The 55988-nt window shown below is 65.1% G+C and carries 53 protein-coding genes (1 of these 53 only partly in view); 23 read left to right on the plus strand and 30 right to left on the minus strand.

Annotated elements, in window-relative coordinates; genetic code table 11:
- The 7 genes from AC0SZ7_RS08730 to AC0SZ7_RS08760 all read right to left on the minus strand — a co-directional run.
- Window positions 1-412, minus strand: the 5' end (the start) of a protein-coding gene (locus AC0SZ7_RS08730) for a response regulator (protein ID WP_475504013.1). Its footprint begins 1871 nt before the window's first position; 412 of the gene's 2283 nt are visible here — the first part of the coding sequence; its start codon is at window positions 410-412; the stop codon falls past the left edge of the window.
- Complete coding sequence (locus AC0SZ7_RS08735) at window positions 409-1092, minus strand: chemotaxis protein CheW (protein WP_475504014.1); 684 nt, start codon at window positions 1090-1092, stop codon at window positions 409-411. The genes AC0SZ7_RS08730 and AC0SZ7_RS08735 overlap by 4 nt, the downstream gene beginning before the upstream one ends.
- Window positions 1089-2354 (minus strand): CheR family methyltransferase, encoded by a 1266-nt coding sequence (locus AC0SZ7_RS08740; RefSeq protein WP_475504015.1) that lies wholly within the window; start codon window positions 2352-2354, stop codon window positions 1089-1091. Before AC0SZ7_RS08740 ends, AC0SZ7_RS08735 begins: the two co-directional genes overlap by 4 nt.
- Window positions 2354-2887: a chemotaxis protein CheW gene (locus AC0SZ7_RS08745; protein ID WP_475504016.1), complete on the minus strand. Its 534-nt coding sequence runs from the start codon at window positions 2885-2887 to the stop codon at window positions 2354-2356. The genes AC0SZ7_RS08740 and AC0SZ7_RS08745 overlap by 1 nt, the downstream gene beginning before the upstream one ends.
- Window positions 2887-4509: a methyl-accepting chemotaxis protein gene (locus tag AC0SZ7_RS08750; RefSeq protein WP_475504017.1), complete on the minus strand. Its 1623-nt coding sequence runs from the start codon at window positions 4507-4509 to the stop codon at window positions 2887-2889. Before AC0SZ7_RS08750 ends, AC0SZ7_RS08745 begins: the two co-directional genes overlap by 1 nt.
- A 228-nt stretch (window positions 4510-4737) precedes the next feature.
- Complete coding sequence (locus AC0SZ7_RS08755; RefSeq protein WP_475504018.1) at window positions 4738-5457, minus strand: tetratricopeptide repeat protein; 720 nt, start codon at window positions 5455-5457, stop codon at window positions 4738-4740.
- Entirely contained in the window at window positions 5457-7718 is a 2262-nt protein-coding gene (locus tag AC0SZ7_RS08760) for a TonB-dependent receptor (protein WP_475504019.1), read from the minus strand. Before AC0SZ7_RS08760 ends, AC0SZ7_RS08755 begins: the two co-directional genes overlap by 1 nt.
- A 134-nt stretch (window positions 7719-7852) precedes the next feature.
- Here AC0SZ7_RS08760 and AC0SZ7_RS08765 point away from each other — a divergent pair, with 134 nt between their 5' ends.
- From AC0SZ7_RS08765 to AC0SZ7_RS08775, 3 genes are all read left to right on the plus strand, one after another.
- The gene (locus tag AC0SZ7_RS08765) at window positions 7853-8524 is read left to right on the plus strand and encodes a response regulator transcription factor (RefSeq protein WP_475504020.1); all 672 of its coding nucleotides are present in this window, start codon (window positions 7853-7855) and stop codon (window positions 8522-8524) included.
- Window positions 8517-9788: a sensor histidine kinase gene (locus AC0SZ7_RS08770; RefSeq protein ID WP_475504021.1), complete on the plus strand. Its 1272-nt coding sequence runs from the start codon at window positions 8517-8519 to the stop codon at window positions 9786-9788. Before AC0SZ7_RS08765 ends, AC0SZ7_RS08770 begins: the two co-directional genes overlap by 8 nt.
- Window positions 9789-9874: 86 nt before the next feature.
- Window positions 9875-10564, plus strand: coding sequence for a YoaK family protein (locus AC0SZ7_RS08775; protein WP_475504022.1), 690 nt, complete (start codon window positions 9875-9877; stop codon window positions 10562-10564).
- A gap of 4 nt (window positions 10565-10568) precedes the next feature.
- Here the strand turns inward: AC0SZ7_RS08775 and AC0SZ7_RS08780 are convergent, their stop codons facing one another.
- Both AC0SZ7_RS08780 and AC0SZ7_RS08785 read right to left on the minus strand, forming a co-directional pair.
- Window positions 10569-11765 (minus strand): diguanylate cyclase domain-containing protein, encoded by a 1197-nt coding sequence (locus AC0SZ7_RS08780; RefSeq protein ID WP_475504023.1) that lies wholly within the window; start codon window positions 11763-11765, stop codon window positions 10569-10571.
- 87 nt (window positions 11766-11852) lie between these two features.
- The gene (locus tag AC0SZ7_RS08785) at window positions 11853-12530 is read right to left on the minus strand and encodes a tellurite resistance TerB family protein (RefSeq protein ID WP_475504024.1); all 678 of its coding nucleotides are present in this window, start codon (window positions 12528-12530) and stop codon (window positions 11853-11855) included.
- Between the two features lie 174 nt (window positions 12531-12704).
- Between AC0SZ7_RS08785 and AC0SZ7_RS08790 the strand changes: the two genes are divergently transcribed.
- The 8 genes from AC0SZ7_RS08790 (at window position 12705) to AC0SZ7_RS08825 (ending at window position 22431) form a co-directional block, all read left to right on the plus strand.
- Complete coding sequence (locus AC0SZ7_RS08790; RefSeq protein ID WP_475504025.1) at window positions 12705-13619, plus strand: LysR family transcriptional regulator; 915 nt, start codon at window positions 12705-12707, stop codon at window positions 13617-13619.
- A 135-nt stretch (window positions 13620-13754) separates the two neighbouring features.
- The gene (locus AC0SZ7_RS08795; RefSeq protein ID WP_475504107.1) at window positions 13755-15215 is read left to right on the plus strand and encodes a gamma-aminobutyraldehyde dehydrogenase; all 1461 of its coding nucleotides are present in this window, start codon (window positions 13755-13757) and stop codon (window positions 15213-15215) included.
- A 102-nt stretch (window positions 15216-15317) separates the two neighbouring features.
- Complete coding sequence (gene ydcS / locus AC0SZ7_RS08800; RefSeq protein WP_475504026.1) at window positions 15318-16469, plus strand: putative ABC transporter substrate-binding protein YdcS; 1152 nt, start codon at window positions 15318-15320, stop codon at window positions 16467-16469.
- A 120-nt stretch (window positions 16470-16589) separates the two neighbouring features.
- The gene (locus AC0SZ7_RS08805; RefSeq protein WP_475504027.1) at window positions 16590-17618 is read left to right on the plus strand and encodes an ABC transporter ATP-binding protein; all 1029 of its coding nucleotides are present in this window, start codon (window positions 16590-16592) and stop codon (window positions 17616-17618) included.
- A gap of 1 nt (window position 17619) precedes the next feature.
- The gene (locus tag AC0SZ7_RS08810; protein ID WP_475504028.1) at window positions 17620-18570 is read left to right on the plus strand and encodes an ABC transporter permease; all 951 of its coding nucleotides are present in this window, start codon (window positions 17620-17622) and stop codon (window positions 18568-18570) included.
- Window positions 18560-19369: an ABC transporter permease gene (locus AC0SZ7_RS08815; protein ID WP_475504029.1), complete on the plus strand. Its 810-nt coding sequence runs from the start codon at window positions 18560-18562 to the stop codon at window positions 19367-19369. Before AC0SZ7_RS08810 ends, AC0SZ7_RS08815 begins: the two co-directional genes overlap by 11 nt.
- Before the next feature lie 22 nt (window positions 19370-19391).
- The gene (locus AC0SZ7_RS08820) at window positions 19392-20816 is read left to right on the plus strand and encodes a gamma-aminobutyraldehyde dehydrogenase (protein WP_475504030.1); all 1425 of its coding nucleotides are present in this window, start codon (window positions 19392-19394) and stop codon (window positions 20814-20816) included.
- Between the two features lie 136 nt (window positions 20817-20952).
- Window positions 20953-22431 carry an APC family permease gene (locus AC0SZ7_RS08825; protein ID WP_475504031.1) on the plus strand — a complete coding sequence of 493 codons (1479 nt, stop codon included), beginning with the start codon at window positions 20953-20955 and terminating at the stop codon, window positions 22429-22431.
- Window positions 22432-22443: 12 nt separating this feature from the next.
- On the opposite strand, the gene AC0SZ7_RS08830 is transcribed toward AC0SZ7_RS08825, so the two are convergent.
- Window positions 22444-22809, minus strand: a complete 366-nt coding sequence (locus AC0SZ7_RS08830; RefSeq protein ID WP_475504032.1) for a hypothetical protein — start codon at window positions 22807-22809, stop codon at window positions 22444-22446.
- A gap of 180 nt (window positions 22810-22989) precedes the next feature.
- Here AC0SZ7_RS08830 and AC0SZ7_RS08835 point away from each other — a divergent pair, with 180 nt between their 5' ends.
- Both AC0SZ7_RS08835 and AC0SZ7_RS08840 read left to right on the plus strand, forming a co-directional pair.
- The gene (locus AC0SZ7_RS08835) at window positions 22990-23148 is read left to right on the plus strand and encodes an AbrB/MazE/SpoVT family DNA-binding domain-containing protein (RefSeq protein ID WP_475504033.1); all 159 of its coding nucleotides are present in this window, start codon (window positions 22990-22992) and stop codon (window positions 23146-23148) included.
- A 320-nt stretch (window positions 23149-23468) separates the two neighbouring features.
- On the plus strand, window positions 23469-25085 hold the full coding sequence (locus AC0SZ7_RS08840) for a glucan biosynthesis protein D (RefSeq protein ID WP_475504034.1): 1617 nt from the start codon (window positions 23469-23471) through the stop codon (window positions 25083-25085).
- Window positions 25086-25230: 145 nt separating this feature from the next.
- Here the strand turns inward: AC0SZ7_RS08840 and AC0SZ7_RS08845 are convergent, their stop codons facing one another.
- The 3 genes from AC0SZ7_RS08845 to AC0SZ7_RS08855 all read right to left on the minus strand — a co-directional run bounded on the left by AC0SZ7_RS08845 (window position 25231) and on the right by AC0SZ7_RS08855 (window position 28724).
- The gene (locus AC0SZ7_RS08845) at window positions 25231-26337 is read right to left on the minus strand and encodes an NADH:flavin oxidoreductase/NADH oxidase (protein ID WP_475504035.1); all 1107 of its coding nucleotides are present in this window, start codon (window positions 26335-26337) and stop codon (window positions 25231-25233) included.
- A gap of 87 nt (window positions 26338-26424) precedes the next feature.
- Window positions 26425-28134, minus strand: a complete 1710-nt coding sequence (recJ, locus tag AC0SZ7_RS08850) for a single-stranded-DNA-specific exonuclease RecJ (RefSeq protein ID WP_475504036.1) — start codon at window positions 28132-28134, stop codon at window positions 26425-26427.
- Window positions 28135-28181: 47 nt separating this feature from the next.
- Window positions 28182-28724: a YaeQ family protein gene (locus AC0SZ7_RS08855; RefSeq protein WP_475504037.1), complete on the minus strand. Its 543-nt coding sequence runs from the start codon at window positions 28722-28724 to the stop codon at window positions 28182-28184.
- 141 nt (window positions 28725-28865) lie between these two features.
- On the opposite strand from AC0SZ7_RS08855, the gene AC0SZ7_RS08860 reads away from it, so the two are divergent.
- Window positions 28866-29738: a TIGR02285 family protein gene (locus AC0SZ7_RS08860; protein ID WP_475504038.1), complete on the plus strand. Its 873-nt coding sequence runs from the start codon at window positions 28866-28868 to the stop codon at window positions 29736-29738.
- A gap of 152 nt (window positions 29739-29890) precedes the next feature.
- Here the strand turns inward: AC0SZ7_RS08860 and AC0SZ7_RS08865 are convergent, their stop codons facing one another.
- Window positions 29891-30181 carry a DUF3509 domain-containing protein gene (locus tag AC0SZ7_RS08865; RefSeq protein WP_475504039.1) on the minus strand — a complete coding sequence of 97 codons (291 nt, stop codon included), beginning with the start codon at window positions 30179-30181 and terminating at the stop codon, window positions 29891-29893.
- A 208-nt stretch (window positions 30182-30389) separates the two neighbouring features.
- Here AC0SZ7_RS08865 and AC0SZ7_RS08870 point away from each other — a divergent pair, with 208 nt between their 5' ends.
- A complete protein-coding gene (locus AC0SZ7_RS08870; RefSeq protein ID WP_475504040.1) occupies window positions 30390-31052 on the plus strand; it encodes a response regulator in 663 nt (220 codons plus the stop codon).
- 7 nt (window positions 31053-31059) lie between these two features.
- Here the strand turns inward: AC0SZ7_RS08870 and AC0SZ7_RS08875 are convergent, their stop codons facing one another.
- The 12 genes from AC0SZ7_RS08875 to ffh form a co-directional block, all read right to left on the minus strand.
- The gene (locus tag AC0SZ7_RS08875) at window positions 31060-32301 is read right to left on the minus strand and encodes an EAL domain-containing response regulator (RefSeq protein WP_475504041.1); all 1242 of its coding nucleotides are present in this window, start codon (window positions 32299-32301) and stop codon (window positions 31060-31062) included.
- A gap of 88 nt (window positions 32302-32389) precedes the next feature.
- The gene (locus tag AC0SZ7_RS08880; protein WP_475504042.1) at window positions 32390-35986 is read right to left on the minus strand and encodes an ATP-binding protein; all 3597 of its coding nucleotides are present in this window, start codon (window positions 35984-35986) and stop codon (window positions 32390-32392) included.
- 112 nt (window positions 35987-36098) lie between these two features.
- Entirely contained in the window at window positions 36099-37508 is a 1410-nt protein-coding gene (thrC, locus tag AC0SZ7_RS08885; RefSeq protein ID WP_475504043.1) for a threonine synthase, read from the minus strand.
- Window positions 37509-37562: 54 nt separating this feature from the next.
- Window positions 37563-38867, minus strand: coding sequence for a homoserine dehydrogenase (locus AC0SZ7_RS08890; protein WP_475504044.1), 1305 nt, complete (start codon window positions 38865-38867; stop codon window positions 37563-37565).
- Between the two features lie 135 nt (window positions 38868-39002).
- A complete protein-coding gene (gene dsbC, locus AC0SZ7_RS08895; protein ID WP_475504045.1) occupies window positions 39003-39740 on the minus strand; it encodes a bifunctional protein-disulfide isomerase/oxidoreductase DsbC in 738 nt (245 codons plus the stop codon).
- A gap of 157 nt (window positions 39741-39897) precedes the next feature.
- Entirely contained in the window at window positions 39898-40794 is an 897-nt protein-coding gene (xerD, locus tag AC0SZ7_RS08900; RefSeq protein ID WP_475504046.1) for a site-specific tyrosine recombinase XerD, read from the minus strand.
- 36 nt (window positions 40795-40830) lie between these two features.
- Window positions 40831-41238, minus strand: coding sequence for an acyl-CoA thioesterase (locus tag AC0SZ7_RS08905; protein ID WP_475504047.1), 408 nt, complete (start codon window positions 41236-41238; stop codon window positions 40831-40833).
- 292 nt (window positions 41239-41530) lie between these two features.
- Window positions 41531-41881 (minus strand): 50S ribosomal protein L19, encoded by a 351-nt coding sequence (rplS, locus tag AC0SZ7_RS08910; protein ID WP_027978895.1) that lies wholly within the window; start codon window positions 41879-41881, stop codon window positions 41531-41533.
- A gap of 43 nt (window positions 41882-41924) precedes the next feature.
- Window positions 41925-42677: a tRNA (guanosine(37)-N1)-methyltransferase TrmD gene (trmD, locus tag AC0SZ7_RS08915; RefSeq protein WP_027978896.1), complete on the minus strand. Its 753-nt coding sequence runs from the start codon at window positions 42675-42677 to the stop codon at window positions 41925-41927.
- Between the two features lie 3 nt (window positions 42678-42680).
- Window positions 42681-43220, minus strand: coding sequence for a ribosome maturation factor RimM (rimM, locus tag AC0SZ7_RS08920; RefSeq protein WP_416422769.1), 540 nt, complete (start codon window positions 43218-43220; stop codon window positions 42681-42683).
- Between the two features lie 5 nt (window positions 43221-43225).
- Complete coding sequence (rpsP, locus tag AC0SZ7_RS08925) at window positions 43226-43477, minus strand: 30S ribosomal protein S16 (RefSeq protein ID WP_008366201.1); 252 nt, start codon at window positions 43475-43477, stop codon at window positions 43226-43228.
- A gap of 248 nt (window positions 43478-43725) precedes the next feature.
- The gene (gene ffh, locus AC0SZ7_RS08930; protein WP_475504048.1) at window positions 43726-45105 is read right to left on the minus strand and encodes a signal recognition particle protein; all 1380 of its coding nucleotides are present in this window, start codon (window positions 45103-45105) and stop codon (window positions 43726-43728) included.
- Window positions 45106-45297: 192 nt separating this feature from the next.
- On the opposite strand from ffh, the gene AC0SZ7_RS08935 reads away from it, so the two are divergent.
- The 3 genes from AC0SZ7_RS08935 (at window position 45298) to AC0SZ7_RS08945 (ending at window position 48859) form a co-directional block, all read left to right on the plus strand.
- The gene (locus AC0SZ7_RS08935) at window positions 45298-46110 is read left to right on the plus strand and encodes a cytochrome C assembly family protein (RefSeq protein WP_475504049.1); all 813 of its coding nucleotides are present in this window, start codon (window positions 45298-45300) and stop codon (window positions 46108-46110) included.
- Window positions 46111-46121: 11 nt separating this feature from the next.
- Entirely contained in the window at window positions 46122-47360 is a 1239-nt protein-coding gene (locus tag AC0SZ7_RS08940; protein WP_475504050.1) for a transporter associated domain-containing protein, read from the plus strand.
- A gap of 185 nt (window positions 47361-47545) precedes the next feature.
- Window positions 47546-48859: an MFS transporter gene (locus AC0SZ7_RS08945; protein WP_475504051.1), complete on the plus strand. Its 1314-nt coding sequence runs from the start codon at window positions 47546-47548 to the stop codon at window positions 48857-48859.
- Between the two features lie 60 nt (window positions 48860-48919).
- On the opposite strand, the gene purT is transcribed toward AC0SZ7_RS08945, so the two are convergent.
- From purT to AC0SZ7_RS08965, 4 genes are all read right to left on the minus strand, one after another.
- A complete protein-coding gene (gene purT / locus AC0SZ7_RS08950) occupies window positions 48920-50101 on the minus strand; it encodes a formate-dependent phosphoribosylglycinamide formyltransferase (RefSeq protein WP_475504052.1) in 1182 nt (393 codons plus the stop codon).
- A gap of 118 nt (window positions 50102-50219) precedes the next feature.
- Window positions 50220-50420 carry a DUF1289 domain-containing protein gene (locus AC0SZ7_RS08955; RefSeq protein ID WP_416422763.1) on the minus strand — a complete coding sequence of 67 codons (201 nt, stop codon included), beginning with the start codon at window positions 50418-50420 and terminating at the stop codon, window positions 50220-50222.
- Window positions 50420-50944 (minus strand): gamma carbonic anhydrase family protein, encoded by a 525-nt coding sequence (locus AC0SZ7_RS08960; RefSeq protein WP_475504053.1) that lies wholly within the window; start codon window positions 50942-50944, stop codon window positions 50420-50422. Before AC0SZ7_RS08960 ends, AC0SZ7_RS08955 begins: the two co-directional genes overlap by 1 nt.
- 42 nt (window positions 50945-50986) lie before the next feature.
- Entirely contained in the window at window positions 50987-51586 is a 600-nt protein-coding gene (locus AC0SZ7_RS08965; protein WP_475504054.1) for a CoA pyrophosphatase, read from the minus strand.
- A 137-nt stretch (window positions 51587-51723) separates the two neighbouring features.
- On the opposite strand from AC0SZ7_RS08965, the gene AC0SZ7_RS08970 reads away from it, so the two are divergent.
- From AC0SZ7_RS08970 to AC0SZ7_RS08990, 5 genes are all read left to right on the plus strand, one after another.
- Window positions 51724-52275 (plus strand): NUDIX hydrolase, encoded by a 552-nt coding sequence (locus AC0SZ7_RS08970; RefSeq protein WP_475504055.1) that lies wholly within the window; start codon window positions 51724-51726, stop codon window positions 52273-52275.
- Window positions 52276-52340: 65 nt separating this feature from the next.
- Entirely contained in the window at window positions 52341-52919 is a 579-nt protein-coding gene (locus AC0SZ7_RS08975) for a L,D-transpeptidase family protein (protein WP_475504056.1), read from the plus strand.
- A gap of 205 nt (window positions 52920-53124) precedes the next feature.
- A complete protein-coding gene (locus AC0SZ7_RS08980; RefSeq protein ID WP_473005549.1) occupies window positions 53125-53856 on the plus strand; it encodes a UTRA domain-containing protein in 732 nt (243 codons plus the stop codon).
- 18 nt (window positions 53857-53874) lie between these two features.
- Window positions 53875-54981, plus strand: coding sequence for an N-acetylglucosamine-6-phosphate deacetylase (gene nagA / locus AC0SZ7_RS08985; RefSeq protein ID WP_475504057.1), 1107 nt, complete (start codon window positions 53875-53877; stop codon window positions 54979-54981).
- Window positions 54962-55984: an SIS domain-containing protein gene (locus AC0SZ7_RS08990; RefSeq protein WP_475504058.1), complete on the plus strand. Its 1023-nt coding sequence runs from the start codon at window positions 54962-54964 to the stop codon at window positions 55982-55984. The genes nagA and AC0SZ7_RS08990 overlap by 20 nt, the downstream gene beginning before the upstream one ends.
- Window positions 55985-55988: the final 4 nt, after the last annotated feature.

Consider the following 55988-nt stretch of genomic DNA (forward strand, 5'->3'; position numbering starts at 1 on the left):
CACGCGGCGGTGGCGGCACGGCCGAGGGGTCGAGCAGCACCGTCATGCGCACCGAGTAGGCGGCGATGTCTTCGGTGGTGGGCGCCGTCTCGGGCGTGGCGATGCGCATCAGCAGGTCGGTGCCGTGCAGCAGCGCGTCGATATGTTCGGGGGTCAGCAGCAGGCGGCCTTCCTGGGCGCTCACCAGGCAGTCTTCCATCACGTGGGCGACGCTGACGCCGGCATCCACGCCGACAATACGCGCGGCGCCCTTCAGCGAGTGGGCCGCGCGCATGCAGGCTTCCAGCTGGTCGGCCTGGGTGGGGTTGCGTTCCAGCTCCAGCAGGCCGGTGCTCAGCACCTGGGTCTGCGCTTCGGCTTCCAGCGCGAAGAGTTCCAGCAGCGAGGCGTCGCGCATCTGGTCCGGGGTCATGTGAGGCTCCGGGCAACGGCTTCCAGCAACTGGGTTTCGTCCAGGACACGCACGCTGCGGCCCTTGAACGGCAATACCGACTCTGTGAAGCGCTTGCCGGCCTGGCCGGCGGCGGGCGAGGCCTGTTCCAGGTCGGCAAGGTCGATGCGGTGGATGCCGTCGACTTCATCCACAGGTACCACCACCGAGCCGCCGGCAGCGGCGAGGATGAGCATGCGCGGCATGACACGCGCCGACGCCTGCGGGCTGACGCTGACGTCCACCCCCAGCAATTCGGCCAGCGACAGGCACGCCACCAGCGCGCCGCGCACGTTAGCCACACCCTGCAACGCCCGCGAGCGCTGGTGCGGCAGCGAATGCACCGGCTGCACCGGGGCTATCTCCACCAGGCAACGGGTAGCCAGGGCCAGCCATTCCTCGGCCAGGCGGAACACCACCAGCGAGCGCGAGGCCACCTGGCCCAGCGCTTCCACGCTTTCGCCGCGCACCGCTTCCCGGGCCAGCGAGTAACGGTCCAGCAGGCGCACGGCGGCGCCGGCGTATACCTGGCAGTTACGGCAATGAATATGGTCGGCCAGCAACGGGCACGACTTGTCGCCGTGTATACCAATCCGGTTCCAGCAATCGTCGATCGCTTCGCCATCCCCCTGGATGACATTCAGCGAAGCCAGGCCAATCATCGTTTACGCTCACTGTCAGCAGTTCGGTCACTGCGCGCGGCGCGTTCCTGCAGGCGCTTGGCCCCCACGCTGTCGCCCTGGGCGGCCAGCAGCATGGCCAGGTGGGCCAGCGCTTCGGGGTGCTGCGGCTGCAGGTACAGCGCCTTGCGGTAAAAATCCTGGGCCTTGCGCGCATCGCCACCGACGTCGTTGAGCAAACCGAGCCAGTAATACGCCTGCGCATGCGGCCCCTGGTGCTTGAGGTACAGCTCGCACGCCTGCATGGCCGCCTGGCTCTTGCCTTCGTTGGCCAGGCTGGCGATCTGTTCGAGTGTCACCTGTACCTGTTTTTCGGCCGCCGGGGCCGCCACTTGAGGCAGCGGTGGGGCAATTGGCGCAGCCCGTGGCCGCAACGGCGCGGTGGCTGGCACCGGCCGCGGCGGCGGCGCCACCCAGGGCGTCACGGGCAGCGGCTCGGGCACCGGGTTTTCATCGCGCACGAAGGCGAACGACTGCGCAATGCCGATGGGGCGCATGCCCAGGCGCGCCAACAGGCTGCCCTCGGCGGGGCCGATGAACAGGGCGCCGCCCTTGTCGGTCAGGCCCTTGAGTACCTCGAATACCCGTTGCTGGGTTTCCACGTCGAAATAGATCAGCAGGTTGCGGCAGAAGACGAAATCGTAGGGCGGTTCGCCCTTGAGCAGCGCCGGGTCGAGCACGTTGCCAGGTTGCAACCGCACCTGCTGGCGCACCCGTTCGCTCAGGCGGTAGCCCTCGCCCAGGGCCTCGAAATGGCGGTCACGAAAGGCCAGGTCTGCGCCCCGGAAGGAGTTGCGCCCGTATACCCCCTGCTGGGCCTTGGCCACCGACAGCGGGCTAATGTCGACGCCGTCGACGCGGAACTGGCTGGCCAGCACGCCGGCGTCAAACAGCGCCATGGCGATGGAGTAAGGCTCTTCGCCGGTGGAGCAAGGCAGGCTGAGCAGGCGCACCGGCCGCGTGCCCTTCAACTCCAGCAACCGCGCCTTGACCAGGCGGGCCAGGGCGGCGAATGACTCGGGGTAACGCAGGAACCAGGTTTCAGGAACGATCACCGCTTCAATCAAGGCCTGCTGCTCTGGCCCACTGCCCTGCAACAGCAGCCAGTAGGCATCGGCATCGGCGCAACCGCTGGCGCTGCAGCGCTGGCGCACCGCGCGCTCGATCAGCGCCGGGCCCACCGAGGCCACGTCCAGGCCAATGCGGTCACGCAGGTATTTGAAGAAGCGTGGATCGTCGCCCATCAGTCATCCCCATCCTTGAGGCTATCGGCCAGCTGCGGCGCAAACAACAGTTGGCGCACCCGGTCATCGAGCAGGTCCTGCACGCCTACCCACTGCAGCAGGCCTTCCTCGTCTTCACGCACCGGCCCCAGGTACGGTGTGTTGGCGTTGGACACCTCATAGGGGCGAAAGTCCTTGGGGTCGCAGCGCAAGGTGTTGGTGGCGTGCTCGAGAATAAGCCCCAGGCGCAGGTCGGGCCGCGCCGGGTCGGCGCGGTAGTGCACCAGCACCAGGCGCGTGCTGGTACGTTGCGGCGCCGGGCTGCCGAACATCAGCTGGCCGACGTCGATGACCGGCACCACCCGGCCGCGGTGGGCAAAGATGCCGGCCACCCAGGCCGGTGCCTGGGCCACGGGCTTGAGCGGCACGCACGGCAGCACTTCGCCGATGTCGGTGGCCGCCAGGGCGAAGCGCTCGGCACCCACCTTGAAAATCAGGAACAGTTTGCCCTGGCAGGTGATGGCCGCCCTGGACGGGCGCAGCGCCTCGCTCATCAGACTTTGAAGCGCGACACGCCGCCACGCAGGCCGGTGGCCACCTGGCTGAGCTCGTCGATGGCAAAGCTGGCCTGGCGCAACGACTCCACGGTCTGGCTGCTGGCGTCGCTGAGCTGCGACAACGCGTGGTTGATCTGCTCGGCACCGGTGGCCTGGGCCTGCATGCCCTCGTTGACCATCAGCACGCGCGGCGCCAGCGCCTGCACCTGCTGGATGATCTGCGACAGCTGGTCACCCACCTGCTGCACCTCGAACATGCCGCGGCGCACCTCCTCCGAGAACTTGTCCATGCCCATGACCCCGGCCGACACCGCGGACTGGATCTCGCGCACCATCTGCTCGATGTCGTAGGTGGCGACGGCGGTCTGGTCGGCCAGGCGCCGCACTTCGGTGGCCACCACGGCAAAACCACGGCCATACTCGCCGGCCTTTTCCGCCTCGATGGCGGCGTTCAGTGACAGCAGGTTGGTCTGGTCGGCAACCTTGACGATGGTCACCACCACCTGGTTGATGTTGCTGGCCTTCTCGTTGAGGATCGCCAGCTTGGCGTTCACCAGGTCAGCGGCGCCCATCACCTGGTGCATGGTGTCTTCCATGCGCGACAGGCCCTGCTGGCCTGAACCTGCCAGCATCGAGGCGGCGTCGGCGGCCGAGGTGACCTCGGTCATGGTGCGCACCAGGTCGCGGGAGGTGGCGGCGATTTCCCGCGAGGTGGCGCCGATCTCGGTGGTGGTGGCCGCAGTTTCCGTGGCGGTGGCCTGCTGCTGCTTGGAGGTGGCGGCGATCTCGGTCACCGAGGTGGTCACCTGCACCGACGAGCGCTGGGCCTGGGACACCAGGGCGGTGAGCTCGGTCATCATGTCGTTGAAGCCGGTCTCGACCATGCCGAACTCGTCGCGGCGCGACAGGTTCAGGCGCGAGCTGAGGTCACCGGTACGCATGGTTTCCAGGATGGTCACGATCTTCTGCATCGGCTGCATGATGGCGCGCATCAGCAGCAGGCCACACACGCCGGCGGCAATGATGGCCAGCAGCAGGGCGATGCCCATGGTCAGCTTGGCGTCGCTGACCGCCTGGGAGCTGGCCTGGGCGGCGTGCTCGGCGGAGTCGCGGTTGCGCTCGATCATGTTGTTCAGTTGCTTGCGGCCGGCGATCCAGGCAGGGGTTACCTGATCGTTCAGCAGGTCCTGAGCCAGGGAGAAGTGCTTCTGATGGTAGGCGTCCAGCACCTTGGCCAGGGCCTGGTCGTAGGCCACGCGGGTTTTCCCGAACTCGTCGAAGCTGGCCTTGTCGTCCTGGTCGAACACGGTCTTCTGGTAATTGCCCATCTGCTCGGTCAGACGGTCGGCGAAGGCCTTGTACTGGTCCTCGTCGGCCGTGACGAATTCACGCTGGTAGCTCAACCCCACCAGTTGCTGGGTATAGACGAAGCTTTCGACCCACGCGCTGCGGATCATCGAGCTGTAGTAGACGCCTGGCACGCTGTCAGCGCGCACGTTTTCCTGCGCATCGTCGATAGCCTTCAGGCGCGTGTAGGAGGCCACTACCATCAATAGCATGATGGCGATAATCACGGCGAAGCTCGCCAGGATCCGTTGGCGCAATGTCCAGTTCTTCACAGTCATCCCTCGAAAGTGCTACGTCTTACCGGCAAATTGGCCGAGTATAGCCCACAGATAACCCTGCTGACTGTGTCGTTTTTGCCTACCTTTCCATATCTTTTCGACATGATAGCGGTGGGCCATAAGTTAGGTAGCGGGGAGGCGCGCTGTGGGAGCTGGCTTGCCAGCGAGCTGTTGAAGTCCTGGAAACTCGCTGGCAAGCCAGCTCCCACAATAGACAGTGCGCTACGGGATGATCGCCAGACGTTGGTCGATGGCGCTGATGACCGGGGCGAACACGGCCGCAGGCAGGGCTGCCACGGCTTCGCGGATCTTGGCCAGGAAGGCCGGCGTGGCCGTGCGCGTTGCGCGCATGACCCAGTGGGCAGCCTCGTCGAGGTTGCCGTGGCGCACCAGCATGGCGGCGTAGCTGCACTGGCCGCGAAAATCCCCGGCCAGGGCCGAGCGCTGGAACCAGTCGAACGCCAGCGCGGCGTTTACCGGTATGCCCCAGCCTTCCTCGTGGAACCGCCCCACCAGGTTCATGGCCTTGGCGTGGCCGCTGTCGGCGGCGCGCTGGTACCAGGCCAGCGCGGCCGCCATGTTGCGCGGCACGCCGCGGCCCTGGCTGAGCAGGTTGGCGTAGTTGTACTGGCCCCAATCCAGCCCGCGCCGGGCGGCGGCGTGGTAATGCGCCGCCGCCCCAGGCAGGTCCGGGGCACAGCCCCAGCCCAGTTCCAGGCAACGGCCCACCATGTTCAGTGCCACCAGGTGGCCGCGCCCCGCGGCGATGCGGAACCAGCTCAAGGCCAGCGCCGCGTCGCGTTCTATGCCGTGGCCGTCGAGCAACGCCTGGCCCAGGTGCGCCTGGGCCTCCGGGTTGCCCGTGGCGGCCTGGTCCAGCAGCAGGCGCGCCACTGCGGTGCGGTCCTGCACGCCCAGGCGCAGCACGGGATCGGCCAGCATCAGAAGCGGTACTCGGCGGTCAGCGTGGCGCCGCGGCCATCACCCGGAATACCGTAGCCACGGCCGTTGTATTCAGTGAAGTAACGCTTGTCGAAGATGTTGGTGACGTTCAGGCGCAGGTCGATGTTCTTGTTGACGGCGTGGGTGAACGCCACGTCATGCACCACGTAGTCCGGCAGGGTAGTCTTGGTCGCCGAGCTGGTGACCGAGTCGGCGCCGGTGCCGGTGCCCTGGTAGATGTCCACGGTGTCTTCGTAGCGCACGCCGTAGCTGAAAGTGTTGTCGCCCGGCAGTTTCCAGGTGTTCCACAGGCTGATGGTGTGCTTGGGCGTGTTGGCGATGCCGACCGTGCCATCTTCTGAAGTAGCGTTGGCGGCCTTCAGGGTCACGGCGTTCTGGTAGGCGTAGCCGCCGTAGATCGACCAGTAGCGGTTGATGTTGCCCGCCAGGCCGATTTCCAGGCCGCGCACGCGCTGCTCGCCGCCCACGTTGAGGGTGGCGCCGGTGTCGTCGTCGGTGTAGGTCAAGCTGCGCTTGGTTTCATACACCGCGGCGGTCAGGCTGAGGTTTTCATTGAACAGGTCCCACTTGGTGCCCAGTTCGGTGGTCTTGCCACGCTGGGTGCTGTCGCCGGTGCTGGCGCCGGTCTGGGCGATGGCGGTCAGGCTGCTGGGCTGGCGGGCGTTGGCGTAGCTGAGGTAGATGCTGCCCTCTTCCACCGGCTTGTAGACCAGGGCGGTGTGCACGCTGGTGACTTTTTCCGAGGCCGACGAATTGCCGCCGTCCACCCACGCTGCGGTCTGGCTGCTGCGCGACCAGTTGCTGGTGATGCGCGAGTCGTAGTGGTCCTGGCGGCCAGCCAGGTGCAGTTGCCAGTGGTCGTTGAAGGTCAGGGTGTCGAGCACATAGAAGGCCTTGTCGACCTGCTCGGCGGAGACCTCGGCGCTGGTGTAGGTGTCAGCCGAATACGGGTACTTGGACCAGTTGTTGCTGTCGGCCGTGAGGTTGCTCATGGTCGTGGCATCGGCGGCGGTCAGCTTGCCGGTGTCTTCCTGCAGGGTCTGCTTGCTGTACTCGACGCCGGTGACCAGGGTGTGGCCAATGCCGAAGGTGTCGAAGCGGAACGTCAGGTTGCTCTGGTCGCTCCAGGTGGCGTTGGTCTGATCGCGGGACGGGGTGTTGAGGTAGCGACGGTACACGCCCTTGTTGGCCATCACGCCCGGTGCCGGGCTGTTAGCCTTGTAGTAGGTGCCGCCCGGGGTGGTGACGAAGTAGTCGTGGTCCAGGTGGAAATAGGTCAGCTGGTTGTCGAAGGTGACGTTGTCGTTGAAGTCATGGGCGAACTTCAGGTTCAGGCGGTGCGACTCGTTGTTTTCCTTGTCCAGGTTGCGCCAGCCCCAGTAGCTGCTCCAGCTGCCCAGGCGGTGCGGGCTGCTGCCGTTGCTGCCATCCACAGTGGGAATGCCGTAGTCGGTGTTGCCGTTGTCGTGGATGTATTCGTAGGCGATGGTGAAGCGGGTGTCGGTGCCCAGGCCCAAGGACAGCGACGGCGCGAAGCCGTTGCGCTCACGCTGGATCCAGTCACGGCCGTTCTCGCCGCCCTTGTAGCCCACCACGTTGAGGCGGAAGGCTGCGCCCTCGCCCAGGCCGTCGATGGTGTGGTTGATGTCCAGGGTGCTGCGCTTGTAGTTGGCCGTACCCACGCCCACGTCCAGGGTGTCGAAGTCCTTGAGCTCGGGGCTCTTGGTGACCATGTTGATGGCGCCGCCAATGGCGCCCACGCCCCAGCCCGAGCTGCTGGAGCCCTTGAGCACTTCCACCTGTTCGGTGTTGAACAGCTCGGAACGGGTGTACTTGGCCGGGTCGCGCACGCCGTCACGGTAGATGTTGCCGTCGGCGCTGAAACCACGAATGTTGATGCTGTCGCCTACGCCACCGCCGCCCTCGCCCGAGTTGAAGGTAATGCCGGGCACGTTGCGCAGCACGTCCTTGAGGTCCTGGGCATTCTGTTCTTCCAGCACACGCTTGGGCACCACGCTGATGCTCTGCGGGGTGTCACGCAGGGCCTCGGTGAATTTGCTGCCCGAGAGTTTCTCGGTCTGGTACGGTGCCGCGTTGTCCTGCGTGGCATCGATGACCGTCTGGTCCAGCTGCAGGGTGTTGGGCACCTGGTCGGCAGCATAGGTCAGGCTGCTGAGCGTGGCGACGGCCATGCCCAGGGAAACTTCAAGGCGCGGTGGAAGGGTGGATTGACGGCTCATGGGGTTCTCGTAGGAGGGGCCAGCAGGTTAAAGTAAACAACAACGATTCTCTTTCGCGCATTGTGCGATAACGCTTCTCAAGTTCTTGTTAAGAAGTTTTCACATCCGACACATTTCATGAAACTGGCCCGCCCATGCGCATTCTGGTCATCGAAGACGACCTGGTTATCCTCGACAACATCACCCGTTACCTCAGCCGCCGCGGCTACATCGTCGATTGCGCGGAGAACGGCGCCCAGGGCCTGGAGATGGCCCGCAGTGGCGATTTCGACCTGATCGTGCTCGACCTCATGCTGCCGCGGCTGGACGGCTACACCCTGTGCCGGCGCCTGCGCGAAGAAGGCGGCCGGCGCATTCCGGTGATCATGGTGACCGCACGCGACACCCTGGATAACCGCCTGGAAGGCTTCGAGGCTGGCGCCGACGACTACCTGGTGAAGCCCTTTGCCCTGGCCGAACTGGCGGCGCGGGTCAACGCCGTGCTGCTGCGTGCCGCGCCCCAGCACAAGACCGTGTTGCAGGTCGCCGACCTGTGCCTGGACACCACTACCCTGGCGCTGAGCCGCGCAGGCCAGGCGCTGAAGTTGCCGCCCGCGCCCCTGCGCCTGTTGATGGCGCTGATGCAGGCCAGCCCCGCCGTGGTGGCGCGGCGCAAACTGGAAGAGCTGCTATGGAGCGATTCGCCACCCGACAGCGACAGCCTGCGCACGCACATTCACCAGCTGCGCCATGTAGTCGACAAACCCTTCGCACAGCCGCTGCTGCGCACCGTGCACGGCATCGGCTACCGGCTGGCCGATGACTGAACGCCGCCACAGCCTGGGCCGCCGGCTGATTTTGATCTACGGGCTGGTGAGCCTGCTCACTGGCGCGCTGGTGCTGGCGCTTTCCAACCTGAGCCTGAACCGCCTGGAGATGCGCCTGCAGGAAATCGACATGGGCATCGCCATCACGCGGGTGCGCGAGGAAATCGCCAGCGGCGGGCCGGGCCGGCCTGGGCGGTTTTTCGTCGGCCAGCCTGGCTCCGAGCAGTTTCCCGCCGACCTGCGGCAATTGTCCCCAGGCTTCTACAAACTGATGCGTGGCCAGCGCCTGTGGCACGTGCGTGTGCTGGACGACGGCGCCCAGCGCTACCTGTTGATGCGCGACTACACCGACTACGAACATGGCCAGTCGACCATGCTGATTGTCGGCGTCACCAGCCTCGGCGGCCTGGTGCTGCTGGCGGTGCTGCTGGGGGTGATCACCACGCGGCGCCTGGTACGCCCCATCGAACGCCTGGCCGCGAGCATGAGTGCGCGCACTGCCCTGCCCCCCTCAAGCCGCCTGGCACCGGACTTCCCGGCCAATGAAATCGGCACCGCCGCCCAGGCGTTCGACAACACCTACAACCACCTGGAGCTGGCCCTGCAACGCGAACGCCTGTTCACCGCCGACGTCGGCCACGAGCTGCGCACGCCGATGATGGCAGCGCTCAGCGCCTGCGAGGTGCTGCGCGACGAAGAACCCCTGAGCCCCGCGGCCGATACCCAGTTGGCGCAAGTAGAGGCTTCGATCAAGGACATGCGCCAGCGCCTGGACACCTACCTGATGCTGGCCCGTGGCGAGGCCGACTGCCTGGGGTTCGCCCACGCCAGCCTGGCCCAGGCGGTGGACGAACAGGTGCGGCAGGCCTGCCCCCAGGCCCGGCGCCTGCAGCTGGCACTGCTGGTGGAACCGCACGCCACGCTGGCCACGCCGCCTGCCTACCCCCTGCCCCTGCTGCGCACAGTGCTGGGCAACCTGCTGCGCAACGCCCTGCAATACGCCGGCACCGGCAGCGAGATTCGCCTGCGCGTGGGCGACACCTGGGTGGAGGTGCAGGACAACGGCCCCGGCGTTGCCGCCGACCAGCACGAAGCCATCTTCCTGCCGTTTACCCGGGGGCCGCAGCCCAGTGTCGACAACCTCGGCCTGGGCCTGTCACTGGTCAAGCGCATCTGCGTCAACCAGGGCTGGGCCATCAGCGTCGATTCCCCCGCAGGCGGGCCAACGTGCTTCCGCCTGGACTGCGCACCGTCCCCAAAATAGAAACAATAAGTTCACCATATGGATAATTGTTCCTGAAACGGTTTCGCGGCCACAATGGCCGCGCCTCCCAACCTCAAGGAACGACCATGCGCCCCGTACCCACATCACTCGCCCCCGCCCTGAGCTTCAACGGCGGCTTCGTCGACACCGTGGGCTTCCTCGCCCTGCAGGGGCTGTTCACCGCCCACGTCACCGGCAACTTCGTCACCCTGGGGGTGAGCATCGTGCATGGCACCTCGGGCGCCTTGGCGAAGTTGCTGGCGCTGCCGGTGTTCGCCATGGTGGTGGGCTTCACCCACTTGGCGGCGAGCGCGCTGCACCGGCACAACCTGGCGTCGCTGCACCTGCTGATGCTGGCGCACACGCTGTTGCTGGCGCTGTTCATGGCCTGCGCGGTGTGGCTGGGGCCGTTCACCGACGGCGATTCAATGGTGGCGCTGGTGACCGGCATGGTTGGCGTGGCAGCCATGGCCATTCAGAACGCGCTGTCGCGTCAGCACCTGAAGGCGGCGCCACCGACCACGCTGATGACCGGCAACGTCACCCAGCTGGCGATTGATCTGTTTTCGCTGATTGGCCTGCGCGACCGCGCCGAACGCGAAGTGATTCTGGCACGCATGGGGCCGATTGGCCGCAACCTGCTGGGCTTCACCGTGGGCTGCATCGGCTCGGCGCTGCTGTACCTGGCAGTGGGGCTGTGGTGCCTGGTAATTCCGGTGGCAGTAGCGGCCTGGGGTTGCGTGATGGTGTACGAAGGCAAGACCGACCTCGCCTGACCCGTCAAGCGCAGCGCAGGCAGTCGCGCCCGGCGCCCTTGGCGGCGTACAGCGCCTGGTCTGCCGCGGCAATCAGGGCATCGGCACCCGTGTGCGGGGCCATGCTTGCGGCCACGCCCAGGCTCACAGTCACCTGCGCACCTGCGCCCAGCACCGGGTGCGGGATGGCCAGGGCGGCGACTGCGCTGCGCAATGCCTCGCCCAGGGCACGCGCCTGATTGGCGTCGGCGCCCACCTGCAGAATCAGCAGTTCTTCACCACCGAAACGAAACACCAGGGCGTCCCGCGCCTGCGCCGCCTGCTGGATAGCCTGGCTGACCTGTGCCAGGCACGTGTCGCCCTGCAGGTGGCCGTAGTTGTCGTTGTAAGCCTTGAAGTGGTCGATATCCAGCAGGATAACCACCACGCTCACAGGCTTTGCCGCAGCCGCCGCCCACACCTGCTCCATGACCTCGCCCTGGTAGCGGCGGTTGAACAACTGGGTCAGGGCGTCGGTACGGGCGATGTGCAGCAATTGCTCGCGCAGCAACCGCCCACGCAAGGCGAACAGGTAGCTCAGGCGGCTGCCGCGTTCCTGGAAATACGAGGCCATCAACAGCAGCGCCGCCGTGGACACGAACAGCAGCGCGTTGGCCTGCCAGATACGGAAATCGGCGAAGTCGGCCAGGTAGGTGGTCACCAGCTGGATCACCAGCATGCACAGCATGGCCACCGAGGCGAAGCGCATCGGCAACTGCTGGATCATGGTGCAATAGACCATGATCAGCAGCATCCCCAGCTGATAGTGCAGGCGGTACGGGCTATGGCTGTAGATCATCGCCACCAGGGGTATCAGTGATGACACCACGGTGCCCGCCGCTGCCGCCGTTTCCACTGCCCAGCGCTGGGTGAGGCGCTGGCCCAGCACCAGCAAGGCGATGAACATTGGCGTGACCAACAGCAGGCGGCCGGATGCCACGTAGGCAAACATGTCCCGCAGGGTAAGCCAGTCGCTGAGCAGAAACAGGTTATAGACCAGCGCACCGCCAATGCCCACGGCAGTGATGAACTGCAGGCGCTGCTTGACCGTGTCGGCCTGGTAGCGGCGTTCCAGCAGGTCACTGAACCGCAGGACGCGCACCCCGGTCGCAATCGTGCGCTCGACTTCGGCCAGGGTGTGCGCGTCGTCGGTCGTGCGGCGTTCAAGGTCGGAAGCAGGCATTCGGCACCGGGGGGAAGTGGCTACGACGGGGTATCGGCAGCGCCAGGCAGAAACTGCAACCGCTGGTCGAATGCCCCACCGCCACTGTTATACAGGTTGGTGCGCCTGCCGTTCCAGTTCGGCCTTGAGGGTTGAGTCGAGGCTCAGCTGCCGCGCCAGTTCATCCAGGTAGGTGCGCTCCATGAACTGCGCGTCGTCGACCATCATCACGCTGGCCAGGTACATCTCGGCGGCCATTTCCGGCGTGCCGGCGGCGCGCGCCACATCCACCGGGTCCAGGGGCTTGTTCAATTCGGCGTGCAGCCAGCCCTGCAATTGCGGGTCGGCAGTCAGTTGCGCGAACTGCCCTTCGATCAATTCACGCTCACGCGCGTCCACATGCCCATCGGCCTTGGCCGCGGCGATCAACGCCTTGAGCACGGCCTGGCTGTGCTGTTCCGCCTGGGCGGCGGGCAGGCGGTCGAGGGTTTGCGCGGGTTCACGCGGCGCCGTGTGCTGCTGGGCCTGCCAGTTGCTCCAGGCCTTGTACGCCAGCACGCCGACAGCGGCGATACCGCCATAGGTCAGCGCCTGCCCACCCAACTTGCGCGCCTTCTTGCTGCCCATCAGCAAGCCCATCGCCCCGGCCGCCAACGCGCCACCACCCGCCCCCGACAACAGGCTGCCGAGGGCGCCATTGGCGGGGGATGAAGCAGTGGCGCCTTTGCCCTGCAGCAGGTCGGTACCGGATTTGAGCAGTTGATCAAGCAGGCCACGGGTGTTCATGGGGAAACCTCCAGAAAGGCGACGCGAATGCCTTGAGCTTAAAACGAAGCCCGGCGGCTCGCCCCTGGGGATTTGCTTCGGGATGTTGCACAACCGCGCGGACCGAAGCCTTCGAAAAAAAAGATATACACTCGCCCCATCAGCTTTATAGATCCCGTTGCGAGTGCCCCGTTGATGATGACCCTGCGCCAGATCCGCCATTTCATCGCCGTGGCCGAGACCGGTTCGATCTCGGCCGCCGCCCAGGCGGTGTTCATTTCCCAGTCGACCCTGACCCTGGCCATCCAGCAGCTGGAGCAGGAGATTGGCGTCAGCCTGTTCAACCGCCACGCCAAGGGCATGACCCTGACACACCAGGGCCACCAGTTCCTGCGCCAGGCGCACCTGATCCTGGCCACTGTCGACAACGCCAAGCGCAGCCTGCAGCAAAGCACCGACCAGGTGGCCGGTCAACTGGTGATCGGCGTCACCAGCCTGGTGGCCGGTTATTACCTGGCCGACCTGCTGACGCGCTTCCAGCGCGCCTACCCCAACGTGGAATTGCGCGTGATGGAGGACGAGCGCCCGTACATCGAGCACCTGCTGGTGAGCGGCGAGATCGACGTGGGTGTGCTGATCGTCTCCAACCTGGAAGACCGCCACGCGCTGCAGACCGAGGTGCTGACCCACTCGCCCCACCGCCTGTGGCTGCCGGCCCAGCACCCGCTGCTGGACCACGACAGCATCACCCTGGCCGACGTGGCGCGCGAGCCGCTGATCCAGCTCAACGTCGACGAGATGGACCGCAACGCCCAGCGCCTGTGGACCAGCGCCAGCCTGACCCCGCGCATCAGCCTGCGCACCGCCTCCACCGAGGCCGTGCGCAGCCTGGTGGCGGCAGGGCTGGGTGTGTCGATACAACCGGACATGACCTACCGGCCGTGGTCGCTGGAGGGCGACATCATCGAGGCACGGCCGCTCGCCGACCTCACCCAGACCCTGGACGTGGGCCTGGCCTGGCGTCGCGGCACCGCGCGGCCAGCGCTGGTGGACCCGTTCCTGACCGTGGCCCGCGAGCAGCCCAACGCTGGGCGCAGGCTATCGATTTAATCGAATGCTGCATTCAGTATTTAGAATTTGTAGCCCACCCGCCCGCGCACTAGTCTCTACCCACCGAGACAATCCGTGCCCGGGCTGCCTTCCAGGAGCCTGCCCGTGAGCCCAAAAGAAAAGAGACCTCGCAAGATGGCCGGCACTTCCACCCCCACCCTGTGCACCGCACTGCTGATCGACGGCGAGCTCGTTGCAGGGCAAGGGCTGGTGGAACCGATCATCAACCCGGCCACTGCCGAGGTGCTTACCCACATTGCCGAGGCCAGCAGCGAACAGGTGGAACACGCCATCATGGCCGCCCACCGCGCCTTCGCCGGTTGGTCGCGAACTACCCCGCAGCAACGCGCCAACCTGCTGCTGCAGATCGCCGACGCCGTGGCCCGCCAGGCCGACAGCCTGGCGCAGCTGGAAGCACTGAACTGCGGCAAGCCGCTGCACCTGGCGCGGCAGGACGACCTGGCCGCCACCGTCGATGTGTTCCGGTTCTTCGCCGGCGCCGTGCGCTGCCAGACTGGCCAGCTGGCGGGCGAATACGTGCCTGGCTACACCAGCATGGTGCGCCGCGACCCGATTGGCGTGGTGGCGTCCATCGCGCCGTGGAATTACCCGATCATGATGGCGGCATGGAAAATCGCCCCCGCGCTGGCGGCCGGCAATACCCTGGTGTTCAAGCCTTCCGAGCACACGCCGCTGTCGATTCTGGCGCTGGCCCCGGCGCTGGCGCAGATCCTGCCGCGTGGCGTGCTGAACATCGTCTGTGGCGGCGGCGAGGGCGTGGGCGGCCACCTGGTCAGCCACGCCAAGGTACGCATGGTGTCGCTGACCGGCGATATCGTCACCGGGCAGAAAATTCTCCAGGCTGCCTCGAAAACGCTGAAGCGCACCCACCTGGAACTGGGAGGCAAGGCGCCGGTAATCGTCTGCAACGACGCCGACCTGCGCGCGGTGGTCGATGGCGTGCGCAACTACGGCTACTACAACGCCGGGCAGGACTGCACGGCGGCGTGCCGGGTGTACGCCCAGGCCGGCATTCACGACCAACTGGTGAGCGAACTGGGCGCTGCCGTAGGCAAGCTGCGCTTCGCCGGCAAGCGCGACGCCGACAACGAACTGGGCCCGCTGATCAGTTCGCGCCAGCGCGACCGCGTGGCCAGCTTCGTCGAACGCGCGCTGAGCCAGCCACACATCGAACGCATCACCGGCGCCGCCGTGCATTCGGGGCCGGGTTTCTACTACCAGCCGACGCTGCTGGCCGGCTGCCGCCAGAACGACGAAATCGTCCAGCGCGAGGTGTTCGGCCCGGTGGTCACCGTCACCCGGTTCGACGAGCTGAGCCAGGCCATGGACTGGGCCAACGAATCGGAATACGGCCTGGCCTCCTCGGTGTGGACCCAGAACCTGGACAAGGCCATGCAAGTGGCCGCGCGCCTGCAGTACGGCTGCACCTGGATCAACAGCCATTTCATGCTGGCCAGCGAAATGCCCCACGGCGGCCTCAAGCGCTCCGGCTACGGCAAGGACCTGTCCAGTGATTCGCTGCAGGACTACAGCGTGGTGCGGCACATCATGGCGCGCCATGGGGAGCACCTCTGACCCGCCAACCGTTATCACCACTATTCTAATAATCAGCCTCGACGAAGGCCCGCTGCACCGTTCGAACACTGCCCCGACCATAATTTGAAGAAGAGGGATACCATGCACGCGCACAAGACCGCACTGCTCAGCGCCTTGACCACCGCCCTGCTGGCCAGCGCCAGCCTGCAGGCCGCCGAACCGCTGAAGGCGGTGGGTGCCGGTGAAGGGCAACTGGATATCGTTGCCTGGCCGGGCTATATCGAACGGGGCGAAAGCGACAAGAATTACGACTGGGTGACCGGCTTCGAGAAGGAGACCGGTTGCAAGGTCAACGTCAAGACCGCCGCCACCTCGGACGAGATGGTCAGCCTGATGGCCAAGGGCGGCTACGACCTGGTGACCGCCTCGGGCGACGCCTCCCTGCGGCTGATCGCCGGCAAGCGCGTGCAGCCCATCAACACCGCGTTGATCCCCAACTGGAAGAACATCGACCCGCGCCTGCAGGACGGCCCCTGGTATGTGGTCAACAAGCAGACCTACGGCACCCCCTACCAGTGGGGCCCGAACGTGCTGCTGTACAACACCAACGTCTTCAAGACCCCGCCCACCAGCTGGGACGTGGTGTTCAAGGCCCAGGACCTGCCCGACGGCAAACCCAACAAGGGCCGCGTGCAGGCCTACGACGGCCCGATCTACATCGCCGACGCGGCGCTGTACCTCAAGAGCACCAAGCCCGAACTGGGCATCAAGAACCCCTACGAGCTGAACGAAACCCAGTACAAGGCCGTGCTCGACCTGCTGCGTGCCCAGCACGCGCTGGTGCACCGCTACTGGCATGACGCAACCGTGCAGATGAGCGACGTGAAGAACGAAGGCGTGGTGGCCTCCAGCTCCTGGGGCTACATGGTCAACGGCCTGAAGGCCGACAACCAGCCCGTGGCCTCGACCATTCCGAAGGAAGGCGCCACCGGCTGGGCCGACACCACCATGCTGCACGCCGAGGCCGCGCACCCCAACTGCGCCTACAAGTGGATGGACTGGTCGCTGCAACCCAAGGTGCAGGGTGACGTGGCCGCCTGGTTCGGCTCGCTACCGGCGGTACCGGCGGCATGCACCAGCAGCGAATTGCTGGGCGCCGAGGGCTGCAAGACCAATGGCGTCGACCAGTTCGACAAGATCGCCTTCTGGAAAACCCCGCAGGCCGAGGGCGGCAAGTTCGTGCCGTACAGCCGCTGGACCCAGGACTACATCGCGATCATGGGCGGCCGCTGAGCCCACGCCCTTGTGGGAGCTGACTTGCCAGCGAGCTTTGAAGGCCCTCAAAAGCTCGCTGGCAAGCCAGCTCCCACATCCTCCACGCCACACTCTCCATGCCCACCGGAGTAGCGCATCATGACGCTTGCAGTCCAGTTCACCCAGGTTTCCCGCGTGTTCGGCGAAGTGAAGGCCGTCGACCGGGTATCCATCGATATCCAGGACGGCGAGTTCTTTTCCATGCTCGGCCCATCAGGCTCGGGCAAGACCACCTGCCTGCGCCTGATCGCAGGGTTCGAGCAGCCCAGCAGTGGCTCCATCCGCATTCATGGCGCCGAAGCCGCCGGCCTGCCGCCCTACCAGCGTGACGTCAACACGGTGTTCCAGGACTACGCCCTGTTCCCGCACATGAACGTGCTGGACAACGTAGCCTACGGCCTCAAGGTCAAGGGCGTGGGCAAGCAGGAGCGCCTGCAGCGCGCCGAGGAGGCCCTGGCCATGGTGGCCCTGGGCGGCTACGGCCAGCGCAAGCCGGTGCAACTGTCCGGCGGCCAGCGCCAGCGCGTGGCCCTGGCCCGCGCCCTGGTCAACCGCCCGCGGGTGTTGTTGCTGGACGAACCCTTGGGCGCGCTGGACCTGAAGCTGCGTGAGCAGATGCAGGGCGAGCTGAAAAAACTGCAGCGGCAGCTGGGCATCACCTTCATTTTCGTCACCCACGACCAGACCGAAGCGCTGTCCATGTCCGACCGCGTGGCGGTGTTCAACAAGGGCCGCATCGAGCAGGTCGACAGCCCACGCAACCTGTACATGAAACCCGCCACGCCGTTCGTCGCCGAGTTCGTCGGCACCTCCAACGTGTTGCGCGGCGAGGCAGCGCGCCTGGTGTGCGGCAGCGACCTGCCCTTCTCCATCCGCCCGGAGCACATCCGCTTCGGCGAGGCCTCCACCAGCCATGAAGTGCAGGTGGATGGCGTACTGCACGACATCCAGTACCAGGGCAGCTCCACCCGTTACGAGCTGAAGCTTGAGAGCGGCCAGGTGATCGCCATCAGCCAGGCCAACAACCAATGGCAGGAGCCGAGCATTGTGCTGCAGCCCGGCCAGCGCCTGAGCGCGCGTTGGGCACGCGAGGCGATGACAGCCCTGCGCGACAGCGAGGGCCTGTGACATGAGCCTGGCCCTGGAAAAACCGGCGCCGCTGGCGGACTACTCGCCCCTGCGGCGGCTGTGGAACCTGCTGTACCGCAAGCCCAACCTGTACCTGTCGTTGCTGCTGGTGCCGCCGCTGCTGTGGTTCGGCGCCATCTACCTGGGCTCGCTGCTGAACCTGTTGTGGCAAGGTTTCTACACCTTCGACGACTTCAGCATGACGGTCACCCCGGAGCTGACCCTGGCCAACTTCGCTGCGCTGTTCAACCCGGCGAATTTCGACATCATCCAGCGCACCCTGGTAATGGCCGTGGTGGTGTCGCTGGCCAGCGCCCTGGTGGCCTTCCCCATCGCCTACTACATGGCGCGCTACACCACGGGCAAGACCAAGGCGTTTTTCTATATCGCAGTGATGATGCCCATGTGGGCCAGCTACATCGTCAAGGCCTACGCCTGGACCCTGCTGCTGGCCAAGGGCGGCGTGGCCCAGTGGTTCGTCCAGCACCTGGGGCTGGCGCCCGTGCTGCAAGTGATCCTGAGCATTCCAGGCGTCGGTGGCAGCACCCTGTCCACCTCGCACCTGGGGCGTTTCCTGGTGTTCGTGTACATCTGGCTACCGTTCATGATCTTGCCCATTCAGGCCTCGCTGGAACGCCTGCCGCCGTCGCTGCTGCAGGCCTCTGCAGACCTGGGCGCCAAGCCACGGCAAACCTTCATGCAGGTGATTCTGCCGCTGTCGGTGCCCGGTATCGCTGCCGGTTCCATCTTCACCTTCTCGCTGACCCTGGGTGACTTCATCGTGCCGCAGCTGATCGGCCCGCCCGGCTACTTCATCGGCAGCATGGTCTACGCCCAGCAGGGCGCCATCGGCAACATGCCGATGGCCGCGGCGTTCACCCTGGTGCCCATCGTGCTGATCGCGGTGTACCTGTCCATCGTCAAACGCCTGGGGGCCTTCGATGCGCTCTGACAAACCTTCCATCGGGCTGCGCCTCGCCGCCTGGGGCGGGCTGGTGTTCCTGCACTTCCCGATCCTGATCATCTTCCTCTACGCCTTCAACACCGAAGACGCAGCCTTCAGCTTTCCGCCCCAGGGCTTCACCCTGAAGTGGTTCAGCGTGGCCTTCGCGCGCACCGATGTGGTGGAGTCGATCAAGCTGTCGCTGCAGGTGGCCTGCGTGGCCACGCTGATCGCCATCGTGCTGGGCACCCTGGCCTCGGCGGCGCTGTACCGGCGCAACTTCTTCGGCAAGGAAGGCATCTCGCTGATGCTGATACTGCCCATCGCCCTGCCCGGCATCATCACCGGTCTCGCCCTGCTGTCGGCGTTCAAGAGCCTGGGCATCGAGCCGGGGCTGATGACCATCGTCATCGGCCACGCCACCTTCTGCGTGGTGATCGTCTACAACAACGTCATCGCCCGCCTGCGCCGCACCTCCCACAGCCTGATCGAGGCGTCCATGGACCTGGGCGCCGACGGCTGGCAGACCTTCCGCTACATCATTCTGCCCAACCTGGGCTCGGCGTTGCTGGCCGGGGGCATGCTGGCATTCGCGCTGTCGTTCGACGAAATCATCGTCACCACCTTCACCGCCGGCCACGAGCGCACGCTGCCGATCTGGTTGCTCAACCAGCTCAGCCGCCCGCGCGACGTGCCGGTCACCAACGTGGTCGCCATGCTGGTGATGCTGGTGACCATGCTGCCGATCCTGGGCGCCTATTACCTGACACGCGGCGGCGAAAGCGTGGCCGGCAGTGGCGGCAAATAACACCTTCAAGGGGACAAGAACCATGCAAACCCAACTGCTGATCAACGGCCACTTCGTGCAGGGCGAAGGCCCGCTGCAAGCGGTGTTCAACCCGGCCCTGGGCCGCGTGCTGGTGGAGATTCACGAAGCCAGCGAAGCCCAGGTCGACGCTGCCGTGCGCGCCGCCGATGCCGCCTTCGACAGCTGGTCGCAGACCACACCGAAAGACCGTTCGCTGCTGCTGCTGAAACTGGCCGACGCCATCGAGGCCCACGGCGAAGAGCTGGCCAAGCTTGAGTCCGACAACTGCGGCAAGCCCTACAGCGCCGCGCTGAACGACGAGATCCCGGCCATCGCCGACGTGTTCCGCTTCTTCGCCGGGGCCACGCGCTGCATGAGCGGCTCGGCAGCGGGCGAGTACCTGCCGGGCCACACCTCGATGATTCGCCGCGACCCGGTGGGCGTCATCGCCTCCATCGCGCCGTGGAACTACCCGCTGATGATGGTGGCCTGGAAGATCGCCCCGGCGCTGGCGGCGGGCAACACCGTGGTGCTGAAACCTTCGGAGCAGACACCGCTGACCGCCCTGCGCCTGGCGCAGCTGGCCAACGAGATTTTCCCCGCCGGCGTGCTCAACCTGGTGTTCGGCCGCGGCCCTACCGTGGGCAGCCCGTTGGTCACGCACCCCAAGGTGCGCATGGTCTCGCTGACCGGCTCCATCGCCACCGGCGCCAACATCATTTCCAGCACCAGCGACAGCGTCAAACGCATGCACATGGAACTGGGCGGCAAGGCCCCGGTGATCATCTTCGACGACGCCGACATCGACGCCGCCGTGGAAGGCATCCGCACCTTCGGCTTCTACAACGCCGGGCAAGACTGCACCGCCGCCTGCCGCATCTACGCGCAGGCAGGTATTTACGAGCAGTTCGTGGAAAAACTGGGCGCTGCGGTCAGCAGCATCAAATATGGCCTGCAGGACGACCCCGACACCGAGCTGGGCCCGCTGATCACCGCCCAGCACCGCGACCGCGTGGCCGGTTTCGTCGAACGCGCGCTGGCGCAACCGCATATTCGCCTGGTCACCGGTGGCAAGGCGGTGGATGGCAACGGCTTCTTCTTCCAGCCCACGGTGCTGGCCGACGCCCAGCAGGATGACGAGATAGTGCGCCGTGAAGTCTTCGGCCCGGTGGTGTCGGTGACCCGTTTCGACGACGAAGCCCAGGTGCTGGGCTGGGCCAACGATTCCGACTACGGCCTGGCCTCGTCGGTGTGGACCCAGGACGTCGGCCGCGCCCACCGTTTGAGTGCGCGCCTGCAATACGGCTGCACCTGGGTAAACACGCACTTCATGCTGGTGAGCGAGATGCCCCATGGCGGGCAGAAGCTGTCGGGCTACGGCAAGGACATGTCGATGTATGGGCTAGAGGACTACACCACCGTGCGCCACGTCATGTTCAAACACTGAGCAAGCCTGGACGCGGCCTGGCGGCCGCTGCTACAGGTATTTCACACGTTACTACAACAACGACCTGGGGTGTGCCTGTGGGCACCACCCCCGGGCACCTGCAACCTGAATCTGCCGATTCCTTCGGAGCACACACATGAGCGTCACCCCTGACATGGCAAGCGTGGACCACGATGCCGAGCAGCTCAGGCAACTGGGCTACACCTCCAACTTCAACCGCAGCATGAGCCTGTGGGAAAACTTCGCCCTGGGCTTCACCTACCTGTCGCCCGTGGTGGGCGTGTACACCTTGTTCGGCCTGTGCCTGGCCGCCGGCGGCCCGCCGATGTTCTGGGCCTACCTGCTGGTGGGCTTCGGGCAAATGCTGGTGTGCCTGATATTCGGCGAAGTGGTGTCGCAGTTCCCGATTTCCGGTGGTGTCTACCCCTGGGCGCGCCGCCTGGTGGGCAAGCGCTGGGCGTGGATGGTGGGCTGGATCTACTCTATCGCCCTGTGCGTGACCATCGCCGCCGTGGCGGTGGGCGCCGGTCCCTACCTGGCGGTGATGCTGGGCTTCGAGCCGAGCAACAACACCAACATCGTCATCGCCTTGGTGCTGACCCTGTTCGCCACCCTGGTGAACCTCAGCGGCACCAAGATGCTCGCGCGCATCGCCATGTTCGGCTTCATCTGCGAGCTGGTCGGCGCGCTGATCGTCGGTATCTACCTGCTGATTTTCGAGCGCCACCAGCCGTTCAGCGTGCTGTGGAATACCTTCGACATCAGCGTCGACGGCTCTTACCTGCCGGCCTTCCTGACTGCCTCGCTGGCGGGGATGTTCCTGTACTACGGCTTCGAAGCCTGTGGCGACGTGGCCGAGGAAACCCCCAACCCCAGCAAGCGCATTCCGATTGCCATGCGCATGACCATTTACATTGGCGGCATCTCGGCGATGTTCGCCTGCCTGGCGCTGATCCTCGCGGTGCCAGACATGCAAGCCGTGATCAACGGCACCGACAAGGACCCGGTGACCACCGTGCTCAACAACGCCTTCGGCAGCGTCGGCTCACGGGTGATCATGGCGGTGGTAATGGTCTCGTTCATCTCCTGCGTGATCAGCCTGCAGGCTGCCGCCAGCCGCCTGCTGTACTCCTACGCCCGCGATGAGATGGTCATAGGCAGCGGCCTGCTCAAGCGCCTGTCGGCCACCACCCAGGTGCCGGTCAACGCGCTGTTCGTGGCCGGCGTGCTGCCGGCGCTGATCATCATTCTCGGCTTCTTCCTGCAGGATGCCGTGGCCACCATCGTCAGCTTTGCCGCCATCGGCATCTACCTGGCCTTCCAGATGATCGTGCTGGCTGCGCTCTATGCGCGCCTGCGCGGCTGGAAACCCAGTGGCCAGTTCAACCTGGGCCGTTGGGGCCTGCTGGTGAACGTCGGCGCGCTGGTGTACGGCATTGGCGCCATCATCAACATGGCCTGGCCACGCACGCCGGACGCCGCCTGGTACGTGAACTACGCCATGGTGGTGACCACCGCAGTGGTGATCGGCCTGGGCCTGCTGTACATGTGGCTGGCCAAGCCTTACGACCGCGGCAACGCACCGGCGGGCGATGCCTGGAAAATCGGCCGCTGAGCCCGTCCGGGTTCAGCTCAACTCGCGGGCCAGCAGGCGAAAGCAGCGTGATTCATCGTAGTAGTTGGCCAGGTCGCCGCGCCACTCGTGAATCACCTGCTGCAGCGCCTGCGCCACCCGCGGGCGCTGCACCGGGCGGTTGTAGGCCCGGGCGGCGTAAGGCAACAGGCGGCTGAGCTGCAACTTGCGCCAGTCGCTGCCATCGAAAATGCTGGCACTGAAATAGCCCGGTTGCCCCTGCCGCGCCGGCTTGCCAGCTTCCTGCTCGGACGCGCCTACATCACACCAATACAAGTAAATATCCCCACAGCCCCCGAAATGATGGTCGAACACCACGTGGCCGGTCACGGTAATTCGCGTTGGTCTTACCCTGGGCATCAAGCGTTTCCTCGCTGGTCTGGGTGAGTTGAGGGGGGATTATTGCGGGTGTGTCTGGGGGAATAACGAGGACGGATCTGGCGTTTTTGTAGGATTTTTCCGAAGCACGATTTCTCTACCCCAAAACCGCATTTCGCAAGGCAGAATTGCCAGTCATCAGTCATTTACGGGAAGGCAGACATGGACGATCAAAAGGTGATAGAGACCGAGTATTCCGTTTGGTCTCGGGATTTTTTTGACATTCTCGGACAGCTTCCTGCCGATTTTTTAGAAGACGGTCGAGATGACCCGCTTCCCCAAGATCGCGAGAATCTGATATTCGAGGAAGCAGTCCAATGAGCCCTGTAGGAGCTGGCTTGCCAACGAGCTTTTCGGGCCGCCAAAAACTCGCTGGCAAGCCAGCTCCCACAGGGCTTCCACAGTTGCCTGCCCAAGTTTTCTTGAACGCCATTTTGGTAGCCTTGCCCGCTCACTTTGCAGTGGGCGGCCACGAATCATCGATTTTTTACAGGTTTTTTTCCCTCTCCTTGCGAACCCCCCGCCCACTTTGTTATCTGTTATGAGTTGATTGCGTTTGGCCGAGGGCATGTCCAGACCTTTATCTCGATCCAGCCTGGCAGCCAGGAGGCGGCCCGGATTATTTGCAGACAGGTTTATTTATGCACCGTAGGCACCTTCTCAAGGCCTCGATGGCGCTCGCCGCCTATACCGGGCTGTCCGGCACCGGCCTGCTGGCCGCGCAGGCCATGGCGGCCACTGCCGATGGCGATGCCGAGCCGTTCAGTTTCGATCTGCTGCAGGCCCAGGCCCGGCAGCTGGCTACCCAGGGCTATACCGACCGCAAGCAAGTGTTGCCGCCGACCCTGGCAAACATGACGCCCCTGCAGTTCAACGCCATCCAGTACGACCCCAAGCACTCGCTGTGGTACGACAACAAGGGCCAGTTGGATGTGCAATTCTTCCACGTGGGCATGGGCTTCAAGCTGCCCGTGCGCATGTACAGCGTCGACACCGGCAAGCAGCAGGCGCGCGAGGTGCACTTCCACCCGCCGCTGTTCCGCTATGACAAAACCGGCGTGGACACCAAGCAGCTCAAGGGCGACCTGGGCTTCGCCGGTTTCCGCCTGTTCAAGGCGCCGGAGCTGGACAAGCACGACATCCTGTCCTTCCTGGGCGCCAGCTACTTCCGTGCGGTGGACTCCACCGGCCAGTACGGCCTGTCGGCCCGTGGCCTGGCGATCGACACCTACGCGAAGAAGCGCGAGGAGTTCCCTGACTTCACCAAGTTCTGGTTTGAAACCCCGGACAAGGAAAGCACGCGCTTCACCGTCTACGCCCTGCTGGAATCGCCCAGTGCCACCGGTGCCTACAAGTTCGACATCGATTGCCAGGCGCAGCAGGTGGTAATGGCCATCGACGCCCATGTGTTCGCCCGCACCGACATCGAACAGCTGGGCATCTCGGCCATGACCAGCATGTTCAGCTGCGGCACCCAGGAACGTCGCATGTGCGACACCATCCACCCGCAAATCCACGACTCCGACCGCCTGGCAATGTGGCGCGGCAACGGCGAGTGGATCTGCCGCCCGCTGAACAACCCGGCCACCCTGCAGTTCAACGCCTTCGCCGACAACAACCCCAAGGGCTTCGGCCTGGTGCAGACCGACCACGAGTTCAGCAGCTACGAAGATACCGTCGACGGTTACGACAAGCGCCCGAGCCTGTGGGTGGAACCGACCACCAATTGGGGCGAGGGCTCGGTGAGCCTGATGGAGATCCCGACCACGGGCGAGACCCTGGACAACATCGTCGCGTTCTGGACGCCCAAGCAGCCGGTCAAGGCCGGTGACGCGCTGAACTTCGGCTACAAGCTGTACTGGAGCGCCCTGCCGCCAGTGGGCACGCCGCTGGCGCGGGTGCATGCCACACGTTCCGGCATGGGTGGCTTCACCGAGGGCTGGGCCCCCGGCGAGCACTACCCGGAAGTGTGGGCGCGGCGTTTTGCCGTGGACTTCAAGGGCGGCGGCCTGGACCGGCTGCCCGAAGGCACCGGCATCGAGCCGGTGGTGACGGTGTCCAGCGGCAAGGTGCAGGACTTCAACATCCTTGCCCTGCCGGACAAGGGCTACCGCGTGACGTTCGACTGGTACCCCACCAGCGACAGCGTCGACCCGGTGGAGATGCGCCTGTTCATCCGCACCCAGGACCGTACGTTGAGCGAAACCTGGCTGTACCAGTACTTCCCGCCGGCGCCGGACAAACGCAAGTACACGTAATGCGGTGCCTGTGACGCGGCCTGCGGCCGCTGCTACAGGCCGCGCGAAAAAGGGCTCCGCGTCGTATCAGATACTACGCGGTGGTCCTTTCGCCGCTCCCGCAGGGAGCAATGTAGCAGCGGCCACAGGCCGCGTCCCGGGCCACTCAGTCGCGCAGGTCGGACTCGTGTATCGGCTGGTCGCGGTGGGTGGCGCGCTGGTACTGCGCCGGCCACGTCGCCTGGCGGCCGCCCAGGTCGTCATCGGCGTGCAACGGCCAGTACGGATCACGCAGCAGCTCACGCGCCAGCAGGATGATGTCCGCCTGGCAGGTGCGCAGGATGTGCTCGGCCTGCGCCGGTTCGGTAATCATGCCCACGGTGCCGGTGGCAATCCCCGACTCCTTGCGCACCCGCTCGGCAAACCGCGTCTGATAACCCGGGCCGGTAGGAATCTCGGCGTTCGCCGCAGTACCGCCCGATGACACATCGATCAAGTCCGCGCCCAACGCCTTCAAGCGCTTGGCCAACTCCACGGTCTCGTCGGGGTTCCAGCCATCTTCCACCCAGTCGGTCGCCGACACCCGCACGAACACTGGCAATTCGTCCGGCCACACCGTGCGGATCGCCTCGGTGACCTGCAAGGTCAGGCGGATGCGGTTCTCGAACGACCCGCCGTAGCTGTCCTGGCGCTGGTTGCTGATGGGTGACAGGAACTGGTGCAGCAGGTAACCGTGCGCCGCATGCACCTCAACCACCTTGAAGTTGGCTTTCAGCGCGCGCCGGGCGGCGTCGACGAAGGCCAGGATCACTTCCTGGATCTGCCCTTCGTCGAGGGCCGTGGGCGCGGTATGGCGCGGGTCGAAGGCTATTTTCGACGGCCCCACCGGCACCCAGCCGCCCTCGCTCACAGGAATGCTGCCGGCCTTGCCCAGCCACGGCCGCCAGGTGCTGGCCTTGCGCCCGGCGTGGGCCAGCTGGATGCCCGGCACGGCGCCCTGAGAGGTAATGAAACGAGTGATGCGTTGCAGCGGCTCGATCTGTTCGTCGTTCCACAGGCCCAGGTCTTCGGGGGTGATGCGCCCGTCGGCCGTCACGGCAGTGGCTTCGGTGAACACCAGGCCGGCACCGCCCACGGCGCGGCTGCCCAGGTGCACCAGGTGCCAGTCGTTCGCCAGGCCATCGACACTGGAGTACTGGCACATGGGCGACACGGCGATGCGGTTGGGCAGGGTCAGTTGACGCAGAGTATAAGGTTCGAGCAGCAGGCTCATGGGGCACCTCTCAAGGCAGGGGGTCGGGCGCAGACAATGTCTAGAGCCTAGTCGACAACGCCGCCTTGAGCAGGGTTCAGCTGTTTCTCAGCGTGGCTCCATGTGTGCGATCAGCAATTGCACGGTTTCCTGGCCACGGAATTCGTTGACGTCGAGCTTGTACGCCAGCTCCACCCAACGCACGGTGGGGTTGGGCCACACCTCGCGGTCGATGCCGAACGCAATGCCGTCCAGGCGCACCGAACCGCATTCACTCTTGAGCACCACTTTCAGGTGGCGCTCGCCTACCACCCGCTGCTCGGCCAGCTGGAACACGCCATGGAACAGCGGCTCGGGGAAGTGCTGGCCCCAGGGGCCGGCGTTGCGCAGGGCGCGGGCCAGCTCCAGGTGGAACTCTTCCACGGCCAGACTGCCGTCGGTGAGCAGGCGGCCAGTGAGGTCGTCTTCCTGCAGTTGGCGTCGCACTTCTTCGTCGAAGGCCTGGGCAAAGGCCGGGAAGTTGGCTTCCGGCAGCGACAGGCCGGCGGCCATGGCGTGGCCGCCGAACTTGCTGATCAGTTGCGGGTGGCGCGCAGCCACCGCGTCCAGGGCATCACGAATGTGGAAGCCCGGCACCGAGCGCGCCGAGCCCTTGAGCATGCCCTCGCCGGCGTCGGCAAAGGCAATGGTGGGCCGGTGGTAACGCTCTTTCAGGCGCGAGGCGAGGATGCCGATCACGCCCTGGTGCCAGTCGGCGTCGAACAGGCACAAGCCGAACGGCATGGATTCAACCGGCAGGTCCTTGAGCTGCGCCAGCGCTTCACGCTGCATGCCCTGCTCGATGGACTTGCGGTCCTGGTTCAGCTCGTCCAGCTGCGCCGCCATGGCCTGGGCCAGGGCGGTGTCGTCGCTGAGCAGGCATTCAATACCCAGGCTCATGTCGTCCAGGCGGCCAGCGGCGTTCAGGCGCGGGCCTAGGATAAAGCCAAGGTCGGTGGAGGTGATACGCCGATGATCACGCTTGGCCACTTCCAGAATCGCCTTCAACCCTGGGCGCGCACGGCCGGCGCGGATGCGCTCCAGGCCCTGGTGCACCAGGATGCGGTTGTTGGCGTCCAGCGGCACCACGTCGGCGACACTGCCCAGCGCCACCAAATCCAGCAGCTCGCCGATGTTGGGCTGCGGCTTGCTGTCGTAGTGGCCCAGGGTGCGCAGGCGCGCACGCAGGGCCATCAGCACGTAGAAAATCACCCCGACCCCCGCCAGCGATTTGCTGGGGAACTCGCAACCCGGCTGGTTGGGGTTGACGATGGCGTCGGCGGCCGGCAGCTCGTGGCCGGGCAAGTGGTGGTCGGTGACCAGCACCTTCAGGCCCGCGGCCTTGGCAGCAGCCACGCCTTCGACGCTGGAGATGCCGTTGTCCACGGTCACCAGCAGGTCGGGTTGGCGTTGCAGGGCCACGGCGACGATTTCCGGCGTCAGACCGTAGCCATATTCAAAACGGTTGGGCACCAGGTAATCGACATGGGCCGCGCCCAACAGGCGCAGGCCCAGCACGCCGACGCTGCTGGCGGTGGCGCCGTCGGCGTCGAAATCGCCGACGATGAGGATGCGCTGGCGGCTGGCCAGCGCTTCTACCAACAGGTCTACCGCCGCGTCGATGCCCTTTAGCTGCTGGAACGGAATCAACCGCGCCAGGCTCTTGTCCAGTTCAGCCGCCGACAACACGCCCCGCGCCGCGTACAGCCGGGTCAGCAGGGGCGGCAAGTCGCCGAGGAAGGGCAGGATGGCAGGCAGTTGACGCGGTTCGATACGCATGGGGCTTCTTTATCAGTGGGGCATGGTCAGGAAAAAGGCGTGGCGGCTCAGCCGCGTTCGCCCAGCAGCCACTCCAGTTGCACTTCGTGCTGGCCGCGGTCGTCGGTGACGAAGATGGTGCCTTCGCTGATCATCACGTCCCACTTGATGACGCGGGGCATGTCCTTGGCCAGGGTTTCCAGCACTTCCTGTGGCACCGCGGCGATGTTGACGTTTTTCAGGTTCTTCACCGCGTCCACCACCTTGGTCTGCCACACGCGCAGGCTGCCGTAGGCCAGCAGGCTGGTGCGCTCGGTGCGGCGTGAGCACCAGGTAAGGCGGTCGGCGTCGGGCTGGCCCACTTCAATCCAATGCAGCACGCGGTCATCCAGGCTCTTTTCCCACAGCGCCGGTTCGTCGACATCCGACAGCCCACGGCCAAAGCCCAAGTGTTCGTTGTACCAGAAGGCGTAGGCCAGCAGGCGCACGGTCATGCGCTCTTCGGTTTCCGAAGGGTGACGGGCGATGGTCTGCTTGACGCTTTCGTAGACCCCACGGTCAAGGTCGGTCAGATTGAGTTCGAATTTGTAGGTCGTGGAGGGCTGGGCCATGAAGGGGGCTTCTTGCTACGAGGAAAAGTCGCACAGTCTAACCGATCATGGCCTAATCAACTAAGACCGATGGCCGACAACCTTGCCAAGCAGGCGCAGACCTGTGTTATCTACACATTCAGCTGTTTCGGAGCCCGCATCATGGAAGGTCGCCGCCGATTGACGTTGCTGTTGCTGTACCTGGGAGTGCCGCTGGTCGCCCAGGCTGGGGAGCCATTGACCTGGCTGGTGCGCGATTTGCCGCCCCTGACCATCGAAAGCGGCCCCCGCGAAGGCCAAGGGGCCGTGGACCGCATGTTGCCGCTACTGATGCAGGCATTGCCGCAGTACGAGCACAGCGTGGTGCGGGTCAACCGCGCCCGCGCCTCGCAAATGCTTCAGGAACCGGCGCTGAGCTGCGACCCCACGCTGCTGTGGACCGCCGAGCGCAGCCAGTCGGTGGCGTACTCCATCCCCGTGCTGGCCAGCCAGACCAACGGCCTGATCATCCGCCGCCAGGACCGCCATGGTTTCACCACCTTCGTCCACCACGGCGAGTTGGACCTGCCGGCCGTGCTGGCCAGCCCCAACATCAAGATCGGCCGCGTGGCCGAGCGCAGCTATGGCATGGCCATCGACACCATGCTGGCGGCTGCCCCCCTGGGCGCAGTCAACGCCCACCACGGCAACGATGCGGTGGCCAGCCTGTTGCAGATGCAGCAGCACGGGCGCCTGGACGGCGTGCTGGGCTACTGGCCTGAAGCGTTGTACATGGCCGCCCAGGAGCAGATCGGTAATGATGACCTGGTGTTCCTGCCGGTGCGCGGCGTGCCACGCTACCAACCGGTGTACGTGGGCTGCACGAACACACCGGCGGGCAAGGCGGTGGTGGAGCGCTTGAACCGGGTGCTGGTGGGGTTGCGCACCACGACGTTGCCGGGGTTCTACGCCGATTGGCTGGATACCGCTAGCCGCGCGGATTACCTGCGCGACTCCCGGCGGTTCTTCGATGAGTCGGCGCGCGCCAGCCCCTGAATCGCGGGCAAAAAGAAACCCCGGGCAGTGGGGAAGCTACCCGGGGTCAAACATGGCCTACGTGGGCCAATACGACAGGTGACTGACACCGGAGCACAATGTCAGCCCCCCTGCCCTTACAGGATCGGAACGCACCTGCGCGGGAAGGTTCCCTAACCCATCGAAGCACTTGCACCGGGAACCACTGCCGCCTGCGCCAAGGCTGCCAGCATGCACGGCTGCAATCGCCCTTCGGCCACCATCAGGTCGCGGTGCAAACCATCGACCACGTCGGTGAGCGCATGCTTGTCGGCGAACTGCCGGCGGTTGAAGCGTCGATCCAGCACCAGAGCGCCGGTCGAATCGCGCAATATCACCCGGCATTCAAGCGGGCCGCCCACATCAACCACGTCCACGTGGTAGGGCGTCAGTGCTTCAGTCAGCAACTCGTTGATATTTTCCATTCGATCACCACTCAGTTGTTCGAAATCAAGGTGTCTATCAATGACCCGTCGACAGTGCAAAAAGTTCTAAAAACGGCTCCGACGGGGAGTTAACCTGCCGTTTCAGCTTGCCCGTCGAATATGACAGTTGGAATGTGCAAAAAGCCAGCCCCCACGTGAATGTGCCAGACTCCACGCCTGGAACCTCGAACGCGCCCGGAGCCCTACCGTGAACCGCCCTTCTCACTCACCGCTGCGCATCCTGGTGGCCGATGACCACCCGATTTTCCGCATCGGCCTGCGCGCCGCGCTGCAACAGGACCCGGACCTTGTGGTGGTGGGCGAGGCCAGCAGCCCGTCGGAGCTTACCCAGTGGCTGGAAGAGGGCCAGTGCGACCTGCTGATCACTGACTTCATGATGCCCGCCGAGCACCAGAACGATGGCCTGCGCCTGCTGGAGACCATTCGTCGGCATTGGCCGGACCTGCCCATTCTGGTGGTGACCATGCTCAACAACGCAGGCTTGTTCCGCTCCATGCTGGGCCTGGGGGTAAAAGGCCTGCTGGGCAAGGCCAGCCTGGTCAGCGAACTGCCCATCGCCATCGCCCAGGTGCGGCGCAACAAGGTGTTCATTGCCGATTCGGTCAGCCAGGCGTTGTTGCAGGAGGGCGAAGTGCGCCCGGACCGCATGTTCGAGCGCGAAGCCCTGTCACCGCGCGAGATCGAGGTAACCAGGCTGTTGGCGGGCGGCCTGTCGGTGGGCGAGATCGCCGCGCAGCTCAACCGCAGCAAGCAGACGGTCAGCGCCCAGAAGGTCAGTGCCATGCGCAAGCTGGGGGTGGCCAACGATGCCGCCCTGTTCATTTACCTGCAGGAACACGGCCTGACCTGAGCCGCGTTCAGGCTTGGCAGGGCTGGCCGTGCTGTGCGGGCCAATGGCTGAGGTCGCGCGTGGCCATCCAGTCGCCCAGCGCCTCCTGCGGCATGGCCCGGGCCACGTACGCACCTTGCAGCGCCGGTTGCCCCAAGGCCTGCAGGGCATGGAAATCGTCGGCGTTTTCCACGCCTTCCACCACCACCCCCAGGCCCATGCGCCGGGCCATGATCAAAGCGCCAGCCACCACCGCCGCCTTGCGACCGTCCTCGGCCATGCCACGCACGAACTGGCTGGGAATTTTCAGCTCCGAGAACGGCAGGTCCAACAGCCGCTGGATGTTCGACTCACCGGTGCCGAAGTCATCGATGGCCAGCTGGCAACCCAGCATGCGCAGGCGCAACAGGGCCTCCACCTCCAGGCCGTTGGCTGGCCCCTGGCGGCTTTCGCGCATTTCCAGGGTCAGCACCGTGGCCGGCAGTTGCACCTTCTGGAGCAGCACCTGGAGCTGGGCGGTGAAACCAGCTGCCTCGATAATGCCCGGAGCGATGTTGACGGCTACCGGCAGCGCTTCACCGCTGCTGTCGCGCACCGAAGCGCTGAGCTGCAACGCCGCCTCCAGCACGTGCCAGGTAAGCTGCGGCAACAGGCCCGCGTAGCTGACCAGCGGCAGGAAGCTTGCCGGCGACAGCAGCCCCAGCGCCGGATGCTGCCAGCGCACCAGCGCCTCGACACCCAGCAGACGGCCGTCGATGGCGACTTTGGGCTGGAACCACACCTGCCACTGCTGGCGCAGCTGCGGCAGGCGTTCCAGCGTCAGCTCGTCCAGGCCCACCAGCTCGTTGACCTCCACCAGCGGTATGGCGGATGGCCCTGCGCCTTCGCGGCGCTCATAACGCTGCAGCAAGTCGTGCAGCACGGCGGGTGCAGCCGGTTTTTCCAGCACGCCGAGCACGTGCAACCCCAGGTGCCGGGCCAGTTGGCCGACGCTGTCGAGCACGCCGCGTTCCAGGCTCGACAGGATGATCAGCGCCTGTGCCTGGCGGTGGCGCGCCAGGTGGCGGATCAGTTGCAGGCCGTCGCCTTCCTCCAGCTGCAGGTCGCAGATGGCGATGTCGACAGGGCCGCGGTTTTCCAGTGATTGAAGCGCGGCATCGACACTTTCGGCCGTCAGGACATCGAAGACCCCGCTGGCGTTGAGCATTTGATGCACCGCCATGAGTTGGAAGGGGCTGTCTTCGAGAACCAGAACTTTCAGTGCGTGCATGTGCATACCTCCGAATCACGCCCGCGTAGTCAGGGGCGCTTGATGCACACTCTAGAGAGCGGGCCGGGGTCGACACATAGGACAAGTCCTAAACTTTGTAGGATATTTCCGAAAGTTGTTTCTCGATGTCCAGGCTCAGCGCTTGCAGGCGCTCGCGCAGGGTTGCCCATTGCTGCGCCAGCCCACTGCCCTCACGGGCCTTGGCGCTGCTGTCGAGCTCGGCGCAGGCCATGGCCATCGGTGCTGCGTCGATCAGGCAGGCCACGCCCTTGAGCCGATGCAGGGCGGCGCGCATCGGCGCCCAGTCCGCCGTGGCCACCGCGGCCTCCAGCACCTGGGTTTCCTGGGCGATATTGCTGCGCAGCTCGTCCAGCATCTTTTTCATCACGGCATTATCGGCCAGGGTCATGCGCCGCAGCGTGGCCATGTCGAAGGCCGGGGGCGCTGCCAGGCCGGCCAGCAGCTGGCCCAACTGCTCAAGGCCGATGGGCTTGACCAGCAATTGGTCCATGCCCGCCAGCCGGCAACGTTCGGCCTCGCCATCGGAGGCGTTGGCGCTGCTGCCGATAATGGGCGTGCGCGGCCGCGACCCTTGCGCCTCGGCCGCGCGGATGGCACGGGCCAGGTCATAGCCGCTCATGCCCGGCATATTGCAGTCGCTGATGATGACGTCGGGGGCTTGGGCCTGCCATACCGCCAGCGCCTGTTCGGCGCTGCTGACGGCCTGTACCTGATGGCCGAAGAAACTCACCTGCTGGGTCAGCACCAGGCGGTTGGCGGCCATGTCATCCACCACCAATACCTGCAGCGCTCTGCCGGCCTGCAGTTGGCTGGAAGAGGCCGGGCTGTCGGCCACTGCAGCAATGCGCGGCAGGTCCAGGTTCAAGGTTACCCGCGTCCCCTGCCCCGGTACGCTGGCCAGGCGAATATCACCGCCCATCAGGCCCACCAGTTGCTTGCAGATGCTCAGCCCCAGGCCGGTGCCGCGCACTTCCTGCCCGGAAGTTGCGCCCACCTGCACGAACGGCTTGAACAAACGGGCCTGCTGCGCGGCGTCCATGCCGACACCGGTGTCGGTAACCTCGATGCACAAGCCGCCCTGCTCGCCTGGCCGTACGTCGAGGGCCACGTGGCCCTGATGGGTGAACTTCAGGGCGTTGCCGAGCAGGTTGTGAACCACCTGGCGCAGGCGCAGCGGGTCAAACCAGTAAGTGCCGTCCAGCCCGGCGGCCAACGTCAGTTCCAGGCGCAGGCCTTTCTGCTGCGCCTGGGCGCTGAACAGCTGCACGATGGTGGCGAAAAACGGCCGCAGCTCGGTGGCCTCGGGCGCCAGTTGCAGGCTGCCCGCCTCGATTTTCGCCAGGTCCAGGCTGTCACCGATCAGCGCAATCAGGTCGCGGGCCGACTGGTAGGCCACGTCCAGCGCCTGTGAAGGCTGGGCACCACGCAGGCGGGTGGTCTCGCGCTCCAGTTCCAGCAGGCCGATGATCGCCGCCATGGGGGTGCGGATCTCGTGGCTCATGGTGGCCAGGAACGCGCTCTTGGCCTGGCTGGCCTGTTCGGCCACCTGGCGTGCGTGCACCAGTTCGGCTTCCAGGCGCTTGCGCTCGCTGATGTCTATCCAGCCGCCGAGCATGCCCTGCAACTGACCGTCGGCGCGGTAGAACGGCACCATCCATTGCCAGGCATCCACCGGGTGGCCCTTGAGTTCGATCTGGCGGTCGGCGAAGCGCGGCTGCTGGTCCTGCAGCAGCGCCAGGTAGTCGGCGTGCAGTTGCTCGGCCTTGTCGGCGGCAATCAGCGACACTTCGGGCAGCAGCGTGCCGCGCACCAGCTCCAGTCGGGTGGAGAACACGTCCTCGTAGCTTTTGTTGCAGGACACCATGCGCCCCTGCAAGTCGCGGACGTAGATGGGGTTGGGGATGCCGTCGAGCAGCGCGCGCTGGAACGCCAGCTGGTCGTTCAAGGCCTCCTCGGCCTGCTCACGCTGCTGGATCTGCGCCTTCAGGCGGCTGTTCCACATCAGCGACACCAGGCCGAACAGCACTGCGGCCGCCAGCGCCCACCACACCCACGGGGCGATGCGTTGCCAGGCCGGCGCCGGGCCGTCCACGGCGCCCAGCCACTTGATGCGCACCGCACGCAACTCCGGCACCGGGTAGGCTTCCAGGGATTTGTTGAGGATGCTCAGCAGCAACGGCTCGTCCAGGCGCACTGCGAAACGGTCGGCGGCCCACAGGCCGTCGACGCTGCGGCCTACCTTCAATTCGCCCGGCGGGTAGCGCCCCACCGAGCGCCAGGCGCTGACTTCGCTGTCCAGGGTGGCGTCGGCCTCCCCCCGGCGCACCAGGTCACGGGCCTGGTCAAAGGTGTCCACCAGGCGCAGGCGGATGTTGGGGTATTCGTCACGCAGGCTGCTTTCCAGCGCATGCTGGCGTGGCAGGGCAAGCACCCGGCCGGCGAGGTCGTCCAGCGACGCCACCGATGGCCCATTGCCGCGCACCACGAATACCCAGCCCTGCCCGCCGAAGGAATGGGAAAAACCGAGGAAGGCCTTGCGCTCGGCGTTCTCCGACAACGTGGTGTTCATGTCGGCGCGGCCGTTTTTCAATGCCTGCAGGCTCTCGGAGATCGAAGCCGAGGGCACGAAGTCGAACTGCAGGCCGCTCATGGAGGAGATGGTCGCCAGCACGTCGCGGTTGAGCCCCACCCAGTTGCCTTGGCGGTCGCGGTACAGGTAGGGCGGGTAGTCACTGGCCGCCACCCGCACCCTGGGGTGGGCTTGCAGCCAGGCGTGCTCTTCGGCGCTGAGCGCCACCCTCGGCTGGCCGATGTCGGAGCCCAGGCCGGCGGTCCAGCGCCCGAGGATTTCCCGGCGCAGCGACTCGTCGATACTGGCCAGGGCACGGTCCAGCAAGCCCAGCAGCACCGGGTCGCTATTGCGTACGGCAAAGGCAAAGCCGGCGTCGGGCAGGCTGACCTCGCCGGCTATGTGCAGGCCCATGAACGGCCGCAACGCACTGTAGGCACGCACCACGACCTCGTTGCCGATGAAGGCCTGCACGTCGCCTTGGGCCACCGCCTCCAGGCCGCTGGCCAGGCTGGGGGCGACCACTATCTCGCTGTGCGGGTAGGCCGCATGCAGCGCGTCGAGGTCGAGGTAGCCGTCGAGCACGGCAATCCTCGAACCCGCCACGGCAAAGGGCCCGGCCAGGTTCTCGCGCTGCACCAGCACCGCATCGTCGGGCATGTAGGCGCGGGTGAACGCCAGTGCCGGGCGCTTGCGCTCGTAGCCGTTGGCGCTGGTGAGAATGTCTATTTCGCCGGCCTCCAGGGCCTCCACGGCTTCCTCACGGCGGGCAAAGCCGTGGATCTGCAGCGGCTGGTCGAGACGGCTGGCGATGAGGTTGAGGTAGTCGGCGCTGATGCCGCGGTAGCGGTTGCGGTCGACGGTGATGTCCACCGGCTCGTGGTCGGTGATGGAGACGCCCACACGCAGCACCGCGTGGCGGGCCAGCCACTGCTGGTCACGCGCCGGCAGGGGCAGCGGCTCAAGCCGGGTGAACGCCGGCATCAGCGTGAACGGCAGGCTCTGCGCGCCCTGCACCTGGCCGCAGGTGGCCAGGCACAGCAACACCAACCAGGCCGCCAGCCAGCGTTTCAGCGCGTGGAGTTTGTGCTTCATGCCGTGTCATGGCCCCTTGGGGAATCGAAACCCAAGTGTGACACGCGCAAAGAATAAAGCCCGTCGAGCGACGGGCTTTATGTGTTGCAGGGCTATTCAGCGTAGCACTGGCTTACAGCGGTTTGCCGCGGTTGCCGTGCTGGCTGACGAAGGCCTGGACGGCTTTCAGGTCGTTTGGCAGCACCGTGCACTTCTCTTCACGGCTGAACAGGTCGGTAAGGTGTGCTGGCAATTCCAACGCCTTGCCGACACCGGCCTTGACCACCGCGTCCGGGAATTTGACCGGGTGCGCGGTGCCCAGCACCACCATCGGGATGTCCAGGCTGCGGCGGCATTCGCGCGCGGCCTTGACGCCGATGGCGGTGTGGGGGTCCAGCACCTCGCCGGTCTGGGCGAAGACTTCGGCGATGGTCTCGCAGGTGGCTTCGTCGCTGACCGCCAGCGAGTCGAACAGCTTGCGGGCTTCGGTCCAGCGCTCTTGCTCGACGCTGAAGCCGCCACCCTGCTTGAAGGTGTCCATCAATTCGGCGACGGCGGCGCCGTTGCGACCGTGCAGGTCGAACAGCAGGCGTTCGAAGTTCGACGACACCATGATGTCCATGGACGGTGACAGGGTCGCGTGCAGGGTCTCCTTGGCGTACTGGTTGCCGCTCATGAAGCGGTGCAGGATGTCGTTGCGGTTGGTGGCGACGATCAGCTGGTTGACCGGCAGGCCCATGTTGCGGGCCAGGTAGCCGGCGAAGATGTCGCCGAAGTTGCCGGTAGGCACCGAGAACGACACCGAACGCGCCGGGCCGCCCAGCTGCAGGGCTGCGTGGAAGTAGTAGACGATCTGGGCCATGATGCGCGCCCAGTTGATCGAGTTCACGGCCACCAGGCGCGTGCCTTTCAGGAAGCCCTGGTCAGCGAAGCTGTTCTTGACCATTTCCTGGCAGTCGTCGAAGTTGCCTTCGATGGCGATGTTGTGGATGTTGTCGCCAAACAGCGTGGTCATCTGCCGGCGCTGCACTTCCGACACGCGCTGGTGCGGGTGCAGGATGAAGATGTCGACGTTTTCGCAGTGCTTGCAGCCTTCGATGGCGGCCGAGCCGGTGTCACCGCTGGTGGCGCCGATGATCACCACGCGCTCGCCACGCTTGGCCAGGGTGTAGTCCAGCAGGCGGCCCAGCAGTTGCAGGGCGAAGTCCTTGAAGGCCAGGGTGGGGCCGTGGAACAGCTCCAGCACCCACTCGTTGCCGTTCAGCTGGCGCAGCGGCGCCACGGCGTTGTGGGCGAAGGCCCCGTAGGTTTCCTCGAGGATTTTCTTGAAGTCGGCGTCCGGAATGCTGCCGGTGACGAACGGGCGCATGATGCGGAAGGCCAGTTCGTGATACGGCAGGCCGGCCCACGAGGCGATTTCTTCAACGGTGAAGCGTGGCAGGTTTTCCGGCACGTACAGGCCGCCGTCACTGGCCAGGCCAGCCAGCAGCACGTCTTCGAAGTTCAGGGCCGGGGCTTTGCCGCGAGTACTGATATAACGCATGGTTGCAAACCTTTGGTTCTGACCGCCAGCCCCCGCAGGGCTGGCGGCTACTGATTAGTTGAGGTGCTCGACGCGGATGCGCACAACCGGGCTGACCACGCCTTCCAGGCCTTCGAGGGCCTTGATGGCGTCGTTCATGCGCTGTTCCTGCACGCGGTGGGTCAGGAGGATCATCGGCACGCGGCCGTCCTGCTCCTCGACTTCCTTCTGCATGATCGATTCGATGTTGATGCCGCGCTCCGACAGGATGCTGGCAACCTGGGCCAGCACGCCCGGGTGGTCCTTGGCGTGGATGCGCAGGTAGTAGGCGGTCTCGCACTGCTCGATCGGCAGGATCGGGTGGGCCGACAGCGAATCGGGCTGGAAGGCCAGGTGCGGCACGCGGTTTTCCGGGTCGGAAGTCATGGCACGCACCACGTCCACCAGGTCTGCCACCACGGACGAAGCGGTAGGCTCCATGCCGGCGCCAGCGCCGTAGAACAGGGTGGAACCGGCGGCATCACCGTTGACCATCACGGCGTTCATCACGCCATTGACGTTGGCGATCAGGCGGTCGGCCGGGATCAGCGTCGGGTGCACGCGCAGCTCGATGCCGGCGGCAGTGCTGCGCGCCACGCCCAGGTGCTTGATGCGGTAGCCCAGCGCTTCGGCGTAGTTGACGTCGGCGGTGGTCAGCTGGGTGATGCCTTCGGTGTAGGCCTTGTCGAACTGCAGCGGAATACCAAAGGCAATGGACGCCAGGATGGTCAGCTTGTGCGCCGCGTCGATGCCTTCCACGTCGAAGGTCGGGTCGGCTTCGGCGTAACCCAGGGCCTGCGCCTCGGCCAGCACGTCTTCGAAGGTACGGCCCTTCTCGCGCATTTCGGTGAGGATGAAGTTGCCCGTGCCGTTGATGATGCCGGCCACCCAGTTGATGCGGTTGGCGGACAGGCCTTCACGAATGGCCTTGATCACCGGGATACCACCGGCCACGGCAGCTTCGAAGGCGACGATGACGCCCTTCTCGCGCGCCTTGGCGAAGATCTCGTTGCCGTGCACGGCGATCAGCGCCTTGTTGGCGGTGACCACGTGCTTGCCGTTCTCAATGGCCTTGAGCACCAGCTCGCGGGCCACGGTGTAACCGCCGATCAGCTCGATGACGATGTCGATGTCGGGGTTGGTGGCCACGGCAAAGACATCGTTGGTAATGGGGGTACCGGTAATCTGGCAATTCGGGTTCTGCGAACGCATGGCAATCTGGGCCACTTCGATTCCACGCCCGGCACGGCGGGCAATCTCCTCGGCGTTGCGCTGAAGTACGTTGAAGGTGCCGCCACCGACGGTACCTAACCCACAGATGCCTACTTTGACCGGTTTCACTCTGAACTCCCCATAAAACGGCCGACACAGGGTCGGCCGTGACAAACCGCCGCACACCCGTGCGGCTTGGTAAATTACGGCCTGGCGGGCATTCCCGTCAGGCCTTGATCTTGGATGACACGAAGGCGGCGCCCATCAGCCCTTGGCGCCCAGGGCCAGCTTGGCCACTTGCGGGGCCGGCTGGTAGCCAGGAATCATCTGGCCATCTTCAAGAATGATGGCCGGCGTGCCGTTGACACCGATCGACTGGCCCATGGCGAACTGCTTGCTCACCGGGTTGGCGCACTTGGCCGGGGTGTCGACGTTCTTGCCGTTGATCAGCTTGGTCAGCGAGTCCTGGCGGTCCTTGGAGCACCACACGGCCTGCAGCTGCTCGTCACCTGGCGAACCCAGGCCCTGGCGCGGGAAGGCCAGGTAGCGCACTTCGATGCCCATCTTGTTCAACGCCGGCACCTCTTCGTGCAGCTTGTGGCAGTACGGGCAGGTGGTGTCGGTGAACACGGTGATGTGCGACTTGGTCTCGCCCACGGCCGGGAACACTACCATTTCGTTGGCAGGGATGGCGTTGATGGTCTTGGCCACGCCCTGGCGCTCGGTGATTTCGGTGAGGTTGACCGGCTTGCCGTCCTGCACCTGGAACAGGTAGCCCTGCATCACGAACTTGCCGTCGGCGCTGGCGTACAGCACGCGGCTGCCCTGCAGCTTCACTTCGTACAGGCCGTTGAGCGGGCTGGCGGCGATGCTTTCCACCGGGGTGTCGAGCTGCAGCGTGGCGAGGGTCTTGCGGATGGCCTGTTCGGCCTTGTCGTCGGCCAGGGCCACGGTGCTGAGCAGCGCAAGGGCGGCGGCAGCGAGAATTCGGGTCACGCGCATGGGAACTCCTGAGGCAGCGGACGAAGGGGCCAATCGTGCTGGGTCGGCTGTCCGGAAACAGCCGGCATTCGATGCCCGCTTTGGTAACCGCCCAAGCCTACCACATTCACGGACTCTGTCCGAATGACACGGCAACAAGAGATGTGCGGTGATCGCCTCAGCCGCGCGGGTGATGACGGGCGTGCAGGTCCTGCAGGCGGGCGCGGGCGACATGGGTGTAGATCTGCGTGGTGGACAGGTCGCTGTGGCCCAGCAGCATCTGCACCACGCGCAGGTCGGCGCCGTGGTTGAGCAGGTGCGTGGCGAAGGCGTGGCGCAGGGTGTGCGGCGACAGCGACTTGCCGATGCCGGCCACGCTGGCCTGGTGCTTGATGCGGTGCCAGAAGGTCTGGCGGGTCATCTGCTCGCCGCGCTGGCTGGGGAACAGCACATCGCTGGGGCGCCCGCCCAGCAGGTCGTTGCGGCCGTCGCGCAGGTAGCGCTCCACCCACACCACGGCCTCTTCACCCATGGGCACCAGGCGCTCCTTGCTGCCCTTGCCCATCACCCGCAGCACGCCCTGGCGCAGGTTGACCTGGCCCAGGGTCAGGCTCACCAGTTCAGTCACGCGCAGGCCGCACGCGTACAGCACTTCGAGCATGGCGCGGTCGCGCTGGCCGATGGGCTCGCTGAGGTCCGGGGCCTTGAGCAAGGCCTCCACGTCGGCTTCCGACAAGGATTTAGGCAACGGCTTGCCCAGCTGGGGCATCTCGACCTGCAGGGTCGGGTCCACGGCAATCAGCTTTTCACGCAGCAGGTAGCGATAAAAGCCACGCACGCCAGAGAGGAATCGCGCTGTGGAACGCGGCTTGTAGGCCTGGTCCACGCGCCAGGCCAGGTGGTCGAGGATCAGCTCGCGGCCCGCCTGGGGCAACTGCACGCCTTTTTCCTGCAACCAGCCGTTGAACAGGGTGAGGTCGCTGCGGTAGGAGTCGCGGCTGTTGTCCGACAGGCCTTTTTCCAGCCACAGGGCGTCGAGGTACTGGTCAATGAGGGGGTGATCTACAGCGGGCATCTGCGCAAACCGGGCGATTGAAAGCCGCAGTCTACCTCACAGGCCCGGCAATACCGGCACCGGACGCTTGTCATCGTCGATGGCGACGAAGCTGAACACGCCTTCGATGGCTTTTTCGCGGCCATCACAGCTCATGCTTTCGACGAACACTTCCACCAGCACCTTGAGGCTCGTATTGCCGACCTTCACCACGGTGCCTACCAGTTCGACGATGCTGCCGGCAGGAATGGGATGGTTGAAGTCGATACGGTCGGTGGACACGGTCACCAGCGGCAGGCGGCAGAAGCGCGTGGCGGTGATGAACGACACCTCGTCCATCCAGGCCAGGGCGGTGCCACCGAACAGGGTGTTGTGGTGGTTGGTGGTGGGCGGGAACACCGCCTTGGTGACGCGGCTGACCGAGAGGTCGGTGCGGCGCTGGATTTCGAGGTCGCGTGGGGTCATGAAGGTCTATCGCCAGGGTGTCGTAAATGTGGGAGCTGGCTTGCCAGCGAGCTTTTCAGCCTTAAAAAGCTCGCTGGCAAGCCAGCTCCCACAAGGGCGGGCATAAATCGCGAGCACAAAAAAGCAGCCCGGAGGCTCCGGGGTGGGTTACTGGGGGGGCGGTGGGCCCCCGCCCCCTGCACCCCAAAAAACCCCCCCCCCCCCCCCCCCGCTCCCACAAGGGCGGGCATAAATCGCGAGCACAAAAAAGCAGCCCGGAGGCTGCTTTCTTCTTGCATCGGTAAAACGGCTATTAAGCCAGTTTTTCCTTGATGCGAGCTGCTTTACCCGACAGGTCGCGCAGGTAGTACAGCTTGGCTTTACGCACGTCACCACGACGTTTCACGGCCATGCTGTCGATCTGCGGGCTGTAGGTCTGGAAAGTACGCTCTACGCCAACGCCGTTGGAGATTTTACGAACAGTGAAAGCACTGTTCACACCACGGTTACGCTTGGCGATAACAACGCCTTCGAACGCCTGCAGACGAGCGCGATCGCCTTCCTTCACTTTCACCTGAACGACGATGGTGTCGCCCGGGGCAAAGGCCGGGATTTCTTTGGTCATCTGCTCGGCTTCGAGTTGCAGAATGATTTTGTTGGTCATGCTGTGCTCCTAAGGTAAATCTTTGTGATCTACCATCGATACGTTAACTATCGTCCCGCTCACGGAGATACTCCGTCAGCAGCTTCTTCTCTTCTCCAGAAAGCGAGCGTCTTTCCAGAAGATCGGCACGTCGTTCGTAGGTCCGCCCAAGGGACTGCTGCAAACGCCAGCGCCGGATGTGTGCATGATTGCCACTAAGCAATACGTCGGGAACACGCTGATCCGCATACACCTCCGGTCGGGTGTAGTGCGGGCAATCCAGCAGACCATCCGTGAAGGAATCTTCCTCCGCGGAGTCCGCATGCCCTAAAGCTCCGGGCAGCAGTCGCGTAACCGCATCGATCAGGACCATCGCCGGCAGCTCACCGCCAGACAGTACATAGTCACCAATCGACCACTCTTCATCGACATGAGCCTGAATAAACCGCTCGTCAATGCCTTCATAGCGCCCTGCGATCAGAATCAGCGATTCCGATTCAGCCAGTTCGCGTACCCCCTGCTGAGTCAGCTGGCGGCCTTGCGGCGACAGGTAAATGACCTTCGCCGACTCCCCCGCTGCGTTCCTGGCCTCGGCCAGCGCATCTTCCAGGGGCTTGATCTTCATTACCATCCCCGGACCACCGCCAAACGGCCGATCATCCACCGTATGGTGACGATCTGTGGTGTAGTCCCGCGGATTCCAACAGGTAAGTTGCAACAACCCCTGTTTCACCGCGCGGCTGGTAATGCCGTACTCGCTGATGGCCGAAAACATCTCGGGGAACAGACTGATCACTTCTACGCGCAGGCTGGCCATTGCCTAGAAGTCCGCATCCCAATCAACCTTCATTTCGCCTGCGGCCAGGTCGACAGCCAACACACACTGCTCCGTATAGGGCAGCAAGCGTTCACGATCATCCAGGCTGCCAGCGCAAGGCTTGACCACCATCACATCATTCGAACCGGTCTCCAGCAGGTGATCGATCTTCCCGAGCAGTTGCCCGAGTTGGTCGATGACATTCAGACCTTCCAGCTGGTACCAGTAGTACTCGCCGTCGTCCAAATCCGGAAACAGATCACGTGGCACGCAGATCTCGTAACCGGACAGAAGCTGGGCTTCGTCGCGATCATCAAGACCCTTGAGCTTCGTGACCAGGAACTTGCTCTGCAAGCGCCCGCTGACCAGCTCTACCTGCTTGTCCACGCTGCCTGCGCGCTTGAGCGTCCAGGTTTTGTAGTCCAACAGGTTGTCAATCGGATCAGTAAAGGAGTAAACCTTCACTTCGCCACGAACGCCGTGAACCGAGAAAATCTTGCCGATAACGATCAAATCATCAGCAGTAGCTGGCGTCGTGTTCATATTGCTCAGGCCGCAGCCTTGGCAGCTTCCTTCAGCAACTGAGCAACGCGCTCAGAAGGCTGTGCACCAACGCTCAACCAGTGGTTGACGCGCTCTTGGTTCACGGACAGGCGGATTTCCTGGCCACGAGCCACTGGGTTGAAGAAGCCAACGTGCTCTTTGTGCGAGCCGTCACGCGGGTTGCGCGAGTCGGTCACGGTCAGTTGGTAGAATGGGCGCTTTTTAGAGCCGCCACGGGCAAGACGGATGGTTAGCATTGAACATCGTTCCTGTAGTCGGTGCTGCAAATCATAATGCACAGCGGGCACACGGGTGCCCGAAAGGCCGCATATTCTCAAGGAATATCCGGACTTTTGCAAATGCCTTTTTCCGGCGCCAACTGCACGCCTGATTGATTTGCCTTATATGGCCACCCTCATGGGTGGCCGATGGACCTGCCGGGGCAGGTTTACCGCGGTGCCCGCACTGCTGCGGGCGGTGCCAGCCCGGGGGCTGGCACGGGTAATCACATCTTCGGCATGCCACCGCCGCCGGGCAGCATGCCGCCCATGCCGCGCATCATCTTGGCCATGCCGCCCTTGGTGGAAAACTTCTTCATCATCTTCTGCATCTGCTTGTGCTGCTTGATCAAGCGGCCGATGTCCTGCACCTGGGTGCCGGAACCCAGGGCGATCCGGCGCTTGCGCGAACCGCTGATCAGGTCAGGGTCGCGGCGCTCGGCCGGGGTCATGGAGTTGATGATGGCTTCCATCTGCTTGAATTGCTTTTCAGCGGCGTTCTGGGCGTTGCCCATTTGCGACAGGTTCATGCCGCCGATGCTCGGCAGCTTGTCCATCAGGCCGCCCAGGCCACCCATGTTCTTCATTTGCTGAAGCTGGTCACGGAAGTCTTCGAGGTCGAAGCCCTTGCCCTTCTTCAGCTTCTTGGCCAGTTTGTCGGCCTTCTCTTTATCCAGGGTCTGCTCGGCCTGCTCGATCAGGCTGAGCACGTCGCCCATGCCCAGGATCCGCGAGGCGATACGATCCGGGTGGAAAGGCTCGAGCGCTTCGCTCTTCTCGCCCATGCCGATGAACTTGATCGGCTTGCCGGTAATGGCGCGCACCGACAGCGCGGCACCACCACGGGCATCACCGTCGACCTTGGTCAGAATGACACCGGTCAGCGGCAGCGCGTCGCCAAAGGCCTTGGCCGTGTTGGCGGCGTCCTGGCCGGTCATGGCGTCAACCACGAACAGGGTTTCCACCGGTTTGATGGCGGCGTGCAGGGCCTGGATCTCGCCCATCATCTCGGCGTCGATGTGCAGGCGGCCGGCGGTGTCGACGATGACCACGTCGATGAACTTCAGCTTCGCCTCGCGGATGGCCGCTTCGGCAATGGCCACCGGCTTCTGGCTGATGTCGGACGGGAAGAACGTCACGCCGATGTCGTTGGCCAAGGTTTCGAGCTGCTTGATGGCCGCCGGACGGTACACGTCGGCCGACACCACCATCACGCTCTTCTTCTTGCGCTCTTTGAGGAAGCGCGCCAGCTTGCCGGCGGTGGTGGTCTTGCCCGCACCTTGCAGACCAGCCATCAGCACCACGGCAGGCGGTGCGGCGTTCAGCGCCAGGTCTTCGTTGGCCGCGCCCATCAAGCCTTCCAGCTCGACCTGGACGATCTTCACGAACGCCTGGCCTGGGGTCAGGCTGCGCGACACTTCGGTGCCGACCGCACGCTCCTTGACCTTGTTGACGAAGTCCTTCACCACTGGCAAGGCGACGTCAGCCTCCAGCAACGCCATGCGCACTTCACGCAGGGTGTCTTTGATGTTGTCTTCCGTCAGCTTGGCCTTGCCAGTGACATGGCGCAGCGTCTGCGAAAGACGTTCGGTAAGGTTTTCAAACATGCGCGATCCTTTACAGGCTCAATTGAACCGAGGTTAAGCAGCCTGGCCCGTGAAAAAATAGAGGCGCGGCGTGGGCAGGTCGGCGATTATAGCGAGAAGTCCGCGCCACGGACACCAGTGCGGCGCCAGTCTTTCGTCCGGCGGCCGTTCTATGCCACACTCAGCCACTTTCGGGCTTGCTCCACAGGACTTATGCTCCCCTTGTCACCCAGTTTGCTCCCCAGCCTCGCCGCCGCCTTCCTTTATGCCGCTGCGACCGTCTACCACGGCACCCGCGTGAAACAACGCGCTGCGGTCGACAAACGCCTGCTCTACGTCATCGGCGCCCTGGCGGTGGTGGCCCAGGGCCTGGCGCTGAACTACCAGCTGATCACGCCCCAGGGCCTGAGCCTGGACTTCTTCGGCGCCGCCAGCCTGATCTCGGCCGCGGTCATCGCCCTGACGCTGATCGCCTGCACGCGCATTCCGGTGGAGAACCTGCTGCTTTTATTGTTCCCGCTGGGCGCCACCACCACGTTGATCGCGCAGTTCATTCCCAAGGGTACCGTACCGCTGATCGACGAGGAGCCGGGCATCCTGGCGCATATCCTGTTGTCGATCCTGGCCTACGGCATGTTCACCATCGCGGTGTTCCAGGCCTTGCTGCTGCTGATCCAGAACCATCAGCTCAAGCACAAGCACCCTTCCGGGCTGATCAAGAACTTCCCGCCCCTGCAAACCATGGAAAGCCTGCTGTTCGGCTTCCTGTGGGCCGGCTGGGGGCTGCTGTCGCTGTCGTTGATTTCCGGCTGGCTGTTCCTGGAAAACCTGTTCGCCCAGCACCTAGTGCACAAGACCCTGCTGGCCTGCCTGGCATGGATTGTGTTCAGCGTGCTGCTGTGGGGCCGCAACCGCCTGGGCTGGCGCGGGCACAAGGCGATCCGCTGGACCCTGGCCGGCTTCTGCCTGTTGATGCTGGCCTACTTCGGCAGCAAGCTGGTCCGCGAATACATTCTGCACATCTGACGGGCGAGTAAATGGACAATCTGCCGTTGGGCGCGATGCTGGGTTTCGTGCTGCTGTCGATCCTCTGGTCGGCGCTGTTCACGGGCGTGGAAACCGCCCGCAACCACCTGGCCGCCCTGCGCACCCGGCGCAAGGTGGGCGAGCGCCCCAGCCTGGCCTTCCCGCTGGAAAGCCTGGTGCTGTGCAACACCCTGTGCCGGGTGCTGGCGGTGGTGCTGGGGGTGTTCGTGGCGGTGTACCACTGGCACGTCAATGGCCTGTGGGCCGGCGGCCTGATCATGGCCTCGGTATTGCTGACCTTCAGTGAATACCTGCCACGCCTGCTGGCGCGCCGCCATCCCGAAACCTTCATCGGCCTGGGCAACTCATTGCTGCGCCTGCCGCTGACCCTGCTGTACCCGGTGGTGTGGCCGTTCAGCGGCATCGCCCGCCTGCTGCTCAAGCCGTTCGCGCCCATCGCCCGGCCTATCGCGCGCCCCCACGATGAGCCAGGGCCGGATGAACCGGAAGACGAACTGGACGAAGACCAGGAAACCAGCGCCCCGCACCTGCTGGGCGGCCTGCAGTCGCTGAACCGCATCACGGTCAATGACATCCTGGTGCCGCGCAGCGAAGTCGACGGCCTGAACCTGGACGACCCCATCGAGAAAATCGCCGAACAGCTGATGATCAGCCGGCACACCCGCCTGCCGGTGTACCACAACGACATCAACCAGGTGGAAAAGGTGCTCAACACCCGCCAGGTCAGCCACCTGCTGCCAAGAGGCGAGCTGACCATGGAAGCCCTGCTGGCGGCCTGCTACGACGCCTACTTCGTGCCCGAAAGCACCCCATTGCACCTGCAGTTGCTGAACTTCCACAAGCAGCAGCGCCGCCTGGGCGTGGTGGTGGACGAATACGGCGAAGTGCTGGGCCTGGTGACGCTGGAAGACATCCTCGAAGAAATTGTCGGCGAGTTCGAAGACGAACACACCATGGACAACCCCCATGTGCACCCGCAGGCCGATGGCCGCTTCGTGGTGGATGGCGCGGCGTCCATTCGCGAACTGAACAAGACCCTGGGCTGGCACCTGCCCAGCGACGGCCCCAAGACCCTCAATGGCCTGGTGACCGAGGCGCTGGAAAGCATTCCCGACTGCGCGGTGTGCCTGAAGATCGGCCGTTACCGGCTGGAAATCCTGCAGGCCGAGGAAAACCGCGTGACGCGGGTGCTGATCTGGCATACCTCAAGCTTACCCAAACTGGCCTGAAACCAACGTAGCCGCTGCCGCCAGGCTGCGGCTACAGGTTGCACCACCGGCCGCAATTCATATAATCAAACCAGCTTACCCAGCCCCCTGCCGCCGCGCCCTGCTACCCGCACGGACGTGAACCGGCCACCTGCCTGCGGCCCACCCTGCCCCGCACCTATAATAATTTCGCCAGGGAACCTGCAATGAGCACCAGCACCTACGCTGCCAGCGGCACCGAACAGCCGCGCAACTCCACTGCCCGGGTGGCCACCGCCAGCTTCATCGGCACCGCCATCGAGTTCTACGATTTCTACGTGTACGCCACGGCTGCCGCCCTGGTGATCGGCCCGGTGTTCTTCCCGCAGACCTCCGGTACTGCGCAGATGCTCTCGGCCTTCCTCACCTTCGGCATCGCCTTCCTTGCCCGCCCGTTGGGCTCGGCGCTGTTTGGCCATTTCGGCGACCGCATCGGGCGCAAATCCACCCTGGTAGCCTCGCTGCTGCTGATGGGCGTGTGCACCACCCTGATCGGCGTGCTGCCCGGCTACGACCAGATAGGCGCCTGGGCGCCGATCCTGCTGTGTGTGCTGCGCTTCGGCCAAGGCCTGGGGCTGGGCGGCGAATGGGGCGGAGCTGCGCTACTGGCCACCGAAAACGCGCCAAAGGGCAAGCGCGCCTGGTTCGGCATGTTCCCGCAACTGGGGCCATCCATCGGTTTCCTGGCAGCCAACGGCCTGTTCCTGAGCCTGGCGGTGCTGCTCAGCGACGAACAATTTCGCGCCTGGGGCTGGCGCCTGCCATTCCTGCTCAGCGCCCTGCTGGTAATGGTGGGCCTGTACGTGCGGCTGAAGCTGGAAGAAACCCCGGTGTTCGCCAAGGCCATGGCCAACCACGAAAAACTGAAAGTACCGCTGGTGGAACTGTTCGCCCAATACTGGCGGCCCATGCTGCTGGGCGCAGCGTCCATGGTGGTGTGCTACGCGCTGTTCTACATCTCCACAGTGTTTTCCCTGAGCTACGGCGTGGCCACCCTGGGCTACAGCCGTGAAAGCTTCCTGGGCATGCTGTGCTTCGCGGTGCTGTTCATGGCCCTGGCCACGCCGATTTCGGCAGCGTTGAGCGACCGTTTCGGGCGCAAGCCAGTGCTGGTGTTCGGCGGCGTGCTGGCGATTGCCTCGGGCTTTGCCATGGAGCCACTGCTGACCCAGGGTTCGACCACCAGCGTGGCGCTGTTCCTGAGCATCGAGCTGTTCCTGATGGGCTTCACCTTCGCCCCCATGGGCGCGTTGCTGCCCGAACTGTTCCCCACGCGCGTGCGCTACACCGGGGCATCGGCAGCGTACAACCTGGGCGGTATCGTCGGGGCATCGGCGGCGCCGTTCGCGGCGCAGAAGCTGGTGGCCATGGGCGGCCTGGGCTGGGTGGGCGGGTATGTGTCGGCGGCGGCGCTGCTCAGCGTGCTGGCGGTGCTGTGCCTGAAGGAAACGCGGGATGAGGATTTGAGCAAGGTGGCGTGACGCGGCCTGTGGCCGCTGCTACAGGGTTTGTAGCAGCTGCCGCAGTCGGCGTCCGGGCGATTACAGCTCTACGTTCACAGCCTGGGCCGCGCGAGTGGCCTTGGCACGGGCTGCGTCAATCGACTCGTCACGCGCCAGGGCCACGCCCATGCGGCGCTGGCCGGCCACTTCCGGCTTGCCGAACAGGCGCAGCGCGGTGTCTGGCTCGGCCAGTGCGGCGCCCAGGTTGGCGAAGGCGGTCTGGGTGGAGTTGCCTTCCACCAGGATAACTGCCGAGGCCGACGGGCCGAACTGGCGCACGGCCGGAATCGGCAGGCCGAGGATGGCGCGGGCGTGCAGCGCGAACTGCGACAGGTCCTGGGAGATCAGGGTCACCAAGCCGGTGTCATGCGGGCGCGGTGAAACTTCGCTGAACCACACCTGGTCGCCCTTGACGAACAGTTCCACGCCGAACAGACCACGGCCACCCAGGGCCTCGGTCACGGCCTTGGCCACGCGCTCGGATTCGGCCAGGGCCACCGGGCTCATGGCTTGCGGCTGCCACGATTCCTGGTAGTCGCCTTTCTCCTGACGGTGGCCTACCGGGGCCAGGAAGGTGGTGCCGCCCACGTGGCGCACGGTCAGCAGGGTGATTTCGTAGTCGAAGTCGATGAAGCCTTCGATGATGACCCGGCCCTTGCCGGCACGGCCGCCTTCCTGGGCATAGTCCCAGGCCTTCTGAATGTCGTCGGCGCTCTTGAGCAGGCTCTGGCCCTTGCCCGACGAGCTCATCACCGGCTTGACCACGCACGGGAAGCCCAGGTCCTGGACGGCGTCGCGGTACTCTTCGAAGGTGTCGGCGAAGTGGTACGGCGAGGTCGGCAGGTCCAGCTCTTCGGCGGCCAGGCGGCGGATGCCTTCACGGTTCATGGTCAGCTGGGCGGCACGCGCGGTGGGCACCACGGTGAAACCTTCGGACTCCAGCTCCACCAGGGTAGCGGTGGCGATGGCCTCGATTTCCGGCACGATGTAGTGCGGCTTCTCGGCCTCGATCACCGCACGCAGCGCGGCGCCATCGAGCATGTTGATCACATGGCTGCGGTGGGCGACCTGCATGGCAGGGGCATTGGCATAGCGGTCGACGGCGATCACTTCAACGCCCAGGCGTTGCAGCTCGATCACCACTTCCTTGCCCAGCTCGCCGCAGCCACACAGCAGTACGCGCGTCGCGGTCGGCGACAGTGGAGTTCCGATACGGGTCATTTCAGGTCCTTAAGGGGAACGGGTTATCGCGGGCCGCCCGGGTGCGGCCCACCGAGGCGGGCATTTTACATCAATCGGCGCGAGGCGGCGCTGCGACACGACCGCCTGTGGGGCTGGCTCAGGCGCCAGCGACAAACATCATGCCGCCGGCCACGGCGCGTTCATGGCACTTGACCAGCACCTCGCGGCGCTCGTCGTTGCTCATGCGCCCCCAGCGGGTGATTTCGGCGGCCGTGCGCTGGCAGCCGGTGCAGATGTCGTCGTCATCCAGGGCGCAGACCTGCACGCAAGGCGAGGCGACGGGGCGTTCTTGGTTCATCAGTCTTCCTGGGGTGCAAGGTCCCGCGCGTAGCGACGGGCATTGTGTACATAGTGGGCGGCACTGGCTTCGAGCATCTTCATCTGCGCCTCGGTCAGCTCGCGCACGACCTTGCCGGGAGAACCCATCACCAGCGAACCGTCGGGTATTTCCTTGCCCTCGGCGATCAGCGCGTTGGCGCCGATGATGCAATGCTTGCCGATGCGGGCGCCGTTGAGGATCACCGCATTGATGCCGATCAGGCTGTAGTCGCCCACGGTGCAGCCATGCAGCATGGCGTTATGGCCAATTGTAACACCGCGGCCGATGGTCAGTGGCGACCCCATGTCGGTGTGCATCACCGTGCCGTCCTGCACATTGCTGTCGGCGCCGATGTCGATCAATTCGTTGTCGCCGCGCAGCACGGCGCCAAACCACACGCTGGCGTTTTCCTGCAGCCGCACCTTGCCGATCAGGGTGGCGGTAGGCGCGGCCCAGCTGGTGGGGTGAGTGTCGACGCGGGCGTCGCCCAGGCGGTATTTCATCGGTAGCTTCCTCAGGCAGGCAAAGGCGGCTCGCAGGTCCGCTCAAATTGACGTGAAATGCTCGGGGGGGCGGTGCAGGCTGATGTCGGCGTCATACACCAGGTTGACCAGTTCGACAATCATGATCGCCGACAGCCCCCAGATCTTGTATTCGCCAAAGCGGTAGCTGGGCACGTACCAGCTGCGGCCCTGGTAGTCGATGCGGTGGGTGTGTTCGCGCGGGTCTTCGCGGAAGAACGCCAGCGGCACGCTGAACACCGCGGCAATTTCGGCATCGTTGGGGCGGTATTCGACAAAGTCCGGGATCACCCCGACGAAGGGCGTCACCTTCAGGCCATGCTTGGAAATCAGCGGGCTCAGCGGCCCGAGCACTTCCACCAGGCCGGGCGGCAGGCCGATTTCCTCTTCGGCCTCGCGCAGGGCGGTAAACGTGAGGTCGGGGTCTTCGGGGTCGCGGCGGCCACCAGGGAACGCAACTTCGCCGCCGTGGGTAGAGAGGCCCTTGGCGCGCAGGGTGAGCACCAGTTCAGGTTCGGCACTGCGGGTAATGGGCAGCAGCACGGCCGCCTCGGGGAAACGCTTGTCGGTCTCCAGGGTCCGCGGCCTGTGGCTGCTCATCCGACGCAGTAGCTCGTCCAGCATGGTCTCTCTCAATTCGATGCCTAAGGGCAATCATGCACCAAAGCCGCGCCTCTGCCCAACCCCCTTGTGCGCAAAACCGCCCTTGCGGTGCGGGGACCACTGGCGCCAAGATAGGCACAGCGATCAGGAAGCCCGACATGAAATTCTGCAGCCAGTGCGGCAACCCGGTAACCCAGCGCATTCCCCAGGGCGACAACCGCCTGCGGTACGTGTGCGGGCACTGTGAATTCATTCACTACCAAAACCCCAATATAGTCGCCGGTTGCCTGCCCGTGTGGGGCGATCGCGTATTGTTGTGCCGCCGGGCCATCGAGCCGCGCCGCGGTTTCTGGACCCTGCCCGCAGGCTTCATGGAAAACGGCGAGACGCTAAAGCAGGCCGCCAGCCGCGAGACCGAGGAGGAAGCCTGCGCGCGCGTCCGCCAGCTGGCGCTGTACACGCTGTTCGACTTGCCGCACATTAGCCAGGTGCACGTGTTTTTCCGCGCAGAGCTTGCCGACCTTGACTATGCCGTGGGCGAGGAAAGCCTGGAAGTGCGGCTGTTCGAACAAAGCGAAATACCCTGGGGCGAGCTGGCTTTCCCCACGGTCAACCGTACCTTAGAATGCTACTTTGCCGACCGCCTGGGGCAACATTACCCGGTGCGCAACGAATTTCTGCCGCCGCTGCACGGGCTGGGGCAGACCTGAACCCGACCGTGTCACGCGGCACCGGCGCAAGCGGGGTGCGATTCACCTGCAGGATTGATCGTTAAATGCGCTGGTTGGTTGCCCTCTTCTGTCTTTCATACGCCGCCCTGTCCTCGGCCGCCTTCACTGTCACCATCGTCAAGCAGCCGCCGGCAGGCAGCGCGCCGCCTGTGGTGGTGGACACCGTCACGCCGCGGGTACCGCCCGACCTTGCCAACGCCGTGATCGACAAGGTGCTGGTGACCAAGTCCACGCACCAGTTGCAGTTGCTCAGCCGTGGCCAGGCGCTGAAGACCTACCGTGTGTCCCTGGGCAAGAGCCCGCGCGGGCCCAAGCAGTACGAGGGCGACATGCGTACCCCCGAAGGCTTCTACTGGCTGGACTGGCGCAAGGTCAGCGACCGCTTCAACCTGGCCATCCACGTCTCTTACCCCAACGTCAGTGACGCCGCCAAGGCACGCAATGCCGGCCTGCCCGCCGGCGGCATGATCATGATCCACGGCACCCCGGACAGCGAGGAATACCCCGAGTGGTATTTCAACACGCTGGACTGGACCGACGGCTGCATCGCCATGAAGAACCAGGACATGCGCGAGCTGTGGAGCATGGTCAAGGACGGCACCATGATCGAAATCCGCCCGTAACACCGCCCCCGTAGCAGCGGCCGCAGGCCGCGTCCTCCCCCTGACACTCACGCGCCTTCCCTCTGACGCAGCCTTCGGCAGCTGCTACGGGGAGGTGCGCTTGTGGATAATGTAAAACCACTGGTGTTGACGTGGTATTCAAGTGGTATTACCTTGAAACCCACTACCGAGCGCCATAACTCTCACAATCGCATCGGAACCCCACATGAACGACCTGCTCGCGCTGCGCCCCGACGACACCCAGGCCACGCCGCTGTACCTGCAACTGGCGCGCAACCTGGAAGCCGCCATCCATGCCGGTGTATGGAAGGCCGAACAGGCATTGCCGTCCGAACGCACCCTCAGCGAACAACTCGGCTTGTCCCGCGTCACCGCCCGCAAGGCGCTGGAGATCCTGCTGGAACAGGGCCTGATCCGTCGCAACCAGGGCTCGGGCACCTTCATCACCCCGCGCTTGGAACAACCACTGTCGCGGCTTTCAAGCTTCAGCGAGATGCTCCGGCTCAAGGGTTTCGTGCCCGGTTCGCAGTGGCTGGAACGCGGCATTGCCGTGCCCACCCATGAAGAAGTGATTCGCCTGGGGCTGTCGCCCACCGACCAGGTGGCGCGCCTGAAGCGCCTGCGCAAGGCCGACGACACCGTCATGGCCATCGAGATGAGCGCCCTGCCCGCCGCCCTGCTGCCGCACCCCGAGGCCATCGGCGATTCCTTGTACCAATACCTGGAAAGCATCGGCCGGCCGGTGGTGCGCGCGCTGCAGCACATCCGCGCCATCAATGCCTCGGCCGAGTTCGCCGCCCTGGTGGGCATAGAACCGGGCACCGCCATGCTGCTGATGACCCGTATCGGCTACCTGGACGACAACACCGCCATCGAGCTGACCGACACCTACTGCCGCAACGACTATTACGATTTCGTCGCTGAATTGCGGCGCTGAACCACGAGCCTTCCTGCCATGTCCGACGACAACATCCTTACCCCCAACGGCTGGTTCCGCGGCCGCCTGCTGCACGAAAACGGCAAGGTCACCGGCATCGACGGCGCACCCTGCGACCCGGCCGACAACGACCGCCCGTACCTGCTGCCCGGCTTCATCGACCTGCACGTGCACGGGGGTGGCGGCAAGGACATCATGCAGGGCGGCGACGCCTTCGCCACCATCGCCCGCACCCATGTGCGCTTCGGCACCACGGCGCTGCTGGCCACCACCATGACCGCCCCGGCCGAGGAAATCGCCAGCGTGCTCAAGGGCCTCGACCGCTACTGCCAGGCCCGCGAACCCGGCAGCGCGCGGGTGCTGGGCGTGCACCTGGAAGGCCCGTACATCAACCCCGGCAAGCTGGGCGCGCAGCCCAACTTCGCCCACACCGCGCTGCTGGCCGAGGTGGAGCACTACCTGAGCCTGGCGCCTATCAAGGTCATCACCATTGCCCCGGAAATCGCCGGCCACAACGACCTGATCCGCGAACTCAGCGGCCGTGGCGTGCGCCTGCAGATCGGCCACACCCTGGGCACCTACGAGGACGGCGTGGCCGCGCTTGAGGCCGGCGCCAGCAGCTTCACCCACCTGTACAACGCCATGAGCCCGCTGCACCACCGCGAGCCGGGCATGGTCGGCGCGGCCCTGGCACACGCCCGCTATGCCGAGCTGATCCCCGACCTTCTGCACGTGCACCCCGGCGCCATTCGCGCGGCGCTGCGGGCCATCCCGTGCCTGTACTGCGTCACCGATTCCACCGCGGCCACCGGCATGCCCGACGGCAATTACATGCTGGGCAGCAACCAGGTGACCAAGTGCCTGGGCGGCGTGCGCCTGGCCGATGGCACGCTGGCCGGCAGTACGCTGACCATGGACCTGGCGCTACGCAACCTGGTGAAGATTGGCGTGCCGCTGGACGATGCGTCCCGGCGCCTGTCGCAATTCGCCGCCGACTACCTGGGCGTCAGCGACCGCGGCCGCCTGCAACCGGGGGCCTGGGCCGACTGCGTGCGCCTGGACCGCCACTTGATGCTGACCGACGTGATGGTCGAAGGAGAAGCCATTGACTTGCAAGATGCTTGAAGAGGCGCGCAGCGCCCATGCGGCCGTGAGCCGCCAGCTGCAGACCCTGGACCCGGTGCTGCAAACCCTGGCCGAGCGCCTGCGCCGGCAGCCGCCGCACGTGGCCATGACCGTGGCGCGCGGCAGCTCCGACCATGCTGCCAGCTACCTGGCCTACCTGGCCATGCAGCACCTGGGCGTGCCGGTGGCCTCGTTGCCGATGTCGGTGGTCAGCCTGCGCCACTCGCCGCTCAAGGTCAGCGGCCAGGTGGTGTTCGCCCTGTCGCAGTCGGGCCAGAGCCCTGACCTGGTGGACAGCCAGCGCCTGCTGCGTGAGCGCGGCGCCCTGAGCGTGGCGCTGGTCAATGCCGAAGATTCGCCGCTGCAGGCCGCCAGCGAATACACCGTACCGCTGTGCGCCGGCGCCGAGCTGAGCGTGGCCGCCACCAAGAGCTTTATCGCCACCCTCAGCGCCAGCGCCCGGCTGGTCGGCCACTGGGCCCAGGACGCCGAGCTGCTGGCCGCCGGCACCGCCCTGCCCGAAGGCCTGCGCCAGGCGGCGAGCCTGGATTGGCAGGCCGCCGTGGGCACCTTCAAAGGCTGCGACCGGCTGATGGTGATCGGCCGTGGCGCCGGTTTCGCCATCGCCCAGGAGGCAGCGCTCAAGCTCAAGGAAACTGCCGGCATCCAAGCCGAGGCATTCAGCAGTGCCGAAGTGCGCCACGGCCCCATGGCCCTGATTGATGCCGGCTACCCCTTGTTGGTATTCGCCCCACGCGGCGCCGAGCAGGCCGGCCTGCTTGCACTTGCCGCCGACATGCGCGAGCGCGGCGCCAGGGTGCTGCTGGCCGCCCCCGATGACATTGCCGAGCGCGACCTGGACCTGTGCCGCGCCCAGCACCCGGCGCTGGACCCGATTCTGGCCATCCAGAGCTTCTACGTGATGGCGGCCCACCTGGCCCTGGCCCGTGGCCTGGACCCCGACCAGCCGCGCTACCTGAGCAAAGTCACCCGTACCCACTAGCCGC

It is taken from the genome of Pseudomonas sp. JC1203 (assembly GCF_056175065.1).

Bases quoted from the DNA above. Each gene is read 5' to 3' on its own strand.
- AC0SZ7_RS08845 (WP_475504035.1), bottom strand. From the start codon at position 26,337: ATGAGCCTGCTGCTCGAACCTTATACTCTGCGTCAACTGACCCTGCCC.
- ydcS (WP_475504026.1), top strand. From the start codon at position 15,318: ATGCACGCGCACAAGACCGCACTGCTCAGCGCCTTGACCACCGCCCTG.
- AC0SZ7_RS08965 (WP_475504054.1), bottom strand. From the start codon at position 51,586: ATGCTGGACGAGCTACTGCGTCGGATGAGCAGCCACAGGCCGCGGACC.
- AC0SZ7_RS08935 (WP_475504049.1), top strand. From the start codon at position 45,298: ATGCTCCCCTTGTCACCCAGTTTGCTCCCCAGCCTCGCCGCCGCCTTC.
- AC0SZ7_RS08955 (WP_416422763.1), bottom strand. From the start codon at position 50,420: ATGAACCAAGAACGCCCCGTCGCCTCGCCTTGCGTGCAGGTCTGCGCC.
- AC0SZ7_RS08905 (WP_475504047.1), bottom strand. From the start codon at position 41,238: ATGACCCCACGCGACCTCGAAATCCAGCGCCGCACCGACCTCTCGGTC.
- AC0SZ7_RS08820 (WP_475504030.1), top strand. From the start codon at position 19,392: ATGCAAACCCAACTGCTGATCAACGGCCACTTCGTGCAGGGCGAAGGC.
- AC0SZ7_RS08960 (WP_475504053.1), bottom strand. From the start codon at position 50,944: ATGAAATACCGCCTGGGCGACGCCCGCGTCGACACTCACCCCACCAGC.
- AC0SZ7_RS08795 (WP_475504107.1), top strand. From the start codon at position 13,755: ATGGCCGGCACTTCCACCCCCACCCTGTGCACCGCACTGCTGATCGAC.
- AC0SZ7_RS08880 (WP_475504042.1), bottom strand. From the start codon at position 35,986: ATGAAGCACAAACTCCACGCGCTGAAACGCTGGCTGGCGGCCTGGTTG.
- AC0SZ7_RS08970 (WP_475504055.1), top strand. From the start codon at position 51,724: ATGAAATTCTGCAGCCAGTGCGGCAACCCGGTAACCCAGCGCATTCCC.
- AC0SZ7_RS08780 (WP_475504023.1), bottom strand. From the start codon at position 11,765: ATGCCTGCTTCCGACCTTGAACGCCGCACGACCGACGACGCGCACACC.
- AC0SZ7_RS08790 (WP_475504025.1), top strand. From the start codon at position 12,705: ATGATGACCCTGCGCCAGATCCGCCATTTCATCGCCGTGGCCGAGACC.
- xerD (WP_475504046.1), bottom strand. From the start codon at position 40,794: ATGCCCGCTGTAGATCACCCCCTCATTGACCAGTACCTCGACGCCCTG.
- thrC (WP_475504043.1), bottom strand. From the start codon at position 37,508: ATGCGTTATATCAGTACTCGCGGCAAAGCCCCGGCCCTGAACTTCGAA.
- AC0SZ7_RS08855 (WP_475504037.1), bottom strand. From the start codon at position 28,724: ATGGCCCAGCCCTCCACGACCTACAAATTCGAACTCAATCTGACCGAC.
- nagA (WP_475504057.1), top strand. From the start codon at position 53,875: ATGTCCGACGACAACATCCTTACCCCCAACGGCTGGTTCCGCGGCCGC.
- rplS (WP_027978895.1), bottom strand. From the start codon at position 41,881: ATGACCAACAAAATCATTCTGCAACTCGAAGCCGAGCAGATGACCAAA.
- AC0SZ7_RS08875 (WP_475504041.1), bottom strand. From the start codon at position 32,301: ATGCACGCACTGAAAGTTCTGGTTCTCGAAGACAGCCCCTTCCAACTC.
- AC0SZ7_RS08975 (WP_475504056.1), top strand. From the start codon at position 52,341: ATGCGCTGGTTGGTTGCCCTCTTCTGTCTTTCATACGCCGCCCTGTCC.
- purT (WP_475504052.1), bottom strand. From the start codon at position 50,101: ATGACCCGTATCGGAACTCCACTGTCGCCGACCGCGACGCGCGTACTG.
- AC0SZ7_RS08940 (WP_475504050.1), top strand. From the start codon at position 46,122: ATGGACAATCTGCCGTTGGGCGCGATGCTGGGTTTCGTGCTGCTGTCG.
- AC0SZ7_RS08840 (WP_475504034.1), top strand. From the start codon at position 23,469: ATGCACCGTAGGCACCTTCTCAAGGCCTCGATGGCGCTCGCCGCCTAT.
- AC0SZ7_RS08735 (WP_475504014.1), bottom strand. From the start codon at position 1,092: ATGATTGGCCTGGCTTCGCTGAATGTCATCCAGGGGGATGGCGAAGCG.
- AC0SZ7_RS08755 (WP_475504018.1), bottom strand. From the start codon at position 5,457: ATGCTGGCCGATCCCGTGCTGCGCCTGGGCGTGCAGGACCGCACCGCA.
- rpsP (WP_008366201.1), bottom strand. From the start codon at position 43,477: ATGCTAACCATCCGTCTTGCCCGTGGCGGCTCTAAAAAGCGCCCATTC.
- AC0SZ7_RS08945 (WP_475504051.1), top strand. From the start codon at position 47,546: ATGAGCACCAGCACCTACGCTGCCAGCGGCACCGAACAGCCGCGCAAC.
- AC0SZ7_RS08745 (WP_475504016.1), bottom strand. From the start codon at position 2,887: ATGAGCGAGGCGCTGCGCCCGTCCAGGGCGGCCATCACCTGCCAGGGC.
- AC0SZ7_RS08980 (WP_473005549.1), top strand. From the start codon at position 53,125: ATGAACGACCTGCTCGCGCTGCGCCCCGACGACACCCAGGCCACGCCG.
- AC0SZ7_RS08765 (WP_475504020.1), top strand. From the start codon at position 7,853: ATGCGCATTCTGGTCATCGAAGACGACCTGGTTATCCTCGACAACATC.
- ffh (WP_475504048.1), bottom strand. From the start codon at position 45,105: ATGTTTGAAAACCTTACCGAACGTCTTTCGCAGACGCTGCGCCATGTC.
- AC0SZ7_RS08760 (WP_475504019.1), bottom strand. From the start codon at position 7,718: ATGAGCCGTCAATCCACCCTTCCACCGCGCCTTGAAGTTTCCCTGGGC.
- AC0SZ7_RS08785 (WP_475504024.1), bottom strand. From the start codon at position 12,530: ATGAACACCCGTGGCCTGCTTGATCAACTGCTCAAATCCGGTACCGAC.
- AC0SZ7_RS08830 (WP_475504032.1), bottom strand. From the start codon at position 22,809: ATGCCCAGGGTAAGACCAACGCGAATTACCGTGACCGGCCACGTGGTG.
- AC0SZ7_RS08825 (WP_475504031.1), top strand. From the start codon at position 20,953: ATGAGCGTCACCCCTGACATGGCAAGCGTGGACCACGATGCCGAGCAG.
- dsbC (WP_475504045.1), bottom strand. From the start codon at position 39,740: ATGCGCGTGACCCGAATTCTCGCTGCCGCCGCCCTTGCGCTGCTCAGC.
- AC0SZ7_RS08770 (WP_475504021.1), top strand. From the start codon at position 8,517: ATGACTGAACGCCGCCACAGCCTGGGCCGCCGGCTGATTTTGATCTAC.
- rimM (WP_416422769.1), bottom strand. From the start codon at position 43,220: ATGAACACGACGCCAGCTACTGCTGATGATTTGATCGTTATCGGCAAG.
- AC0SZ7_RS08835 (WP_475504033.1), top strand. From the start codon at position 22,990: ATGGACGATCAAAAGGTGATAGAGACCGAGTATTCCGTTTGGTCTCGG.
- AC0SZ7_RS08860 (WP_475504038.1), top strand. From the start codon at position 28,866: ATGGAAGGTCGCCGCCGATTGACGTTGCTGTTGCTGTACCTGGGAGTG.
- AC0SZ7_RS08775 (WP_475504022.1), top strand. From the start codon at position 9,875: ATGCGCCCCGTACCCACATCACTCGCCCCCGCCCTGAGCTTCAACGGC.
- AC0SZ7_RS08740 (WP_475504015.1), bottom strand. From the start codon at position 2,354: ATGGGCGACGATCCACGCTTCTTCAAATACCTGCGTGACCGCATTGGC.
- trmD (WP_027978896.1), bottom strand. From the start codon at position 42,677: ATGGCCAGCCTGCGCGTAGAAGTGATCAGTCTGTTCCCCGAGATGTTT.
- AC0SZ7_RS08815 (WP_475504029.1), top strand. From the start codon at position 18,560: ATGCGCTCTGACAAACCTTCCATCGGGCTGCGCCTCGCCGCCTGGGGC.
- AC0SZ7_RS08810 (WP_475504028.1), top strand. From the start codon at position 17,620: ATGAGCCTGGCCCTGGAAAAACCGGCGCCGCTGGCGGACTACTCGCCC.
- AC0SZ7_RS08805 (WP_475504027.1), top strand. From the start codon at position 16,590: ATGACGCTTGCAGTCCAGTTCACCCAGGTTTCCCGCGTGTTCGGCGAA.
- AC0SZ7_RS08865 (WP_475504039.1), bottom strand. From the start codon at position 30,181: ATGGAAAATATCAACGAGTTGCTGACTGAAGCACTGACGCCCTACCAC.
- recJ (WP_475504036.1), bottom strand. From the start codon at position 28,134: ATGCGTATCGAACCGCGTCAACTGCCTGCCATCCTGCCCTTCCTCGGC.